This window comes from Noviherbaspirillum soli, from assembly GCF_015352955.1.
GTDB classification, from domain to species: domain Bacteria; phylum Pseudomonadota; class Gammaproteobacteria; order Burkholderiales; family Burkholderiaceae_D; genus Noviherbaspirillum_A; species Noviherbaspirillum_A soli.
Genome location: NZ_JACYOX010000019.1, coordinates 1 through 54,438 on the forward strand (window position 1 = coordinate 1; position 54,438 = coordinate 54,438).

General features: G+C 65.1%; 56 protein-coding genes and 1 pseudogene (1 of these 57 only partly in view). 16 read left to right on the forward strand and 41 right to left on the reverse strand.

What is annotated here, in order from left to right; genetic code table 11:
• Positions 1–194, forward strand: a pseudogene (locus IGW04_RS14510) (hypothetical protein); the annotation flags it as partial.
• A 328-nt stretch (positions 195–522) separates the two neighbouring features.
• On the opposite strand, the gene IGW04_RS14515 reads toward IGW04_RS14510, so the two are convergent.
• A complete protein-coding gene (locus tag IGW04_RS14515) occupies positions 523–2,148 on the reverse strand; it encodes an HAL/PAL/TAL family ammonia-lyase (protein ID WP_194713799.1) in 1,626 nt (541 codons plus the stop codon).
• Between the two features lie 27 nt (positions 2,149–2,175).
• Positions 2,176–3,435, reverse strand: coding sequence for an allantoate amidohydrolase (locus tag IGW04_RS14520; RefSeq protein WP_194713800.1), 1,260 nt, complete (start codon positions 3,433–3,435; stop codon positions 2,176–2,178).
• A 152-nt stretch (positions 3,436–3,587) separates the two neighbouring features.
• Between IGW04_RS14520 and IGW04_RS14525 the strand changes: the two genes are divergently transcribed.
• A complete protein-coding gene (locus IGW04_RS14525; RefSeq protein WP_194713801.1) occupies positions 3,588–4,286 on the forward strand; it encodes a GntR family transcriptional regulator in 699 nt (232 codons plus the stop codon).
• Positions 4,287–4,337: 51 nt separating this feature from the next.
• Here the strand turns inward: IGW04_RS14525 and IGW04_RS14530 are convergent, their stop codons facing one another.
• Positions 4,338–5,492 (reverse strand): hypothetical protein, encoded by a 1,155-nt coding sequence (locus IGW04_RS14530; RefSeq protein ID WP_194713802.1) that lies wholly within the window; start codon positions 5,490–5,492, stop codon positions 4,338–4,340.
• Between the two features lie 321 nt (positions 5,493–5,813).
• Here IGW04_RS14530 and IGW04_RS14535 point away from each other — a divergent pair, with 321 nt between their 5' ends.
• The gene (locus IGW04_RS14535) at positions 5,814–6,548 is read left to right on the forward strand and encodes a phasin family protein (RefSeq protein ID WP_194713803.1); all 735 of its coding nucleotides are present in this window, start codon (positions 5,814–5,816) and stop codon (positions 6,546–6,548) included.
• Positions 6,549–6,735: 187 nt separating this feature from the next.
• Positions 6,736–7,323: a TIGR01841 family phasin gene (phaP, locus tag IGW04_RS14540; protein ID WP_194713804.1), complete on the forward strand. Its 588-nt coding sequence runs from the start codon at positions 6,736–6,738 to the stop codon at positions 7,321–7,323.
• A 101-nt stretch (positions 7,324–7,424) separates the two neighbouring features.
• Here the strand turns inward: phaP and IGW04_RS14545 are convergent, their stop codons facing one another.
• Positions 7,425–8,186 (reverse strand): PP2C family protein-serine/threonine phosphatase, encoded by a 762-nt coding sequence (locus IGW04_RS14545; RefSeq protein ID WP_194713805.1) that lies wholly within the window; start codon positions 8,184–8,186, stop codon positions 7,425–7,427.
• Positions 8,187–8,484: 298 nt separating this feature from the next.
• Here IGW04_RS14545 and IGW04_RS14550 point away from each other — a divergent pair, with 298 nt between their 5' ends.
• A complete protein-coding gene (locus tag IGW04_RS14550; protein WP_194713806.1) occupies positions 8,485–9,084 on the forward strand; it encodes a type 1 glutamine amidotransferase domain-containing protein in 600 nt (199 codons plus the stop codon).
• Between the two features lie 52 nt (positions 9,085–9,136).
• On the opposite strand, the gene IGW04_RS14555 is transcribed toward IGW04_RS14550, so the two are convergent.
• The 13 genes from IGW04_RS14555 to IGW04_RS14615 form a co-directional block, all read right to left on the reverse strand.
• Complete coding sequence (locus IGW04_RS14555; protein ID WP_228527105.1) at positions 9,137–10,342, reverse strand: THUMP domain-containing class I SAM-dependent RNA methyltransferase; 1,206 nt, start codon at positions 10,340–10,342, stop codon at positions 9,137–9,139.
• 98 nt (positions 10,343–10,440) lie between these two features.
• Positions 10,441–11,046 carry a 2-hydroxychromene-2-carboxylate isomerase gene (locus IGW04_RS14560; protein WP_194713807.1) on the reverse strand — a complete coding sequence of 202 codons (606 nt, stop codon included), beginning with the start codon at positions 11,044–11,046 and terminating at the stop codon, positions 10,441–10,443.
• A gap of 15 nt (positions 11,047–11,061) precedes the next feature.
• Positions 11,062–11,490, reverse strand: a complete 429-nt coding sequence (locus tag IGW04_RS14565; protein WP_194713808.1) for a CopD family protein — start codon at positions 11,488–11,490, stop codon at positions 11,062–11,064.
• 31 nt (positions 11,491–11,521) lie between these two features.
• The gene (locus IGW04_RS14570) at positions 11,522–12,787 is read right to left on the reverse strand and encodes a glutamate-5-semialdehyde dehydrogenase (RefSeq protein ID WP_194713809.1); all 1,266 of its coding nucleotides are present in this window, start codon (positions 12,785–12,787) and stop codon (positions 11,522–11,524) included.
• A 30-nt stretch (positions 12,788–12,817) separates the two neighbouring features.
• On the reverse strand, positions 12,818–13,843 hold the full coding sequence (gene holA / locus IGW04_RS14575; RefSeq protein ID WP_194713810.1) for a DNA polymerase III subunit delta: 1,026 nt from the start codon (positions 13,841–13,843) through the stop codon (positions 12,818–12,820).
• Between the two features lie 9 nt (positions 13,844–13,852).
• Positions 13,853–14,404, reverse strand: a complete 552-nt coding sequence (locus IGW04_RS14580) for an LPS-assembly lipoprotein LptE (RefSeq protein ID WP_194713811.1) — start codon at positions 14,402–14,404, stop codon at positions 13,853–13,855.
• Positions 14,405–14,426: 22 nt separating this feature from the next.
• Positions 14,427–17,105, reverse strand: a complete 2,679-nt coding sequence (leuS, locus tag IGW04_RS14585) for a leucine--tRNA ligase (RefSeq protein WP_194713812.1) — start codon at positions 17,103–17,105, stop codon at positions 14,427–14,429.
• 100 nt (positions 17,106–17,205) lie between these two features.
• Positions 17,206–17,535, reverse strand: a complete 330-nt coding sequence (locus tag IGW04_RS14590) for a barstar family protein (RefSeq protein WP_194713813.1) — start codon at positions 17,533–17,535, stop codon at positions 17,206–17,208.
• Position 17,536: 1 nt separating this feature from the next.
• Positions 17,537–17,983, reverse strand: a complete 447-nt coding sequence (locus IGW04_RS14595; RefSeq protein WP_194713814.1) for an ExbD/TolR family protein — start codon at positions 17,981–17,983, stop codon at positions 17,537–17,539.
• A 14-nt stretch (positions 17,984–17,997) separates the two neighbouring features.
• Complete coding sequence (locus IGW04_RS14600) at positions 17,998–18,690, reverse strand: MotA/TolQ/ExbB proton channel family protein (RefSeq protein WP_194713815.1); 693 nt, start codon at positions 18,688–18,690, stop codon at positions 17,998–18,000.
• Positions 18,691–18,701: 11 nt separating this feature from the next.
• The gene (locus IGW04_RS14605; RefSeq protein ID WP_194713816.1) at positions 18,702–19,436 is read right to left on the reverse strand and encodes an energy transducer TonB; all 735 of its coding nucleotides are present in this window, start codon (positions 19,434–19,436) and stop codon (positions 18,702–18,704) included.
• Positions 19,437–19,462: 26 nt separating this feature from the next.
• Positions 19,463–20,269, reverse strand: a complete 807-nt coding sequence (dapB, locus tag IGW04_RS14610) for a 4-hydroxy-tetrahydrodipicolinate reductase (RefSeq protein ID WP_194713817.1) — start codon at positions 20,267–20,269, stop codon at positions 19,463–19,465.
• On the reverse strand, positions 20,266–20,844 hold the full coding sequence (locus IGW04_RS14615) for an outer membrane protein assembly factor BamE (protein ID WP_228527106.1): 579 nt from the start codon (positions 20,842–20,844) through the stop codon (positions 20,266–20,268). The genes dapB and IGW04_RS14615 overlap by 4 nt, the downstream gene beginning before the upstream one ends.
• A 78-nt stretch (positions 20,845–20,922) precedes the next feature.
• On the opposite strand from IGW04_RS14615, the gene fur reads away from it, so the two are divergent.
• Positions 20,923–21,354: a ferric iron uptake transcriptional regulator gene (gene fur, locus IGW04_RS14620; RefSeq protein ID WP_194713818.1), complete on the forward strand. Its 432-nt coding sequence runs from the start codon at positions 20,923–20,925 to the stop codon at positions 21,352–21,354.
• A 302-nt stretch (positions 21,355–21,656) separates the two neighbouring features.
• On the opposite strand, the gene can is transcribed toward fur, so the two are convergent.
• The 9 genes from can to IGW04_RS14665 all read right to left on the reverse strand — a co-directional run bounded on the left by can (position 21,657) and on the right by IGW04_RS14665 (position 31,989).
• On the reverse strand, positions 21,657–22,322 hold the full coding sequence (gene can, locus IGW04_RS14625; protein ID WP_194713819.1) for a carbonate dehydratase: 666 nt from the start codon (positions 22,320–22,322) through the stop codon (positions 21,657–21,659).
• 14 nt (positions 22,323–22,336) lie between these two features.
• Entirely contained in the window at positions 22,337–23,482 is a 1,146-nt protein-coding gene (locus IGW04_RS14630; protein WP_194713820.1) for an FAD-dependent oxidoreductase, read from the reverse strand.
• 5 nt (positions 23,483–23,487) lie between these two features.
• Positions 23,488–24,132 carry a DUF3047 domain-containing protein gene (locus IGW04_RS14635; RefSeq protein ID WP_228527107.1) on the reverse strand — a complete coding sequence of 215 codons (645 nt, stop codon included), beginning with the start codon at positions 24,130–24,132 and terminating at the stop codon, positions 23,488–23,490.
• 77 nt (positions 24,133–24,209) lie between these two features.
• Entirely contained in the window at positions 24,210–25,349 is a 1,140-nt protein-coding gene (gene dnaJ / locus IGW04_RS14640) for a molecular chaperone DnaJ (RefSeq protein ID WP_194713821.1), read from the reverse strand.
• A 93-nt stretch (positions 25,350–25,442) separates the two neighbouring features.
• Positions 25,443–27,401: a molecular chaperone DnaK gene (gene dnaK / locus IGW04_RS14645; RefSeq protein ID WP_194713822.1), complete on the reverse strand. Its 1,959-nt coding sequence runs from the start codon at positions 27,399–27,401 to the stop codon at positions 25,443–25,445.
• A gap of 98 nt (positions 27,402–27,499) precedes the next feature.
• Complete coding sequence (gene grpE, locus IGW04_RS14650; protein ID WP_194713823.1) at positions 27,500–28,048, reverse strand: nucleotide exchange factor GrpE; 549 nt, start codon at positions 28,046–28,048, stop codon at positions 27,500–27,502.
• A gap of 153 nt (positions 28,049–28,201) precedes the next feature.
• Entirely contained in the window at positions 28,202–29,308 is a 1,107-nt protein-coding gene (hemH, locus tag IGW04_RS14655; RefSeq protein WP_194713824.1) for a ferrochelatase, read from the reverse strand.
• Positions 29,309–29,349: 41 nt separating this feature from the next.
• On the reverse strand, positions 29,350–31,002 hold the full coding sequence (gene recN, locus IGW04_RS14660) for a DNA repair protein RecN (RefSeq protein ID WP_194713825.1): 1,653 nt from the start codon (positions 31,000–31,002) through the stop codon (positions 29,350–29,352).
• 87 nt (positions 31,003–31,089) lie between these two features.
• On the reverse strand, positions 31,090–31,989 hold the full coding sequence (locus IGW04_RS14665; protein ID WP_194713826.1) for an NAD kinase: 900 nt from the start codon (positions 31,987–31,989) through the stop codon (positions 31,090–31,092).
• A 91-nt stretch (positions 31,990–32,080) separates the two neighbouring features.
• Between IGW04_RS14665 and IGW04_RS14670 the strand changes: the two genes are divergently transcribed.
• The 3 genes from IGW04_RS14670 to IGW04_RS14680 are packed head-to-tail and all read left to right on the forward strand — an operon-like array spanning position 32,081 to position 34,305.
• Positions 32,081–32,791, forward strand: a complete 711-nt coding sequence (locus tag IGW04_RS14670; protein WP_194713827.1) for an HAD family hydrolase — start codon at positions 32,081–32,083, stop codon at positions 32,789–32,791.
• Positions 32,792–32,816: 25 nt separating this feature from the next.
• Positions 32,817–33,842 (forward strand): heat-inducible transcriptional repressor HrcA, encoded by a 1,026-nt coding sequence (gene hrcA / locus IGW04_RS14675; protein ID WP_194713828.1) that lies wholly within the window; start codon positions 32,817–32,819, stop codon positions 33,840–33,842.
• 10 nt (positions 33,843–33,852) lie between these two features.
• Entirely contained in the window at positions 33,853–34,305 is a 453-nt protein-coding gene (locus tag IGW04_RS14680) for a metallophosphoesterase family protein (protein WP_194713829.1), read from the forward strand.
• Between the two features lie 51 nt (positions 34,306–34,356).
• On the opposite strand, the gene panB is transcribed toward IGW04_RS14680, so the two are convergent.
• The 5 genes from panB to hda all read right to left on the reverse strand — a co-directional run bounded on the left by panB (position 34,357) and on the right by hda (position 38,515).
• A complete protein-coding gene (gene panB / locus IGW04_RS14685; RefSeq protein WP_194713830.1) occupies positions 34,357–35,187 on the reverse strand; it encodes a 3-methyl-2-oxobutanoate hydroxymethyltransferase in 831 nt (276 codons plus the stop codon).
• 113 nt (positions 35,188–35,300) lie between these two features.
• The gene (gene folK / locus IGW04_RS14690; RefSeq protein ID WP_194713831.1) at positions 35,301–35,786 is read right to left on the reverse strand and encodes a 2-amino-4-hydroxy-6-hydroxymethyldihydropteridine diphosphokinase; all 486 of its coding nucleotides are present in this window, start codon (positions 35,784–35,786) and stop codon (positions 35,301–35,303) included.
• Positions 35,783–37,171 (reverse strand): polynucleotide adenylyltransferase PcnB, encoded by a 1,389-nt coding sequence (gene pcnB / locus IGW04_RS14695; RefSeq protein WP_194713832.1) that lies wholly within the window; start codon positions 37,169–37,171, stop codon positions 35,783–35,785. The genes folK and pcnB overlap by 4 nt, the downstream gene beginning before the upstream one ends.
• Positions 37,164–37,838, reverse strand: coding sequence for a histidinol-phosphatase (locus IGW04_RS14700; RefSeq protein WP_194713833.1), 675 nt, complete (start codon positions 37,836–37,838; stop codon positions 37,164–37,166). Before IGW04_RS14700 ends, pcnB begins: the two co-directional genes overlap by 8 nt.
• Complete coding sequence (gene hda, locus IGW04_RS14705; protein ID WP_194713834.1) at positions 37,835–38,515, reverse strand: DnaA regulatory inactivator Hda; 681 nt, start codon at positions 38,513–38,515, stop codon at positions 37,835–37,837. Before hda ends, IGW04_RS14700 begins: the two co-directional genes overlap by 4 nt.
• A gap of 276 nt (positions 38,516–38,791) precedes the next feature.
• On the opposite strand from hda, the gene purM reads away from it, so the two are divergent.
• From purM to IGW04_RS14720, 3 genes are all read left to right on the forward strand, one after another.
• Entirely contained in the window at positions 38,792–39,835 is a 1,044-nt protein-coding gene (gene purM, locus IGW04_RS14710; protein ID WP_194713835.1) for a phosphoribosylformylglycinamidine cyclo-ligase, read from the forward strand.
• Positions 39,836–40,099: 264 nt separating this feature from the next.
• Positions 40,100–40,312 (forward strand): hypothetical protein, encoded by a 213-nt coding sequence (locus tag IGW04_RS14715; protein WP_194713836.1) that lies wholly within the window; start codon positions 40,100–40,102, stop codon positions 40,310–40,312.
• A 78-nt stretch (positions 40,313–40,390) separates the two neighbouring features.
• Positions 40,391–40,636, forward strand: coding sequence for a hypothetical protein (locus tag IGW04_RS14720; protein WP_194713837.1), 246 nt, complete (start codon positions 40,391–40,393; stop codon positions 40,634–40,636).
• Positions 40,637–40,805: 169 nt separating this feature from the next.
• Here IGW04_RS14720 and IGW04_RS14725 read toward each other — a convergent pair whose 3' ends face one another.
• The 8 genes from IGW04_RS14725 to IGW04_RS14760 form a co-directional block, all read right to left on the reverse strand.
• Positions 40,806–41,681: a peptidase gene (locus tag IGW04_RS14725; protein WP_194713838.1), complete on the reverse strand. Its 876-nt coding sequence runs from the start codon at positions 41,679–41,681 to the stop codon at positions 40,806–40,808.
• 63 nt (positions 41,682–41,744) lie between these two features.
• On the reverse strand, positions 41,745–42,542 hold the full coding sequence (locus IGW04_RS14730; protein ID WP_194713839.1) for a transglutaminase family protein: 798 nt from the start codon (positions 42,540–42,542) through the stop codon (positions 41,745–41,747).
• A gap of 4 nt (positions 42,543–42,546) precedes the next feature.
• A complete protein-coding gene (locus tag IGW04_RS14735) occupies positions 42,547–43,518 on the reverse strand; it encodes an alpha-E domain-containing protein (protein WP_194713840.1) in 972 nt (323 codons plus the stop codon).
• Position 43,519: 1 nt separating this feature from the next.
• Positions 43,520–44,935 (reverse strand): circularly permuted type 2 ATP-grasp protein, encoded by a 1,416-nt coding sequence (locus tag IGW04_RS14740; RefSeq protein ID WP_194713841.1) that lies wholly within the window; start codon positions 44,933–44,935, stop codon positions 43,520–43,522.
• A 68-nt stretch (positions 44,936–45,003) separates the two neighbouring features.
• Entirely contained in the window at positions 45,004–47,046 is a 2,043-nt protein-coding gene (locus IGW04_RS14745) for a sodium:solute symporter family protein (RefSeq protein ID WP_194713842.1), read from the reverse strand.
• Positions 47,036–47,305, reverse strand: a complete 270-nt coding sequence (locus IGW04_RS14750; protein WP_194713843.1) for a DUF4212 domain-containing protein — start codon at positions 47,303–47,305, stop codon at positions 47,036–47,038. The genes IGW04_RS14745 and IGW04_RS14750 overlap by 11 nt, the downstream gene beginning before the upstream one ends.
• Positions 47,295–48,809, reverse strand: a complete 1,515-nt coding sequence (locus IGW04_RS14755) for a sensor histidine kinase (RefSeq protein WP_194713844.1) — start codon at positions 48,807–48,809, stop codon at positions 47,295–47,297. Before IGW04_RS14755 ends, IGW04_RS14750 begins: the two co-directional genes overlap by 11 nt.
• Positions 48,810–48,814: 5 nt before the next feature.
• A complete protein-coding gene (locus IGW04_RS14760; RefSeq protein WP_194713845.1) occupies positions 48,815–49,513 on the reverse strand; it encodes a response regulator transcription factor in 699 nt (232 codons plus the stop codon).
• A 249-nt stretch (positions 49,514–49,762) separates the two neighbouring features.
• Here IGW04_RS14760 and recA point away from each other — a divergent pair, with 249 nt between their 5' ends.
• Entirely contained in the window at positions 49,763–50,851 is a 1,089-nt protein-coding gene (recA, locus tag IGW04_RS14765; protein ID WP_194713846.1) for a recombinase RecA, read from the forward strand.
• A 448-nt stretch (positions 50,852–51,299) separates the two neighbouring features.
• Here the strand turns inward: recA and IGW04_RS14770 are convergent, their stop codons facing one another.
• Entirely contained in the window at positions 51,300–51,578 is a 279-nt protein-coding gene (locus IGW04_RS14770; protein WP_194713847.1) for a hypothetical protein, read from the reverse strand.
• A 15-nt stretch (positions 51,579–51,593) separates the two neighbouring features.
• On the reverse strand, positions 51,594–52,481 hold the full coding sequence (locus IGW04_RS14775; protein ID WP_194713848.1) for an RMD1 family protein: 888 nt from the start codon (positions 52,479–52,481) through the stop codon (positions 51,594–51,596).
• 160 nt (positions 52,482–52,641) lie between these two features.
• Here IGW04_RS14775 and IGW04_RS14780 point away from each other — a divergent pair, with 160 nt between their 5' ends.
• The 3 genes in view from IGW04_RS14780 to IGW04_RS14790 are tightly spaced (at most 16 nt apart) and all read left to right on the forward strand, a layout consistent with a single transcriptional unit that may run on beyond the window.
• Positions 52,642–53,142, forward strand: a complete 501-nt coding sequence (locus IGW04_RS14780; protein ID WP_407672127.1) for a methylated-DNA--[protein]-cysteine S-methyltransferase — start codon at positions 52,642–52,644, stop codon at positions 53,140–53,142.
• Positions 53,142–54,053: a site-specific tyrosine recombinase XerD gene (gene xerD / locus IGW04_RS14785; RefSeq protein ID WP_194713850.1), complete on the forward strand. Its 912-nt coding sequence runs from the start codon at positions 53,142–53,144 to the stop codon at positions 54,051–54,053. Before IGW04_RS14780 ends, xerD begins: the two co-directional genes overlap by 1 nt.
• Positions 54,054–54,069: 16 nt before the next feature.
• Positions 54,070–54,438, forward strand: partial view of a DUF488 domain-containing protein gene (locus IGW04_RS14790; RefSeq protein ID WP_194713894.1) — the 5' portion only. 18 nt of this gene lie beyond the right edge of the window; the window shows 369 of its 387 coding nt (coding positions 1–369); it begins with the start codon at positions 54,070–54,072; its stop codon lies off the right edge, out of view.

The window sequence follows — 54,438 nt, forward strand, 5'->3', positions numbered from 1 at the left end:
TGACGCCGGATCAGCGTCATCGTGGCCAGGCGGACCAGCTGCTGGCCCATCGCAAGGCGGTCTATCAAGCCGCCCGGGCCGCCAAGCCGCAGCGCTGGGCAGGCGCCGTGCGCCATTGGGATCTTGACGAGGTGGTGTATCTGAACCCCGAGCGAAAGGAGGCTTTGCCGGCCGCGATGCCACGTGCTGCATGACTAATTTGGCGACAACTACCTTGACACATACCGCTTCGCCAAAAAAAGTAACCAAAAAAAGGCGACCCGGTGATCGCGCCCCGCTGCGCGGGGTGCCCGTGTCAGCGGTACCCGGAGCGGGGCGCGGCTAAACTCGCCAAGCAAAGCTTGGCTCAGACAGACGCCGCACCTTATCCGCTCCGGGCACCGCTGACACGGCGCGCTCAACGGGACTTCACTGCAACTGCAACGGCCACTTCAAAAGCAACTGCAACTGCAACTGCAACTGCAACTGCAACTGTCGCTGCGCGTACGGCAACGGCAGCGCCAACTACCCCATTACCAGCCGTCAGGCAAACTTCCCTATCTTCCCCTCCACCGCCGCCCGCACCGACCCGCTCGCCACGAACGAATGCGCAACCTCGATATCGTGATGGAACCAGCGGTCGCCTTCCAGGCAGGCCGGGATCTGGCGGCGCACCTCGTCGTAGGCGGCCTGGGTGCCGGCGCCCAGCACGAAGCCCGGCAGCAGCGCTTCGGTCATGGTCAGCGCCTGCGCGGCCAGCAGCATTTCCACGCCGACGATGTAGCGGGTATTGGCCACCACGGTTGCGGCCTTGCGGGCGCACCAGGTGGAGTTGGAGATGTGGTCTTCGCTGTTGCCCTTGGACGGGATGCTGTCGACGCTGCCGGGCATGCACAGGGTGCGGTTTTCCATCACCAGCGAACTCATCGAGCATTGCACCACCGGATAGCCGGTGTTGACGCCGCGGATGCCGGTCATCAGGTTGCGCGGCAAGCCCCAGGACAGGGTCGGGTCGATCAGGCGCGCAATGCGGCGCTCGCAGATGCTGCCGAGGTCGGTCACTGCCATCGCCAGCAGGTCCATCGCCTGCGCCAGGTACTGGCCGTGGAAGTTGCCGCCGGAGATGATCTCGAAGCCGCCGCCATCCTTGCCAAAGATCAGCGGATTGTCGGTGGCGGCATTGATCTCGTTGCCGACGATGGTGTCGATGTAGTCCAGCGCATCGAACACGGGGCCATACACCTGCGGCGCGCAGCGCAGCGAGTACACGTCCTGGATGCGCGGCGTGTAGGCGATGTCGGTGCGGCGCAGTTCATCCGGGAACTGCACGGCGCGCGCCGCATGGCTGGCGCGGGTGGAGCCGGCCAGCAGCTTCCTGACGATGGCGGCGGTCTTGATCTGGCCCGGATGCGGGCGCGCCTTGTGGATGCGCTCGTCGAAGCCCGCCATCTCGGCGCGCATCGCCTCCAGCGTCAGGCCCAGCGACAGGCAGGCATCCGACAGCAGGTTGCGGGCGTCGTCGGCGGCCAGCACGGCCACGGCCAGCGACACGGTGCAGCCATTGATCAGCGCCGATGCATCCTTGGCCTTCAGGTCGAACTTCACCGGCGACAGTCCGGCTTCGGCGATGGCCTGCGGCGCGCGCATGCGCTGGCCGCGGTACATCACCTCGGCTTCGTCGAAGCCGGCGATCGCGGCGGCCAGGTAGGCCAGCGGCGCCAGGTCGCCGGATGCGCCGACCGAGCCCTTCTGCGGCATCACCGGATGGATGCCGGCATTGACGAAGTCCAGCAGGCGGTCCACCACTTCCACCCGCGGCGCGGAATAGTTGCTGGCGAAGGCGTTGGCGCGCAGCAGCATGGTGGCGCGGCTGACTTCCTCGGAAAACGGCTCGCCCATGCCGGCCGCGTGGGCGCGGATCATCTGGGTCTGGAACAGCTCGATATGGTCGACGCTGATGCGGGTGTCCTTCAGCAGGCCGACGCCGGTGTTGAAGCTGTACATCATCGGCGCTTCGTCATGCATCCAGTTGGCTTCGATATAGTCGCGGCTTTCCTTCAATGCAGCGCGCGACGAATCCGCCAGGCCCACCTTGATGGAGGCGTCGCGCGCCACGGCCAGCACCTGTTGCGCGGAAAGGGTGAAGCCATCGATCAGTAATTCAGTCATGCCAGTCTTTCTGTGAGAGGTAACGGATCAGGCCGCAGCCTGCTGCGGAACAAAGCTTTCAACGAAGCGGGTGAATACATCGGCCGCCGCCTGCGCATCGGCGGCGGTCATGGTCTCGTCGGGATGGTGGCTGATGCCGCCATTGCCGCAACGGACGAACAGCATCGCCACATCGGTCAGCGCGGCCACCGCCATGGCGTCATGGCCGGCGCCGGAAGGCAGGTGGCGCAGCGGCAGGCCAAGGCCGGCGATCGCCTGTTCCAGCTGCGCCTGCAGCCAGGGCGCGCAGGGCACGCTGGCGGCATCGTGGGTCTGGTTGATGTCGAGGCTGACGTTGCGGCGCGCGGCGATGGCCTGCATCTCGCGCAGCACATCGGCCACGGCAGCCTGCCGCACCGCGTCCTGCTCGGCGCGGATGTCGATGGTGAAGACGGCGCGGCCCGGCACCACGTTGGCCGCGCCGTTGGGCACTTCCAGCACGCCCACGGTGCCCACCAGGCCCGGCGTGCCGGAACAGCGCCGCTCGATGTAGAGGCCAATCTCGGCGGCGGCCATCGCGGCGTCGCGGCGCAGGCCCATCGGCACCGTGCCGGCATGGCCGGCCAGGCCGCTCGCCTGCACCATGAAGCGGGAAGCCCCGGAAATCGCGGTGACCACGCCCACCGGCAAGCCCTCGTCCAGCAGCACCGGGCCCTGCTCGATATGCACTTCGACAAAGGCCAGCACGTCCTGGCGGTGATAGGCGGCGGCGGGCAGGGCGGCGGCATCGAAGCCGGCCGCGGCGATGGCCTCGCGCATGCTGGTGCCGGTGTCGTCGCGCCGCTCCAGCACGCTGTGATCGAAGGTGCCGGCAATGGCGCGGCTCCCCAGCAGCGTGGCCTTGAAGCGCACGCCTTCTTCCTCGGCGAACCCGATCACCTCGATGGCGAACGGGAAACGCCGGCCCTGGCGATGCCAGGCGGCGATGCAGGCGATCGGCAGGATGATGCCGAGGTTGCCGTCATAGCTGCCGGCATTGCGCACGGTGTCGAAATGCGAGCCGGTCAGGAGCGCCGGCGCATCGGGCGTTGCGCCTTCATAGCGGCCGATCACATTGCCGGCGGCGTCGCGCCGCACGCGCATGCCGGCATCAAGCATCCACTGCGCCAGCAGCGCGCTGGCGGCATGGTGCGCCGGCGTCAGGTAGGTGCGGGTCAGCATGCCCGGCGTCTCGGTGTGCTGCGCCAGTTGGTCGGCGTGGCGCATCACAAGCGCGCCGGTGTCGGTGGTTTCTGCTGCCGCAGTCATGATCGCTCCTTGGTCAAGTCGGTGGAAGTATAGTATCGGATGCAAAGATTGTATACAAAAAAAGTGTACATGCCGGCTGCGCCGGGTCCGGCCGGCTGGTATAGTGACGGCCATTGCGGCATGCACGAAACAGGCCGCCACACGCGTTCACCATGACCACCACCGACACCGAAGAAAAGACCAGCACCCGCAGTTCGGCCGCGATCGCGGACGATATCGCCGCCGCGATCGCGGCGCGCAAGCTGCCGCCCGGCACCAAGCTGCGCGAAGAGGCGCTGTCGCGGGTGTACTCGGTCAGCCGCACCAAGATCCGGGCCGCGCTGCTGATTCTGTCCAAGGACAAGCTGATCAACATCGTGCCCGACAAGGGCGCTTTCGTCAGCCAGCCGACCGAGACCGAGGCGCGCGACGTGTTCGCCGCGCGCCGCATCATCGAGGCGGCGCTGGTGGCGCAGTTCGTGGAAAAGGCAAGGCCCGCGGATTATGTGCGGCTGGAAAAGCACATCAGGAACGAGCGGGCAGCGGTGGCCCGGCCCGATTCCAAGGCCCGCTCGCAGCTGCTGGGCGACTTCCATGTGCTGCTGGCGCAGGTGGTGGGCAACCCGGTGCTGACGGAAATCGTGCAGGAACTGGTGGCGCGCAGCTCGCTCATCACCATGCTGTACCAGTCGGTGCGCGATGCCGCCTGCTCATCCGACGAGCATGTGGCCTTTCTGCAGGCCGCAAGGGCCGGCGATGCGGCGCAGGCGGCGGCCTTGATGCTGGAACATCTCAATCATGTGGAAGCGGCGCTGCGCTTCGATGGCGCCGGGCCTGGGCCGGTCGACCTGGTAGCCGGCCTGCTGGCCTGAGGCAGCCGTCAATCGTGAATGGCCCGCAGCGGCCATGGCGCACGGCCGCGCTCAGTGCAGCTGCGGAAGTTCCCAGCAGAGCAGCGCCAGCACCAGCATGAAGAAGAACAGAATGCTGCCGCTCATGCCCGCCGCGCTTGCCAGCGCCATGGTGGCGCGGCGGCGGCGTCCCTGCCGCTTGTGCATCCATGCCGCCAGCGGCAACGGCCGCGGCTCGCGATATGCGGGCGCGCCTCCCTGCTCAGGCGCGGTCCATACCGGTTCCAGCCTCGCGTCAGGGGCGGCAGGCGCCGTCGGCTCGTCCGCCGTCCTTGTGTCATCCGCGTCGAATGACAGATCCGGCGCCGCCTGTTCCAGCAGAGAGGGAAAGGGGCGGCGCCGGCGTGGCGCTTGCGGGCCGGCAGGCGCATCGGCCGTGGCTGGCGCGCTGTCGTCGTCCTGGTCGGATGCCGGCTCGGGCCAGAAGGGCGCGGCGAACGGTGCCAGGGTCGGCTCCTGGCGCTGCAGCCAGTCGGGTGTGGACGGCGCCGGTTCGGGCGGCATGTCCGCCATCGGTTCGTCCCGCAGTGGCGTCAGGGGCGATGCAAACAGCGACGCCGGCAGGATCGGTTCGGGTTCAGCCATCAGCGCGCTGCCGCGCAGCGCAGCCGCCGCGGCCGGTTCCGGCAGGCGCAGATAATCCTCTCCCAGGTCGGGAAGTTCGGCGCGCAGGCGCTCCAGCAGCGGCGCGGCTGCCTCATCCATCAGCAGCAGCAGGCTGAGGTCCAGCGCCGGATCGCGCACCAGGCGCAGCAACTCCGCCTCGAATGCGGCGTCGGGCCGGGCGAGCGCCGCATCGAAGCGATAGAAGACCAGCAGGAAGCGCAAGTCCAGCGCCTGCTGCCAGGCCAGCAGTGCCTCCACCGGACCGGCCATCGGCGGCGCCAGCGGCGCCTGCGGCTTGGCTTCCAGCACCGCTTCCTCGATGGCGCTGAGCAAATCCGGCAGCGGCATGTCGCTGCCGGCGTCGAACAGCACGGCAATGTCGCCGCTGCTGGCGCGGGCCAGCGCGGCAGCCTGTTCACGACCGCCGTCACTGCCGACCGGGCCGTGGTAGAGCAGGGTCAGGCGTGAGAGACGGGCCAGGCCGACGAGGCCGGACAGGGCGGCATCGCTGGCCGCGCCGGCGTTGTCCTGCGGGGCTTGGTCGGTATCCAGGGTAATCATTGCCGGTTCATGCAATCGCTGTGGTTTCCGTTTTTGGGTGGCTGCATCATGACGCCTTTGAAGGGAGGCGCGACACTGCCCGACGAACGACAATGTTGCGCTGCGTATCCAGTGTTGACCATATTGCACGGTTTGGGTTCAATTGCCGTGCGGGCAGATTGGCTGGAAACGGATGCTTAAAATATTTCCTCCAATAATTCATGCCTTTATGCATGCCTATTTTTGATTGAAATCGGCGAACTGCTCCAATAGTCGGCTAGAATTCGGTTTGCTGCATAGCAGCAATCGTAATCATTACGATGTTCTTTTCATGAGGAATCCATGTATCCACTACAAGAACAGTTCAAGAGCGATGCGCTTGCACAGCTGAACTCCCAAGTCCTTCAGGCGGGGCGGATCGCCGGCAACCTGCTTGAGATCGGCCACCAGATCGGCGTGCTCAATGTACGCACCGGCAAGGCTTCCGCCGAAGCCCTGGCTGGCGCAGTGCAGAAACTGCTTGCGGCGAATAATCCGGTCGAATTCATTCAATTGGCCGCCAACGTGATGCGTCCGGTGCCGCAGGTCTGGACCAATTATGCGGAACAATTGCGCGGCATTGCCGGCAAGATGGTTGCACCCGTGACACAAGACCTGGTGGAAGCCGCCACGGGAGAAACGCCTTCTGCGCCTTCTGCCGCGCTGGACTTGCAGGGCGTGGTGCCGCCGGCGGCGCTGGACGCAGCCTTACCGGAACCCGTGCTGCCTGTCGAAGCGCTCGTTCCGCCTAAAACCGAGATGGAAGCTGAAGTTCAGGCCCAGCCACAGCCCGCCGCCGCTGCCCCATCCGGGGCGGAAGCTGCGACAGAAGTGCTGCAGGCAGTGCAGGAAGTGACGGAAGCCATCAACAATGTGGCCAAGGCTACGCCGGTAATCCCTGCTGCTGCTACTCCGGACACAAAAACCCTGGCCAGGTCTACGGTGGTACCGAAGGCTGCCGTCAAGGCCAGCCGCGCTCAGCCAATGCAGAAAACTGCGCCATCAGGCAAGCAGGCCGGCCGTGCAAGGAAATCCTGAACAAGGGTTGAGTTGCTTTTTTGAAACCATGGCGATTTTGCCAGCTGTGCGGATTTCGGTTCGATCAAAGAATTTGCTGCCTAAAACCTCGGATTTTCGCGTAAAATCAATTATGTTGCACTGCAATATAGGTAGTGCATGTATGTCAACTCATCAATCGCAACCCTGAATCATTTCGGAGAACCGCATGTTTCCCAATGTCGAGCAGTACCTCAATTCGAGCAAGGCGCTGATGCAATCGCAGGCAAGCGCATTTCAGACCCTGGCTGGCAGCGCGCTGGAAAGCGCCGAGAAAGTGGCTACGCTGAACCTGGCGGCCATGAAGGCGTCGGCCCAGGACTTCGGCAATGTGCTGACCCAGGCGAGCACCGCGCGTGATCCGCAGGCATTTCTGGCACTGGTGACGGCTCAGTTCCAGCCCAACACCGAGAAGGCCGCTTCCTATGCCCGTTATCTGGGCGAGATCTTTAGCGAGACGCAGCAGATTTTTTCCAAGACCGCGGAAGCCCAGGTCGCCGAAGTCAGCCGCGCAGCCACTGCCATCGTCGATCAGTTCGCAGCAGCCACTCCCGCCGGTTCGTCCGATGCCATGGCGCTGGTCAAGTCCATGATGGGCACGGCCAACGCGGTGTATGAGCAGGTCAACAAGGTTGCCAAGCAGACTGGCGAAGCGATGCAGGCACAGGCAGCCAGCCTGTCGGGCCAGTTCGTCAAGCCGGTCCAGGCAGCGACCAATCAGACCGTGTCCGCCGTCACCGATAGCGCAGCAGCCTGAATCCAGCGCCGCTGAAAAAATCGCCCGCCTTGCGGGCGATTTTTTTTGGTGCGTGCTGACGGCGTGGCCGGGAAGCCGCCTTTGCCTTCGATGCTGCCCGCTCAGGAATGCAGGTCGTTGACGCCCACCAGCGCCACGGAGATATTGTCAGCGCCGCCAGCCGCATTGGCTGCATCGATCAGCGCCGCGCCGGCGTCGGCCAGCGTGCCAGGAGCCTGCAGCAGCACTTGTGCAATCTCTTCGTCGTCAATCATGTCGTTCAGGCCATCCGAGCAAAACAGATAGACGTCGCCGCGCTCCACCGCATGCTCATGCACTTCCACCGCGAGTTCGGCCTCGACGCCCAATGCTCTTGTGACCAGATTGCGTATCGATGAGCCCCGCGCCTCTTCCACCGTCAGCAGCCCGCCGTCGATGCGTTCCTGCAGCACCGAATGGTCGCGCGTGATCAGGCTCAGCAGGCCATCGCGCAGCCGGTAGGCACGCGAGTCGCCCGCGTGCGCCACGATCAGCCTGTCCTGGTGAAACAAGCCGGCGACCAGCGTGGCGCCCATGCCGCGGTAAGCCGGCTCGTCGAGCGCCGCGGCAATGATGGCGGTATTGGCCTCCAGCACCGCGTCGACCAGCACTTGCCACAGATCGTCGGGAACGATGGGCCGGTGCAGGAAGTGCTGCTCGACCACATCCGTGATCACCGACACGGCGATATCGCTCGCCACTTCCCCCGCCGCGTAGCCACCCATGCCATCGGCCAGCACCACCAGTCCGCAAGCCGGCAGCACCGTAACCGCATCTTCATTGTGGTCGCGCACCCGGCCGGCGTCGGTCAAGGCGGCATAGTCGAATCCGGCATGGGTGGACATGAGGGCGCGGGAGTTGTCAGGATTCAAACAATATAGCGCAGTGCATTGGTGAGGGGCAATGGCGGCCTGCGGGGCAGCTCCGTATCACGCGCAGAGGGCTGCACTTTTGAAAGTGATGGGGCAGGTGCCGCGTTGTTGCCGTTGCTTTTGAGGTTTCGTCGATAACGCCGTCTTGTTATCTCCAGCCAGTTTCCACCTTCCCTGGCGGTCTGCGCAAGGCCGCTTCCAGTCGCCCGAACTTTTTGCTGCCCGCTGACTCCCTCCGGGTAGTCATCTGTTTCAGCAAAAGGAGAAGCACATGGATCCGGCACTCAACGGGCTGCACATCGCCATCCTCGTTACCGATGGCTTCGAGCAGGCTGAACTGACGCAACCCAAGGATGCGCTGGAAGGCGAGGGGGCGATTACCAAGATCATTTCCGACAAGCGCGGCATGGTGCAGGGCATGAACCATGACCAGCCGGCCGACCAGTTTCCGGTGGACCTGACTTTCGACGAAGCCTATTCGCAAGACTTCGATGCGGTGCTGCTGCCCGGCGGCGAGGTCAATTCGGCGCGGATACGCGATATCGAGCCGGCGCAAAAGATCGTGAAAGGCATCACGGCGCAGGGCAAGCCGATCGCAGTGATCTGCCACGGCGCATGGCTGCTGGCATCGGCCGGGCTGGTGCAGGGAAAGACCATGACCAGCCACCAGGACCTGGAACAGGACCTGAAAAAGGCCGGTGTCAACTGGGTGGATCAGGAAGTGGTGGTGGACGGCAACTGGGTCAGCAGCCGCAAGCCGGAGGACATACCGGCATTCAATGCGCGCATGGTCGAGGTCTTCGGACAACGCATGCGCGACAGGGTGGCGGGGACGCCGGATGAGGGCGCGGTAGGCATCGCGTCGAGCTGATGCCGGGACCGCATGCCGCCGCGATGCGGGCTGGCGGCATAGGACGCAGGCGTCAGGACTTCGGCTTGGCTTCCTCGCGCCGGTTGAAACCGGCGACCATGTCGAAGCGGAACAGCCTGCATTCGATCGCGCCGTTGAAGAACGGCGTCTTGCGTGCTTCCTTCAGGCGCAGCAGCTTGGGCAGGCCGAGGTCGGCGGTGAACAGGAACACCTTCCAGCCGGCGAAGCGCTGCTTGAGCGTGGTGCCGAATGCGCTGAAGAAGGCAATCGCCATGTCGTCTTCGGGCATGGTGCTGTCGCCGCGCACGCCGATCCGCTCGCCATAGGGCGGGTTGGTGACGATAAAGCCCGGCGCATCGCTGGGCGGCTTCACCTCCTGCGCCTCGATCTGCTTCAGCGGCACCTCGAACGGAATGCCGGCGCGCTGCAGGTTGGCGCGCGCCATGGCCACCATGTCGCCGGAAATGTCGCTGCCGAAAATCGTCGGTTCGGCCGGCAGGGGCCGCGGCTTGACGCTGCCCTTGACCTGCCGCCATTCATCGGCGCTGAAGGGCGTGAACTTCTCGAATGCAAAGGCGCGGCGGGCGCCGGGCGGAATGCCGGCCAGCATCTGCGCCGCCTCGGCCAGGATGGTGCCCGAGCCGCACATCGGATCGAACAGCACCTCGCCGGGTTTCCAGCCCGATACCCGCAGCAAACCGGCCGCCAGGTTCTCGCGCAGCGGCGCGTCGCCGGTGTCGAGCCGCCAGCCGCGCTTGAACAGCGCCTCGCCCGAGGTATCGAGATAGAGCGTGACGGTGCGCGCGTCGATGAAGGCAAACACCCGCATGTCGGGCGTGCGGGTGTTGACCGACGGCCGCTTGCCGCAGAGGTCGCGGAAACGGTCGCAGACGGCATCCTTGATCTTCAGCGTGGTGAATTCCAGGCTCTTCAGCGGCGACTTGATGGCGGTGACATCGATGCGGATCGTATGGTGCACGTCGAACCAGTCTTCCCAGGGCTGGGCCAGCGCCAGGTCGTAGACGTCGTTTTCATTGAGATAGCTGGCATGCGCCACCCGCATCAGCACCCTGGAGGCGATGCGCGAGTGCAGGTTGACCCGCATTGCGTCGGCCATCGTGCCCGAGCAATGCACGCCGCCCGGCACCTGGGTGTGGACCTTGAGCGTGGGCGAATAGCCTTGCGCGATCTCGTTGAGTTCTTCCGCCAGCGCGGCTTCCATGCCGCGCGGGCAGGGGCAAAAATAGGAATGGTTCATGGGGTACCCTTTGTCCGTTGTGTCGCTGTTGCTGTTGCTGTTGCTGTTGCTGTTGCTGTTGTGCTGCTATGTCTGTTGTGGCTGTGAATGACGTGAAGTCATTCTCTGCGGAAGGCGCGTTCGACGAAGTCGAGCCGGTCCTGGCCCCAGTACGGTTCGCCGTCGACGACGTACCATGGCGCGCCGAATACATTGGCGGCAATGGCGTCATCGGTATAGCGCTGATACTCGGCCTGCACTGCGGCCGTGGCGGCTGCCTTCATCAGGGCCGCGCCGTCGAGTCCGGCCTCGCCGGCGATCGCGGCCAGCGTGGCGTCGTCGGCGATATTGCGCTGCTCGGCCCATACCGCGCTGCCGATGCGGCCGGTCAGGTCCATGGCGGCCTCATTGCCGTGCGCCAGCTTGGCGGCGATGATCAGGAACGCCGCCGGGTCGCCGGCGACCGGGAAGAACTGCGGCTGCAGGTTCAGCGGCTTGCCCAGATAACGGCTCCAGCGTTCCAGTTCCACCAGCCGGTAGGCTTGGCGCTGCGGCGCCCGCTTGCCCAGCGGCAAGCCACCCGAAAGTCCGAAGACCCGGCCAAGGTCGAATGGACGCACATCCACCTGCACCTGGTATTGACGCACCAGGTCGGCGAAGCGCTGGTGTCCCAGGTAGACGTAAGGCGAGGGCGGAGCGAGATAGTAGGTGCAGGTTTGGGTCATGGATGGCTCGGTTTCTTAAAAGGGTTTGACCACGACCAGGATGGTCACGGCAAGCAGGCCGATCACGGGGACTTCATTGAACCAGCGGTACCAGGTATGGCTGCGCGCATTGCGGCCGCCTTCGAACTTGCGCAGCAGCGAGCCGCAGGCATGGTGATAGCCGATCAGCAGCACCACCAGCGCCAGCTTGGCATGCAGCCAGCCGTTACCCGGCCCGCGGCCGATGCCGTAGCCCAGCCACAGCCACAGGCCGAAGGCCAGCGCCGCCACCATCAGGATGCCGGAGAAGCGGTACAGCTTCCTCGCCATCAGCAGCAGGCGATCGGTCGTGGTTTTGTCTTCCGGCGCCACCATGGCCAGGTTGACGAAAATCCGCGGCAGGTAGAACAGGCCGGCGAACCAGGAGGCGACGAAGACGATGTGCAGCGATTTGACCCAGAGCATGCGGTATGTGTTCCTTCAGTTGATCGGGCGCCTACTTGCGCACTTCGCCGTGGCCGAACACCACGTATTTCAGCGAGGTGAGGCCTTCCAGGCCGACCGGGCCGCGGGCATGCAGCTTGTCGTTGGAGATGCCGATCTCCGCGCCCAGGCCGTATTCGAAGCCGTCGGCGAAGCGGGTGGATGCGTTCACCATTACCGAGGCGGAATCGACCTCGCGCAGGAAACGCATCGCCCGGCTGTAGTTCTCGGTGACGATGGCGTCGGTATGCCTGGAAGAATAGGTGTTGATGTGGTCGATGGCCTCGTCCATGTCGTCGACGATCTTCACCGCGAGAATCGGCGCCAGGTATTCGGTCTGCCAGTCGGCTTCGGTGGCGTGCGCCAGGTGCGGATAGCCGGCCAGCAGCGTATGCGCGGTTTCATCGGCACGCAATTCCACTTCGCGGGTGCGGTACAGCGCGGCCAGGCGCAGCAGGGCCTCGGGCGCGATCTCGCGCGCCACCAGCAGGGTTTCCATGGTGTTGCAGGTGCCGTAGCGGTGGCACTTGGCATTGAAGGCGATCGCCAGCGCCTTTTCAATGTCGGCCTGGTCGTCGATGTAGACATGGCAGATGCCATCCAGGTGCTTGATCATCGGCACCGTGGATTCGCGCATCAGCCGTTCGATCAGGCCCTTGCCGCCGCGCGGCACGATCACGTCCACATACTGCGGCATCGTGATCAGCGCGCCGACCGCAGCGCGGTCGGTGGTCTCGACGATCTGCACGCCGTCGGCCGGCAGGCCGGCGCCGGCCATGCCTTCCTTGACCAGCTTTGCCAGCGCCTGGTTGCAATGGATCGCTTCCGAGCCGCCGCGCAGGATGGTGGCGTTGCCGCTCTTGATGCACAGGCCGGCGGCGTCCACCGTCACGTTGGGACGGGCTTCATAGATGATGCCTATCACGCCCAGCGGCACCCGCATCTGGCCGACCTGGATGCCGGTCGGGCGGAATTTCATGTTGGAGATTTCGCCGATCGGGTCGGGCAGGGCGACGATCTGCTCCAGGCCTTCGGCCATGGTGGCAATCGCCTGGTCCGACAGCGTCAGGCGGTCCAGCATGGCTGGCGCCAGGCCGGCGGCGCGGGCGGCTTCCAGGTCGCGCTGGTTGGCTGCCTTCAACTCCTCGGCGTCGCGCCTGATTGCGGCCGCGATCAGCGACAGCGCCTGGTTCTTGGCGGCGGTGTCGGCGCGCGCCATGGCGCGCGATGCGGCGCGGGCGCGCTGGCCGACTTCACTCATGTACTGTTGGATATCCATTTCTTTCCTCTTCAAATGCGTGCGACCGCTTCAGTGGGCGCGTCCGCGGGCCAGTTTCAGCGCCAGTTGCAGGAGTGCATCCCAGGGATCGCCGGAAAACGCCTTGGCGCGCAGGCCCTTGACCATGCGGTCGATCTGCGCCGCATCCTGCAATGCTTCCCGCAGCAGCGACAGCGGCAGGCGCCGCAGCGCGCCTTCGGCCAGCCGCTCGCGCGGCCCCCAGATGCGGTATTCCTTCAACAGCGCCGGCAGGGGCCTGCCCTGCGACAGGCCGGTCTGCAACTTGAGCAGGGTGCGGATTTCCTCGGCCACCGCCCACAGCACCAGCGGCAGCGCCTCGCCTTCGCCTTTCAAACCTTCCAGCATGCGCACCAGGCGCGCCGCATCGCCGGCCAGCATCGCCTCGCTGAGCTTGAACACATCATAGCGCGCCACGTTCAGCACCGCGTCGTGGATGGCCTCGAAGCTGAGCTTGCCGGGCGGATGCAGCAGCGCCAGCTTCTGCAGTTCCTGATGCGCTGCCAGCAGATTGCCTTCGACCCGTTCGACGATGAAGGCGATGCCGTCACGGTCGGCGCTCTGCTGCTGCGCCGCCAGGCGCTGGCCTATCCAGTTGGGCAACTGGGCCCGGTCCACCAGCGGGATGTCGATGAAGACGCCGGCCTGCTGCAGGGTCGTCACCCAGGCTGCCTTCTGGCTGGCCCAGTCCAGCTTGGGCAGGGTGATCAGCGTCACATTGTCCGGGTTGAGCGCTGCCGCATAGGCCTGCAGCGCCTGGCCGCCGTCCTTGCCCGGCTTGCCGGTGGGGATGCGCAGCTCGATCAGCTTGCGCTCGCCGAACAGGGATTGCGACTGGCTGGCGGCCAGCAGTTCGCCCCACTTGAAGCTGCGCTCCACGCTCAGCACCTCGCGCTCGGCATAACCCTGGGCGCGGGCGCACTTGCGTATCTTGTCGGCCGCCTCCAGCGCCAGCAAGTGCTCGTCGCTGGCGATCACGTACAGCGGCGCCAGGCTCTTGGCCAGGTGCGCGTCCAGCGCGTCGATGCGCAGTTGCATGGTATCGGCCTACTTTGAAGCCGGCGCCGGCGTCGGTGCCGCTTCCGGCGCCGGCGCCAGCGGCTTGATGGCGGAAATGCGGCGCAGCACCTGCTGCACCAGGTCGGTCTGCATTTCCTGGTACATCTGGGCTTCCTCGACTTCCTTGGCCAGCGCCTGGGCTTCGTTATAGCTCTGCACGCGCCGGATCAGCACCTCGTTCGGCGCCAGCAGCTGCCGGCCCTCTTTGTCGATCACGCGGAAATTGAGCCGGTAGAACAGGTTGTATTCCCGCACCCGGCCCTGGCTGTTCAGGGACAGGATCTGCTTTTCCCGGCCTTCGCGGAGCACTTCCAGTATCGCGTCGGCTTCCTCGCGCGTCTTCACCACCCGCACATTGCCCATCGCGTTGAGGTTGCGCCGCAGCTGCACGCCCACCGGCGAGGTTTCGCCAAAGCCCAGGAAGATGGTGGAAAAGGGCAGCGGATCCTGCGGCCCGGTGCCGCGCAGCGTGAAGCCGCAGGCGCTCAGCGCCAGCATCGCTGCCAGCGCCAGCAGGGTCGTGCTCAACAATTTACGCATGGCGTTCCGTTTCCTCGTTGGCTCAGGCGACGATGTTGACCAGCTTGCCCGGCACCACGATCACCTTCTTCGGCGCGCCGGTCAGGAATTTCTGCACGCTCTCGGTCGCCAGCGCCGCCGCCTCGATGCTGGCCTTGTCGGCATCCTTGGGCACCCGCACGCTGCCGCGCAGCTTGCCGTTGACCTGGATCATCAGCTCGATGTCGGCCTGCTCCAGCGCCGCCGGATCGACCTGCGGCCAGGGTGCGTCGAGGATGTCGCCGAAGCTGGCCGCATAGCCCAGTTCCTGCCACAGCACATGGGTGACGTGCGGCGCGACCGGATAGAGCACGCGCAGGAAGATCGACAGGCATTCGAACATCACCGCATTGCTGGCGCCGGAGTCGTCCAGGCGCGCGCCTTCCAGCGTATTGAGCAGCTTCATCGCCGCAGACACCACGGTGTTGTACTGGGTGCGGCGATAGTCGTGGTCGGCCTGCTGCAGGATCCTGTGGACTTCGCGGCGCAGCGCCTTGTGGCTTTCGGGCAGTGCCACCGGCTCGATCGCGGCGGTGGCCGCCAGGCGCGGCGCCTGCGCATGGGCGAAGGCCCAGACCCGCTTCAGGAAGCGGTTCGCGCCTTCCACGCCCGCGCCCGACCACTCCAGCGTCTGCTCCGGCGGCGAGGCGAACATGGTGAACAGGCGCGCGGTGTCGGCGCCGTACTGGTCGATCTGCGCCTGCGGGTCGATGCCGTTGTTCTTGGACTTGGACATCTTCTCGATGCCGCCGATCTGCACCGGCTGGCCGTCGGACTTCAGCGTGGCCGACACCGGCCGGCCGCGCTCGTCGGTGGTCAGCGACACATCCGCCGGGTTGAACCAGACTTTCTTGCCGGACTCGTCCTCGCGGTAGTAGGTTTCGTTCAGCACCATGCCCTGCGTGAGCAGCTTGGTGAAGGGCTCGTCGAACTTCACCAGGCCGAAGTCGCGCATCACCTTGGTCCAGAAGCGGGCATACAGCAGGTGCAGCACCGCATGCTCGATGCCGCCGATGTACTGGTCCATCGGCATCCAGTAGTCGTTGCGCGCATCCACCATCGCCTCGCTGCTGCCCGGCGAGCAGTAGCGCATGTAATACCAGGACGAATCGACGAAGGTGTCCATGGTGTCGGTCTCGCGCCGCGCCGGCTTGCCGCACTGCGGGCAGTCCACGTGCAGGAAGGCTTCATGCTTGTTGAGCGGATTGCCGCTGCCGTCCGGCACGCAGTCTTCCGGCAGCACGACCGGCAGGTCCTTTTCCGGCACCGGCACGTCGCCGCAGCTTGCGCAGTGGATGATGGGAATCGGCGTGCCCCAGTAGCGCTGGCGCGAAATGCCCCAGTCGCGCAGGCGGTAGGTCACCTTCTTCTCGCCCAGGCCGCGCTCGGCCAGGTCGGCGGCGATGGCGTCCACCGCTTCCTGGTAGGCCATGCCGTCATACTTGCCGGAATTGATGCAGCGGCCGTTTTCCTTGTCGGCATACCAGTCATGCCAGGTCTCGGTGGAGAAGGTCTTGCCTTCGATGGCGATCACCTGCTCGATCGGCAGCACGTACTTCTTGGCGAAGGCGAAGTCGCGCTCGTCATGCGCCGGCACGCCCATCACGGCGCCGTCGCCGTAGGTGACGAGCACATAGTTGCCGACCCAGACCTCGACCAGCTTGCCGGTCAATGGGTGGGTGACGTACAGGCCGGTGGGCATGCCCTTCTTTTCCATCGTCGCCATGTCGGCTTCGATCACGCTGCCCTGCTTGCATTCGGCGATGAACTCGGCCAGTTCGCGGTTCTCGCGGGCGGCGAAGGTTGCCATCGGATGCTCGGGCGCGATGGCGCAAAAGGTCACGCCCTTGATGGTGTCGGCGCGGGTGGTGAACACCCACAGCTTGCCCTGCAGCGGGAAGCCGCCGCTGTCCTGCGGCAGCGGATGGGTGCTGCTGCCGGGCTCGGTCAGGTCATAGGGGAAGGCGAAGCGCACGCCGGTGGACTTGCCGATCCAGTTCGACTGCATGATGCGCACCCGCTCCGGCCAGCCGGGCAGGCCTGTTTCCACCTGCTGCAGCAGTTCCTCGGCATAGTCGGTGATGCGGGCGTAGTACATCGGGATCTCGCGCTTCTCGATCAGCGCGCCCGAGCGCCAGCCGCGGCCGTCGATCACCTGCTCGTTGGCCAGCACGGTCTGGTCGACCGGGTCCCAGTTCACGGTGCCGGTCTTCTTGTAGATGATGCCTTTCTCAAGCATCTTCAGGAACATCCACTGGTTCCACTTGTAGTAGTCGGGCTTGCAGGCCGTCATCTCGCGCGACCAGTCGATCGCCAGGCCCATCGCTTCCATCTGCTGCTTCATGTGGGCGATGTTGGAATAGGTCCATTGCGCCGGCGGCACCTTGTTGGCCATCGCCGCGTTTTCCGCCGGCATGCCGAACGCGTCCCAGCCCATCGGCATCAGGACGTTGTAGCCGTTCATGCGCAGATAGCGGTACATCACGTCGTTGATGGTGTAGTTGCGCACATGGCCCATGTGCAGCTTGCCGGACGGGTAGGGCAGCATCGAGCAGGCGTAGAACTTCTTCTTTTCCTGGCCGTTGCGGTCGGTCGCGTTTTCAACGGCGCGGTAGGCATCGATGGCTTGCCAGTGGTCGCGTGCGGATTGTTCGACCTCGGCGTGACTGTATTTTTCTTGCATGGCGGCTGCGATTCGGTGGTGGGACTGGTTGAATTGAACCGAGCATTATACTGGCTGCCCACCGCAAGTGGCGCCGCCGCCGCTTGCGCCCGGGCGGGCGTCAGCGCAGCAGCAGCCGCAATGCCGGCGCCGCGCCGGTCTCGGCATGGCGCAGGTTGACTTCCTCCACCACGTCTTCCAGCGCGGCCAGCACCTCGGGCGCCTGTCGCCTGACCAGGCCGGCATCGGTGACGGTGATGTCGAGCAGTTCGCCCGGCGCCAGCGCGAAGCGGCTCATGCCGTCGTTATCGCGCACGCCGGACAGGCAGTCGATCAGGGCGCTGATGTTGTTGCCGTAAAAATCGGGCAGGCCGAATTCGCGCCGGCATTCGCGGTGCAGCGCCGGCATGCCGGTCAGCCGGCGGCCATCCAGGCGGGCGCTGGCCGTCATGCTATTTACGCGCCGGCGCAGCTGCGGCGGCCGCAGCCGTGGGTTCGGTGACGAATCCCAGCTTGCTCAGCCCGTTGTTCTGGGCAGCCGCCATCACCTGGGCGATCACTTCATAGCGGGTCGACTTGTCGGCGCGCAGCTGCAGTTCCGGCTGCGGCTGTTTCTGCGCCGCTTGCGCCATCCGCGCCGGCAGGTCGGCCTGGGCGACCGGCGCATCGTTCCAGAATACCTCGCCGGCCGCATTGATCGACAGCGTCACGGTTTCCGGCTTTTCCGGCGCCGGCGCCGACTGCGCGCTCGGCAGGTCGAGCTTGACCGCGTGGGTGAACAGCGGCGCGGTGATGATGAAGATCACCAGCAGCACCAGCATCACGTCCACCATCGGTGTGACGTTGATGTCAGCCATCGGCGCGCCCTGCCGGTTATTGTCGAATCCGCCAAATGCCATGATGTTCCTCCTGCTTATTTGCCGACGCGGCTGCCGGTGGTCAGGTACGCATGCAGATCGTGCGCGAAGGCATCGAGTTCCGCCAGCGTGACCCGGTTGACGCGGGTGAAGGCGTTATAGGCCAGCACCGCCGGAATGGCCACCACCAGGCCCAGCGCGGTCATGATCAGCGCCTCGCCGACCGGCCCGGCCACCTTGTCGATCTGCACCGTGCCCGACGCCGAGACCGCGATCAGCGCATGATAGATGCCCCATACCGTGCCGAACAGGCCGACGAAGGGGGCGGTTGATCCGACCGATGCCAGCAGTGTCAGGCCGTTTTCCAGCCGCGAGGAAACCCGGTTGATTTCCTGGCGCAGCGTGCGGGTGATCAGCTCGCCCGGATCGACCGCCGCATTCAGCGAGTTGTCCTGGGCGCGCAGGTTGGCCGCTTCCATGCTCTGCGCCGCCAGCGGCGTGTAGACCCGCTCGCTGTCGGCGCTCTTCATCACCGCGACGGCGTCGGCCAGCGTCGGCGCCTTCCAAAAAGCTTCCAGCGCGCCGGCGCTGCGCCGGATGCGCCAGGAACTCCAGGCCTTGGCCAGGATGTAGTACCAGCTGACGATGGACATGGCCAGCAGCACATAGGCGACTGCGTGCGATACCGCGTCGCCTTGCGCCCAGTAGTGGGCCAGTCCCATGCTTTGATTTGCGATTGTCGGGTTCATCTGCGTTTGTTCTAGTTGGAAAGTTTGAAAACGATGGGTACCAGGTACCACTCGGCCACCGGCTTGCCGTTGCTGGTGGCGGGATTGAAACGCCAGGACTGGACCGCGCTGCGCGCCGCCTCGTCCAGCATCGGAAAGCCGCTGGAAGTGCGTACCTGGACCTCGCCGGCGCTGCCGTCGGCCTGCACCAGCACCCGCAGCATCACCCGTCCCTCCTCGCCGTTGCGCAGCGAGCGCGCCGGCTGCACCGGCGGCCGGTTGGCGGCGGCATAGCTGGCGGGTATGGAGACGCCGGTGCGCACCGGCTCGGCTGGCGGCGCTGGCGGGGCAGGGGGCGAGGGAAGCGCGGTCGGCGCCGGGGTTGGCGCGGTTGTCGGGGGTGTCGCTTCCGCGACAGGCGGCGCTGCCGGTGCGGGTTCCGTCCTCGCTGGCGCGGCGCGGCGCGGCGCCGGTGCGGGTCGTGGCGCCGGCTTCGCCACCGGCGCAGGCCGTGGCGGCGATGCTGGTTTCGGCGGCGGGGATGGTTTGGCAGGAGGTGGCGGCTCGGGCTGCGGTTGCGGCGCCGGCATGGCAACGGGCGCTGGCACTGGCTGCGGCGGTGGCAACAGCGCCACCGTGATCGGCTTGGGTTCCGGCGATGGATGCACGTGGGTTTTCACGCCGGAAAGCACGGCGACGAGCGCGCCGGCATGCACGGCCACCGAAATGGCAATCGCTGCCAGCGAACGGCGGGCCGGCGCGCTCATCGCGTCCTCACACGGCGTATCGTGCGTCAGCGCAGGCCAAGTACGTCCTGCATGTCGTAGAGTCCGCTGTCGCGGCCGGCCAGGAAGCGGGCGGCGCGCAGGCTGCCGTGGGCATAGGTGACCCGGCTCGACGACTTGTGGCTGATCTCGATGCGCTCGCCGATGCCGGCAAACAGCACGGTGTGGTCGCCGACGATGTCGCCGCCGCGTATCGTGGCAAAGCCGATCGAGGAAGGGTCGCGCTCGCCGGTCACGCCTTCGCGCGCGAACACGCCGACTTCCTTCAGGTCGCGGCCCAGCGCGCGCGCCACCACTTCGCCCATCTGCAGCGCGGTGCCGGACGGCGCGTCGACCTTGTGGCGGTGATGCGCCTCGATGATCTCGATGTCATAGCCTTCGGCAAAACTCTTTGCCGCAAGCTCCAGCAGCTTCATCGTCACGTTCACGCCCACGCTCATGTTGGGCGCGAACACGATGGCGGTCTTTTCGGCGGCGGCGGCGATCGCGGCCTTGCCGGCTTCGTCGAAGCCGGTGGTGCCGACGATCATCTTGATGCCATGCGCGGCGCAGTATTCCATGTGCTTCAACGTGCCTTCCGGCCGGGTGAAGTCGATCAGGTAGTCGGCGTTGGCCAGTCCCTGCTCCAGCTTGTCGGTGATCAGGACGCCGGAATCCTGGCCGAGGAAACCGGATGCGTCGGCGCCCAGGCCGGGAGCGCCGGCAACGTCGAGCGCGCCGGCGAGTTCTGCGTCGGACGCATTGCGGATGGCTTCAATCAGCATGCGGCCCATGCGGCCGGATGCGCCGGCAACGGCAATTTTCATTTGAGTCATGGCTTGGTGGCGGGAGTTTGCGGGTCGGCGGCGGAAGAAGGCACCGGCTGCGGGCCGGGGGTCATGGTGTTGGCCTTGCGAACCTTCTCCCCGGCGATGCGCGACAGGTAATCGGCTTCGGTCGGCAGGTCGCCGCCCTCGATGCGCGCCAGGCGGTTGTCGACGAAGGTCAGCGTCACGCGGCTGGTGGTGACTTCGCCATTGCCCTTCTTCATGCGGAACGGATAGTCCCAGCGGTTGTTGTGGAACACGTCGGTCAGGAGCGGCGTGCCGAGCACGAAGCGGACCTGGTCCTGGGTCATGCCTTCCTTCAGTTGCGCGACCATTTCGCGGGAGACGAAGTTGCCCTGCTGAATGTCGGGCCGGTAAGGGCGCAGAAAGCCGAGAAACGGCTTTTCGCGCGTGACCTGCACGTCGCTGCCGCCCTGCTCGCTGGCCTGTTGCGCCTGCACTGCCGGCTCGCTGCGGCGTACGCTCGCAGGCTCGTCAATCAGCGGGTTCTTCGACGCGCAGCCGGCTAGGGCGGCGGCGAACAGCACGCACAGCGCACCGGAATGGGAAAACAGCATACGCATAAGGGGAGATCTCAGTCGATTGAGCTAGGTGGTCAAACGCTATATGATAAAGCAGATCATCTCCATCCGACCAAATCCATGCCTAACAACCCCACCGACCTGAAGGCCAGCGGCCTCAAGGCCACGCTGCCGCGGCTCAAGATCCTCGAAATTTTCCAGGGCAGCACCGTGCGCCACCTTAGCGCCGAAGATGTCTACAAGATACTGCTGGCCGATAACATGGATGTCGGCCTGGCCACCGTCTATCGCGTGCTGACCCAGTTCGAGCAGGCCGGCCTGCTGAGCCGGAATCACTTCGAGTCCGGCAAGGCCGTGTTCGAGCTGAACGAAGGCTCGCATCATGACCATCTGGTGTGCCTGGACTGCAGCCGGGTGGAAGAATTTTTCGATGAGGAAATCGAGCGCCGCCAGCAGGTCATCGCGCAGCAGCGCGGCTTTGCCATCGCCGAGCATGCGCTGGCGCTGTATGCGCATTGCACCAAGCAGGATTGCCCGCATCGCGGCCGCTAGAGCGAATTTGGCCAGACTAGCCTCATGCCGCAGGTTTAGGCGCGGCGCAACCTGCATCCTGCACATACCCCTGATGCTGTAGGGTGGAATACCCTGAAGGGGCATTCCCCATGCGTGGACCAGCGAAGGTCATTGAGATGGTCTTTGCGGTATGCGGCCGCGGTGCAATGCCCTTCGGGTATTGCACCCTACTCACCCTCGGGCGACTCTTCCAAAGGCAATCCTGCTTGGCCGGTGGATGCCAGTCAGGCTGGAAACGCTCTAGCTGCCGCGCAGGCTTCTAGAGCGGCTCGCCCCCACTGTCATTCATATGCCCGGAACGCCTCTGCAAGGGTTCCGGCCAGTTCTTCCGGCGCGCTGATGGAAACGCCCAGGTCGCGCAGCAAACCGTCCTGGATGCCGTAGATCAGGCTGTGGATGGTGAGATCCTGGCCGCGCTCCCAGGCATCCTGAACGATGGTGGTCTGGCACAGGTTGGTCACCTGCTCCATCACGTTGAGCTCGCACAGGCGGTCCAGCCGCTGCTTGTCGGGCAGGACCTCGCCCAGATAGCGCTCATGCTTCATGTGCACGTCCTGCACATGGCGCAGCCAGTTGTCCGCCAGGCCGACCCGCCGGCCCACCAGCGCCGCATGCACGCCGGAGCAGCCGTAGTGGCCGCAGACGATCACATGCTTGACCTTCAACACGTCGACGGCGAACTGCAATACCGACAGGCAGTTCAGGTCGGTGTGCACGACCACATTGGCAATATTCCTGTGGACGAACAGCTCGCCCGGCAGCAGGCCCAGCAGTTCGTTGGCCGGCACCCGGCTGTCGGAGCAGCCTATCCACAGGTATTCGGGCGTCTGCTGGGCGGCCAGCTTCTTGAAGAAGTCGGCGTCCTCGGCGGAAATGGCGGCCGCCCACTGGCGGTTGTTTTCAAACAGCTGTTGGAAGGTGATGTCGCGTGCTTGCTTGCGTTGCATTTTGTTTGTTCCTATTAACTATTGAACTGGGTAGGTACATCCCAATCCGAAAAACGGTGCATGAATCTGCGGTCGATCGCATCCTTCCAGCGCCATACCCAGGCGCCTTCCCAACTCAGGCCCTGCCATACCGCCACCGCATGGCGCGGGCCGGTGCCGAGCAGCGACAGGTGGCCGCGCTGCGCCAAGTAGGCCGCCAGCGGCTGGCCGGCGACCGTGCGCAGCAGGTTGTCGGCCAGCACCGGCCCTTGCCTCACTGCATAGACGCCAGCCTTGGCGCGCGGTTGGAGCGGATCGGTGGCAATGTCGCCGGCGGCAAACACATGGCCATGGCTGACCGAGCGCAGATGGCTGTCGATATGGACGAAACCGTCCAGGCAGGCCAGGCCAGATTGCGCCACCCAGGGCTGCGCGCCGGCGCCAGTGGCCCATAGCAGCGCATCGTAGGCCGCCGTGCTGCCATCGGCAAAGTGCAGCATGTCCGGTTCCACCCGCAGCACGTCGGTCCGGGTAAGCACCGCAATGCCTTGCCTTGCCAGGTGGCGCGCCATGCGCCGGGCCGCGCCGCGCGGATAGCCGGCAAGCAGTTCGCCGCGCGTCACCAGCGACCACTTGACGCGGTCGCGCCGGCCCGCCATCCGGTGCGCCATCGCCAGCACCAGTTCGACGCCGCCGGCGCCGCCGCCCACCACCACCATGTGCACCGGCCGCGCCAGGCTGTCGGCCTGGGCCTGGAAGGCGCGCCATTGCTGCAGGAAGACGTCGACCGGCTTGATCGGCAGCGCATGGTCCTGCGCGCCGGGCACCCGGTCCAGCGGCGGCGCCGAGCCGATGTCGAGCGAGGCGAGGTCGAAATCCCATTGCCGGCCGCAATCGTCCAGCGCCACGCGCGCTGCCGGGTCGAAGGAGACGATGCTGGCCTGCGCCAGTTCCACCTGCGCCGCCGCGGCCAGCGGCGCCAGGTGCACATGGGCTTCATTGTGCCGGTAATGGCCGGCGATCAGGCCAGGCAGCATGCCGGAATAGGGCGTGTGGAGGTCGCGGCTGACCATGGCCACCTGCAGCCGGTCGCGCCATTCGGGCAGGCGCCTGCGCAGCGCCTCCAGCACGAACAGGTGGGCATGGCCGCCGCCAACGAGGAGCAGGCGCTGTGTCGTCACGGCGGCTACTCGCTGGAAAAGCTGATGTCGCCGTACCAGGCGCGGGCCTGGCGGGCGCCGTTGTCGCCGTCGGTCATCACGGCGACCGCGTCGATTTCAGTGAAGTCTTCACCAAAGGCGGCGCGCAGGTCATCGCGCACATTGCGCTGGTGGCTGACCCAGGTGCCGGCCCTGGCATCGCCGCTGTCGACCGCCTGCATCATCGCCTGGCTGGTGAAGGGATTCGGCCAGCGCGCGCCAACCGGCTTGCCCGATGCCCACACATAGTTCAGCGCGCGGCTGCGCAGGCCAAGCGGACCGCGTTCCACAACGACATAGATGCGCACCGGGAAGTCGTCGCCGGCCCTGGACTCTTCATCGTTGCCGCGATACGGCGCGTCGATCTTCCAGCGCCAGCGCAGCACCGGCGTTCTGGCCAGGTCGACCCGTATCTTGCGAAATCGGCCCGAGGCCATGCCGTCCGTGCTGGCCTGCAGCACGGTCACGCCGCCATCGCGCACCAGTTCGTAGCGGGTCTCGCCCTTGAAGGACTTGACGTCCCAGCCGGCCAGGTCGCCGCTGGAAAAGCTGCCGACCCGCAGGGTTTCCGCCGCGGCGGGGCCGGCGGAAAACAGCATAAGCGCAGTGAGAAAGGGGAAGGCGACTCGCATGCGGACTTTCGGAAACGGTGCGGACAAGAAAAAGCCGCTGGGCATTGCTGCCAGCGGCCATTGCGGGGTGATGCTGCTTATTCGAAGAACTCCTTGACCTTGTCTTTCCAGGACTTGCTCTGCGGACTGTGCTTGGCGCCGCCCTCGGTCATCGAACGCTCGAACTCGCGCAGCATGTCCTTCTGGCGATCGGTCAGGCGCACCGGGGTTTCCACCACGACGTGGCAGAACAGGTCGCCGGACAGGCCGGAGCGCACGCCCTTGACGCCCTTGCCGCGCAGCCGGAACACCTTGCCGCTCTGGGTGCCTTCCGGCACCGAAAACGACACCTTGCCGCCCAGCGTCGGCACTTCGATGTCGCCGCCCAGCGCCGCGGTGGCGTAGGAAATCGGCATCTCGCAATGCAGGTCGTCGCCTTCGCGCTGGAACACCGGATGCGGCTTGATGTGGATTTCCACATACAGGTCGCCCGGCGGGCCGCCGTTCATGCCCGGCTCGCCGTTGCCGGAAGAGCGGATGCGCATGCCGTCGTCGATGCCGGCCGGGATCTTCACTTCCAGCGTCTTGTTGCGCTTGATGCGGCCGGCGCCGGCGCAGGTGGGGCAGGGTTCCGGAATGATCTTGCCGGTGCCGTGGCATTTCGGGCAGGTCTGCTGGATGCTGAAGAAGCCCTGCTGCATGCGCACCTGGCCGTGGCCGGCGCAGGTGGGGCAGGTGGTGGGCGACGTGCCCGGCTTGGCGCCGCTGCCGTGGCAGGTGTCGCAGCTGTCCCAGGACGGCACGCGGATCGTAGTGTCGAAGCCGTTGGCAGCCTGTTCCAGCGTGATTTCCAGGTTGTAGCGCAGGTCGGCGCCGCGGTAGACCTGCGGGCCGCCGCCGCGGCCGCCGCGGCCGCCGGCCGCGTTGCCGAAGATGTCGCCGAAGATGTCGCCAAACGCATCGGCGAAGCCGCCGGCGTTGCCGCCGAAGCCGCCGCCGCCCATGTTGGGATCGACGCCAGCATGGCCGTAGCGGTCATAGGCATCCCGCTTCTGCGGGTCCGACAGCATCTCGTAGGCCTCCTTGGCCTCCTTGAATTTCTCTTCCGCGCCCTTGCTGTCCGGATTGCGGTCCGGATGGTATTTCATTGCGAGCTTGCGATACGCCTTCTTGATGTCATCATCGGAAGCGTTTTTCGCCACGCCCAGTATTTCGTAAAAATCGCGCTTTGCCGCCATGTTATAGGCACCTCTCTGGTAAGCAAAAAGCCGAGCCGCAGTCGCGCGACCACTGGCTCGGCAAACTCTGCGGCCTCGGCCGCAAAATTGTTATTACTTGTCTTTGACTTCCTTGAAGTCGGCGTCCACAACGTCGTCGTCCTTGGCACGCGACTCCGCACCCGCCTGGCCGGCGCCGGCGCCTGCACCCGCGCCAGCTTCGGCGCCGCCGGCCGCAGCCTGCTGCGCCTGCATGTCGGCATACATCTTCTCGCCCAGCTTCTGCGCAGCGGTGGTCAGCGCGGTCATCTTGGCGTCGATGTCGGCCTTGTCGCTGCCCTTCAGGGAAGTTTCGAGGTCGCGGATCGCGGCTTCGATCTTTTCCTTCTCGCCGGCGTCGAGCTTGTCGCCATATTCCGTCAGCGACTTGCGGGTCGAGTGCACCAGCGCGTCGCCCTGGTTGTGGGCTTCGGCCAGTTCCTTCAGCCGCTTGTCCTCTTCGGCGTTGGCTTCGGCGTCGCGCACCATCTTCTGGATTTCCTCCTCGGTCAGACCCGAGTTGGCCTTGATGGTGATCTTGTTTTCCTTGCCGCTGGCCTTGTCCTTGGCGCCGACGTGCAGGATGCCGTTGGCGTCGATGTCGAAGGTGACTTCAATCTGCGGCGTGCCGCGCGATGCCGGCGGGATGCCTTCCAGGTTGAATTCGCCCAGCGCCTTGTTGCCCACTGCCATTTCACGCTCGCCCTGGTAGACCTTGATGGTCACCGCCGGCTGGTTGTCTTCCGCGGTGGAGAACACCTGGCTGAACTTGGTCGGGATCGTGGTGTTCTTCTGGATCATCTTGGTCATCACGCCGCCCAGGGTCTCGATGCCCAGCGACAGCGGCGTCACGTCCAGCAGCAGCAGGTCCTTGCGGTCGCCCGACAGCACCGAACCCTGGATGGCCGCGCCAACTGCCACTGCCTCGTCCGGGTTGACGTCCTTGCGCGGATCCTTGCCAAAGAATTCCTTGACCTTTTCCTGCACCTTCGGCATGCGGGTCATGCCGCCGACCAGGATCACGTCATTGATGTCGCTGATCTTCACGCCGGCATCCTTGATGGCGATGCGGCATGGCTCGATGGTCCTGGCGATCAGTTCCTCGACCAGCGATTCCAGCTTGGCGCGGGTGATCTTCAGGTTCAGGTGGACCGGCGCGCCATTGGCCATGGCGATGTACGGCTCGTTGATCTCGGTCTGCTGCGACGACGACAGCTCGATCTTGGCGCGCTCGGCCGATGCTTTGATCCGCTGCAGCGCGATCGCGTCCTTGGACAGGTCCAGGCCGTTGATCTTGCGGAATTCGTCGATGATGTAGTCGATGATGCGCTGGTCGAAGTCTTCGCCGCCGAGGAAGGTGTCGCCATTGGTCGACAGCACTTCGAACTGCATTTCGCCTTCGACGTCGGCGATCTCGATGATGGAGATGTCGAAGGTGCCGCCGCCCAGGTCATAGACGGCGATCTTGCGGTCGCCCTTGCCGGACTTGTCCAGGCCAAAGGCCAGCGCAGCCGCGGTCGGCTCGTTGATGATGCGCTTGACATCCAGGCCCGCGATGCGGCCGGCGTCCTTGGTCGCCTGGCGCTGCGAGTCGTTGAAGTAGGCCGGCACGGTGATCACGGCTTCGGTGACTTCCTCGCCCAGGTAGTCTTCGGCGGTTTTCTTCATCTTGCGCAGCACTTCGGCCGACACCTGCTGTGCCGCCAGCTTCTTGTCGCGCACCTGCACCCAGGCATCGCCGTTGTCGGCCTTGACGATCTGGTAAGGCATCAGGCTGATGTCCTTCTGCACTTCCTTCTCGTCGAAGCGGCGGCCGATCAGGCGCTTGACCGCGTAGAGGGTGTTCTTCGGGTTGGTGACCGCCTGGCGCTTGGCCGGCGCGCCAACCAGGATTTCGCCGTCTTCCTGATAAGCGACGATGGAAGGCGTGGTCCGCGCGCCCTCGGAGTTTTCGATGACCTTCGGCTGACCGCCTTCCATGACGGCGACGCAGGAGTTGGTCGTGCCCAGGTCAATGCCAATGATTTTGCCCATGATTGTTATCCCTTAAAAATACGGTGAGACAGAATTTCGCTTGCTGCCTATATGTGGAGAAAGGTGGACCTTTCAAGAACCCTGATGAGTCGTATCGTTTATTTTTGTTGCGAGACGGTAACCAGGGCAGGGCGCAGCAGGCGGTCGGCGATGGTATAGCCCTTCTGCAGCACGCTGACGATGGTGTTGGCTTCCTGGTCGGACGGCACCATCGAGATGGCCTGGTGCTTCATCGGGTCCAGCTTCTCGCCGGCTTGCGGATTGACTTCCAGCAGGCGGTTTTTCTCGAAGGCGGAGACCAGCTGCTTCAGGGTCATGTCAACGCCTTCCTTCAGGGATTCGACCGACGGCGTCTCCACCTTCAGCGCCATTTCCAGGCTGTCCTTCACCGGCACCAGCGCCTCGGCGAAGCTTTCGATCGCAAATTTGTGGGCCTTGGCAATGTCTTCCTGCGCCCGGCGCCGCATGTTCTCCGCCTCGGCCTTGGCGCGCAGGAAGGAATCCTGCAGTTCGGCCAGGCGGGCTTCCGCCTCGGCCAGCTTCTGCTCGGCGGTGGATGCGGCCGGCTGGGCCGCTTCGGGCGCGGCGTCAGCGGACGGGACGCCCTGTGTCGCTTCCTGGGAATTCTTGTTTTCTTCGTCGTGCATCGTGAGACTCCAGCAATATCAAGGACTTATGCGAACTGGCGCCGAGGAGTCGGCGCCAGCGCATTGCTATTGAATTAACCACTCGCCGCAAATGGGGATAGCGGCAGGCATTTCAAGGGCGGGTTTTGGGCGGGATGGAAAATCCGGCCCGTGTCAGTCGGCGGCTCCCAGGGCCAGCGCCCGTTCGCGGCCGGTGGCGGCATCCTGCCGGCGTGCCGCCTGCAGCGCGCCGTCGCGCGCGGTGGGCCAGCCCTGCATGTGGCGCTCGGCGAGGGTGGCCATCGCGGCCACCCAGGCCGGCGCTTCGTTCAGGCAGGGGATGTAGTGATAGGCGCTGCCGCCGGCGGTGAGGAAGTCGGTGCGCACTTCCATGTCGATTTCCTCCAGCGTCTCCAGGCAGTCGCTGGTGAAGCCGGGACAGATCACGTCGACGCGCTTGACGCCTTCCTTCGCCAGCTTCTGCATGGTCGGCGCGGTGTAGGGCTGCAGCCATTCGGCCTTGCCGAAGCGCGACTGGAAGGTCACCAGATACTGCTCCTGCGTCAGGCCCAGGGCGGCGGCCAGGAGGCGCGCGGTCTTGTGGCATTCGCAGTGATACGGGTCGCCCAGCAGCAGGGTGCGCTTGGGCACGCCGTGAAAGCTCATCACCAGCTTGTCCGGCCGGCCATGGCTTTCCCAGTGCTTCTGCACCGACTGCCGCAGCGCCTCGATATAGCCGGGGTCGTCATGGTAGTTGCGCACCAGGCGCAGCTCGGGAATATTGCGCGCCTTCTTGTAATAACTGAAGACGGCGTCGTAGATCGAGGCCGTGGTGGTGCCGGAATACTGCGGATAGGCCGGCAGCACCAGCACCCGCTGGCAGCCATCGGCCTTGAGCTTTTCCAGCACCGAGGGCAGCGACGGATTCCCGTAGCGCATCGCGGCGACCACCTCGACATCATGGCCGCGCTCGCCGAGCGCGCCGCGCAGCAGCATGGCCTGCTTGACCGTATGCGTGAGCAGCGGCGAGCCTTCCTTGGTCCAGATTGCCGCGTACTTGTGCGCCGACTGCTTGGAACGGAAGGGCAGGATGATGCCGTTCAGGATGAACCACCAGACCGCCTTCGGGATTTCCACCACTCGCGGATCGGACAGGAATTCCTTCAGGTAGGGCCGTACCGCGGCGGCGGTCGGCGCGTCCGGCGTGCCGAGGTTGACCAGCACGATGGCGCTGCGGCTGATGCTGCCGTGGTGATGCGGTGGTTCTGGCTGGAAGCGCATGAGCGGGTAACTCTTTCTTTGTTTTTTGTGGAAACCGGAGTTTACAGCGCCAGCAGTTCGCGCGCGTGCTTGCGGGTGGTGGCGGTGATCTCGATGCCGCCCAGCATGCGCGCCACTTCCTCCACCCGTGCCTTGGCGTCCAGCGGCTCGATGCGCGAGACGGTCTTGCCGTCCGGCGCGCCGGCCTTGCTGACCTGGAAGTGCTGGTTGGCCTGGCTCGCCACCTGCGGCAGGTGGGTCACGCACAAGACCTGGTGGTCCTGTCCCAGGCGCTTGAGCAGGCGTCCGACCACCTCGGCCACGCCGCCGCCGATGCCGGTGTCGACCTCGTCGAAGATCAGCGTTGGCGTTGCCGTGGCGCTGGACGTGATCACGGCAATCGCCAGCGAAATGCGCGCCAGTTCGCCGCCGGAAGCCACCTTGGCCAGCGGACGCGGCACGGTGCCGGCATGTCCCGCCACCAGGAATTCCACCTGTTCCAGGCCGTAGGCGGCCGGCTCGCAGGCATTCAGGCCGACCGCGAAGCGCCCGCCCGCCATGCTCAGTTCCTGCATGGCGGTTGTGACCGACTGGCCGAGTTGGGCGGCGGCGGCGGCGCGGGCGCGGGACAGCTTCTGCGCCAGCGCCAGGTAGGCAGCCTTCAGCTTTTCTTCCTGGGCCCGCAGCGCATCGACGTCGGACGCATCGGCCAGCTGCTGCAACTGGGCCGACAGGGTTTCCAGTTCGCGCGGCAGCTCGTCCGGGGCGACATGGAATTTGCGGGAGGTGGAATGGATCGCTTCCAGCCTGTCCTCCACCACGCGCAGGCGGGCCGGATCGAGTTCGACCCGGCTCAGGTAGTCGTTCAACGCATAGACCGCTTCCTGCAGCTGGATCTGCGCCGGCTCCAGCGCTTCCATCACCGGCTTCAGGCCATCGTCGATGTCGACCAGCTTGCCTATCCTGGTGTTGATCGACGACAGCAGCGACAGGATGGGATTCTCGTCGGACTCGGAAATCGCCGTCAGCGCTTCCTGCGCGCCCTCGATCAGGCTGGCCGCATGCGACAGCCGGCTGTGCTCGTTGCTGATCTCGTCCCATTCGCCCGGCTTGACCGCCAGCTTTTCCAGCTCGGCCACCTGCCATTCCAGGCGCTCGCGCTCCAGCAGCACGTTGCGGGCATTGGTTTCGAATTCCTCGCGCTGGCGCGCCGTCGTGCGCCAGGCGCGGTAGGCCGCGCCGACCGCCTTGGCGTCTTCCGCCAGGCCGCCCTGGCTGTCGAGCAGCGCGCGCTGGGCATCGGCCTTGAGCAGCGACTGGTGCGCATGCTGGCCGTGGATGTCGACCAGCAGTTCGCCCAGGTCGCGCAGCTGGGTGGCGGTGGCGGCGACGCCGTTGATATAGGCCTTGGAGCGGCCGGCATTGTCGATCACCCGGCGCAGCAGCACGCAGCCGTCTTCCGGCGAGAATTCATTGACCGCCAGCCAGGCGTCGGCTTCGCTGCCGGTGGCGAACTGGGCGCTGATGTCGGCCTTGGCGGCGCCTTCGCGCACCACGCTGGCGTCGCCGCGGCCGCCCAGCGCCAGCGCCAGCGCATCGATCAGGATGGATTTGCCGGCGCCGGTTTCGCCGGTGAAGACAGTGAAGCCGGAGCCCAGCTCAAGTTCGATCGCATCAACAATGACAAAGTCGTGTATGGAGAGTGTGCGCAGCATCTGGAGAGGGAGAGTTCGGATGTTGCCCGCAGGCAGGCGAATTTTTGGATTTGCGGAATTCCGCGCCGCGGCGTCGCGGCGGGGAAATTATTTTAACTGACCTTCGACGGAAGGATATTCATTCCAGTGCAACTTCTCGCGCAGCGTGTCGTAGTAGCTCCAGCCGCGCGGATGCAGGAAGGTGGCCGAATGCGCCGAGCGCCGCACCAGGATGCAGTCGTGATAGGCCAGGCTGGCCAGCGACTGCATGTCGAAATTGATGCTGCAGTCGCGCCCGGCGATGACCTCGATCCTGATCTCGCAGGAGTCGGGCAGCACGATCGGACGGTTCGACAGCGCATGCGGTGCGATCGGCACCAGCACGATCCCGCCCAGGGTAGGGTGCAGCAGCGGTCCGCCGGCCGACAGCGCATAGGCGGTCGAGCCGGTGGGCGTGGAGGCGATCAGGCCGTCCGAGCGCTGGTTGTACATGAAGTGGCCATCGACCGTCACCCGCAGCTCGACCATGCCGGAGCCGGCGCCGCGCGCCACCACCACGTCGTTGAAGGCCAGGCCGCGGAAGATGATCCGGCCGTCGCGCAGCACCGCGCCTTCCAGCAGGCTGCGCTGTTCCGATTCCATCTCGCCGGCCAGCATGTCCGACAGGATCGGCAGCATGCCCTCGGCCGGGATGTCGGTCATGAAGCCCAGCCGGCCCTGGTTGATGCCGATCAGCGGCACATTGTAGGGCGCCAGCTGGCGGGCGATGCCCAGCATGGTGCCGTCGCCGCCGACCACGATGGCGGCGTCCGCCTGTTCGCCGATCTGCTGCGCGTTCAGGCCGATGCCCTGATGGTTGATGTTCTGCGCCGTCTCGGTCTCGAACAGCACCTCGATGCCGGCATCCTGCAGGAAGGCGGCGAGCTGCGTCAGCGACTCGGCGATACCCGTGGCGCCCGGCTTGCCGATAATCGCAATTTTCTGAAAATTCATCTGTGTGGGAGGCATGAACGACGGCATGCGGCAGATTAGACCATAATTCCCGTGCAAACCAGTTTATGCGCCGACAAACTGTTAAAACTCTGGAAACTTCAGTCTCATGCCTGCCATCAAAGCCGTACTGTTCGACCTGGACGATACCCTGTGGCCCATCGTGCCCGTCATTTTGCGCGCCGAGCGCCTGCTGTTCGACTGGATCAGGGAGCATGCGCCAGCCGTCGCGGCCGGCTACAGCATCGAGGAAATGCGGGCGCGGCGGGTGGCGCTGATGAAGTCCGAACCGCGCTACGCGATCAACCTGGCGGCGCTGCGCCACGCGGTGCTGACCGAGGTGTTCGTTGCCTGCGGGGAAAATATGGCGGCGGTGGATACGGCGATGGCCATCTTCAACGCCGCCCGCAACCAGGTCGAGCCGTATCCGGACGTGCATCCGGTGCTGGACGCCCTGCGGCGCAAGGTGGCGCTGGGCTCGGTCTCCAACGGCGTGGCCGACCTGGGCGCGATAGGCATGGATCATTATTTCGACGTGTCCATCGCCGCCCACCAGTTCGGCAGCGCCAAACCGGACCCGGCGATCTTCCGCCATGCCTGCGAGGCGCTGCAGGTCGAGCCGGCCGAGGCGGTCTATGTCGGCGACGATCCGCTGCTCGACGTGGAAGGCGCGCAAAAGGCCGGCCTGCGCGGCGTCTGGCTGCGGCGGCAGGACTTGCCGCTGCGTACCATGCCTGACCATGTGGCGCCGGATGCGGTCTGTGCGTCGCTGCACGACCTGGAAGTCTGGCTGGAAACACGGATAAATCATGGCGCCTGATGCGCCACGACATTAGACTACGGACATGCAACTCGATCATCGCGCACAAACCCTGCTCAAAGCCCTGGTGGAACGGTATATCGCCGATGGCCAGCCGGTCGGTTCCCGCGCACTGTCCAAGATATCCGGACTCGACCTGTCGCCCGCCACCATCCGCAACATCATGGCCGACCTGGAGGAAATGGGGCTGGTCGCCAGCCCGCACACCTCGGCCGGCCGCATTCCCACGCCACGCGGCTACCGGATGTTCGTCGACACCCTGCTGACGGTGCAGCCGCTGGACGAAAAGGCGGTGGAGTTCCGGCTGCAGCCGAAGAACCAGATCGGCTCGCCGCAGCGCATCATTTCCAGCGCCGCGCAGGTGCTGTCATCGCTGTCGCAATTCGCCGGCGTGGTGCTGACGCCGCGCCGCGAATCGGTCTTCCAGCAGGTTGAATTCCTGCGGTTGTCGGAAAAACGCATCCTGCTGGTGATCGTCGCGCCCAATGGCGAAGTCCAGAACCGGCTGCTGCTGACCGACGTCGACTACACCCGCTCGCAACTGGTGGAAGCGGCCAACTACATCAACCTGCACTATGGCGGCCTGAGTTTCGACGATGTGCGCAACCGGCTGCAGGCCGAGCTGCGCCAGCTGCGCGACGACATGACGCGGCTGATGCAGGCGGCGGTCGAGGCGGGCAGCGACGCGATGACGGAGAACAATGACGAGGTCGTCATTTCCGGCGAGCGCAACCTGCTGTCGGTGAGCGACCTGTCCTCCAACATGAGCTCGCTGCGCAAGCTGTTCGACATGTTCGAGCAGAAGACCAGCCTGATGCAGCTGCTGGATGTGTCGAGCAAGGCCACGGGCGTGCAGATCTTCATCGGCGGCGAGTCGCAGCTGATGCCGGTCGATGAAATGAGCGTGGTCACCGCGCCCTACGGCGTCAATGGCAAGGTGGTCGGCACGCTGGGCGTGATCGGCCCGACCCGGATGGCTTATGAACGGGTGATTCCGATCGTGGACATCACGGCCAAGCTGCTGTCCAACGCGCTGAGCCACGGCAGCTGACCGGACGGCGATGCGCATCGGCCTGATCTCCGACACCCACGGCCTGCTGCGGCAGGAAGCCGTGGCCGCGCTGGCCGGCGTGGACCGCATCATCCATGCCGGCGACATCGGCAATGCGCAGATCCTGGAGGCGCTGGCGGCGATCGCGCCGGTCGATGCTGTGCGCGGCAACAACGACACGGGCCCGTGGGCAAAGGCGGTGCCGCACAGCCTGACGCTGAACGTCGATGGCGTCGCGATTCACCTGCTGCATGATTTGAAGGAATTGAAGAATGCGCTGCCGCCGGTGCAGGTGGTCATCGCCGGCCATTCCCACAAGCCCATGGTGCGCGAGGAGGGCGGCGTGCTGCTGGTCAACCCAGGCAGCGCCGGACCGCGCCGCTTCAAGCTGCCGGTCACGGTCGGCTTTCTGTCGATCGACGCAGGCCTGGCCACGGCGTCGATCACGCAACTGACGGTCTGACGCCGCACTGTGCTGCCACAAGCTGGCAGCACAGTGCGGCGGGTCGGCAACTCAGAAGCAGTGCTCGGCCGCCGGGAAGCTGCCGTCCTTCACCGCCGCCACATAGGCCTTGACCGCGGCGTCGATGCTGGTCTGGCCATCCATGAAGTTCTTCACGAAGCGCGCCTTGTGGCCGGGAAAGACGCCCAGCATGTCATGCATCACCAGCACCTGGCCCGAGCAGTCGGGGCCGGCGCCGATGCCGATGGTGGGGATCGCCAATGCCTCCGTCACCTCGCGGCCGAGCGCCGCGGGGATTGCTTCCAGCACCAGCACCGATGCGCCCGCCGCTTGCAAGGCCAGCGCGTCATCCTTCATCTGCTCGGCGCCGGCAACCGACTTGCCCTGCACCTTGAAGCCGCCCAGCACATGCACCGATTGCGGCGTCAGGCCGACATGGGCGCAGACCGGGATCGCGCGCTCGGTCAGGAAGCGCACGGTCGACGCCAGCCAGGCGCCGCCTTCGAGCTTGACCATGTGGGCGCCGGCGCGCATCAGTTCGGCGGCGTTGTTGAAGGCCGCCTCGGGCGTGGCATAGGTGCCGAACGGCATGTCGGCCACCAGCAGCGCGGTACGGTTGCCACGCGCCACGCTGGCGGTGTGATACGCCATGTCGGCCAGCGTGACCGGCAGGGTGGACTGGTGTCCCTGCGACACCATGCCCAGCGAGTCGCCCACCAGCAGCATCTCGACGCCGCAGCGGTCCATCAGCGCGGCGAAGCTGGCGTCGTAGCAGGTGAGCATGGTGATCTTTTCGCCTGCCGCGCGCATTGCCATCAGCGCCGGCGCGGTGACTGCCTTGCTGCGTCCCGCAGCCTGGTTTTCCTGCAGATAGCCTGCCATTTGTTGTCCTCCGGTTGCAGTGTCTGGGATGGGCGCGCACGGCGCCTGTTCTTGTTTTAAATCGGCTGGTCGCAAACCGCTACGCATTTCCGCCGGCGCTTTCAGGATTGGCTTCAGTCCCTGATCACCGAAATCGCCTGGTCCGCCACATCGGGCACGAAGCCATGCGCCGGCCCCTTGCCGGGAATCTCGATCAGGGGCGCGATCTGCAGCAGCGGAATCAGCACGAAGGCGCGCTGCGTCATGCGCGGATGCGGCACCGTCAGCGCCGCCGTGGCGATCCTTTCGCTGCCATACAGCAGCAGGTCCATGTCCAGCGTGCGCGGTGCATTGTAGCCCGGCCGGGTGCGGCCATGCGCCTGCTCGATCTCCAGCAGCCGCTCCAGCAGTTGCTGCGGCTGCAGCCGGGTTTCGATCCGGGCCACGGCATTGACGTAATCGTCGCCGCCGGCATCGACCGGCGCGGTCCTGAACAGGCTGGACTTGGCCAGCAGCCTGGTCTCGGGCAGTTCGCCCAGGGCCTGCAGCGCCGCCTGGACGGCGCCGCGGGCGTCGCCCAGATTGGCCCCCAGGCCGATGTAGGCGGCCACCGGCTTCATTCGCCGTGCTCTCCCGCCATGGTCGGGTTGTCGCCAGCCATGTCGGTGGCCGATTCCTTCTTCGGACGGCGGCGCCGGGCGCGTTTCTTCGGCGCGGCGGCTTCGCCATCGGCTTTCGGCTTCCTGGTCAGCAGTTCCTCGCGGCCGGGGCCGTCGGCTTCCATGAAGGCGGTCCACCATTCGCCGGCCTCGGTGTCGAGTTCGCCGGACTCGCAGCGCAGCAGCAGGAAGTCGTAGCCGGCGCGCAGGCGCGGATGCTCCAGCAGCTTGTACGGCGACTTGCCGCTGCGGCGCTCGAAGCGCGGCTGCATCGCCCAGATGTCGCGCATGTCGGTGGCGATGCGGCGCTGCAGGGCCAGCTTCTCGGTCTGGCCGTTGAGCACGTCGTCGGCCGCCTGGTGCAGGGCCGGGATCGGATATTCGCCGGCGGCCTGGTAGGCGCGCCATTTTTCCAGCACCTGGTGCCACAGCAGCGAGGCGAACAGGAAGCCCGGCGACACCGGCTTGCCCTGCCTGATGCGCAGGTCGGTATTGTCCAGCGCCAGGCGCACGAAGCGCTCGCCCAGGGGCTGCTCCATCACCACGTCCAGGAGCGGCAGCAGGCCATGGTGCAGGCCCTCGCTGCGCAGCCGCTCCAGGCAGGCCATCGCCTGGCCGCTCATCAGGAGCTTCAGCATTTCATCGAATACCCGCGCCGCCGGCACGTTGTTGATCAGCGGCGCCATCACCGGGATCGGCGCCTGCGCCGACGGATCGATCTCGAAACCGAGCTTGGCGGCAAAGCGCACCACCCGCAGCATGCGCACCGGGTCTTCGCGGTAGCGCTCCTCGGGCACGCCTATCATGCGCAGCGTGCGGTTGCGGATGTCGGCCATGCCGCCATGGTAGTCCAGCACCTGCTGGGTGGCCGGGTCGTAGTACATCGCATTGATGGTGAAGTCGCGCCGCAGGGCGTCTTCATGCTGCTCGCCGAAGGTATTGTCGCGCAGCACCCGGCCATGCTCGTCCTTGGGCGCGGCTTCCTTGGCCGCGCCGCGGAAGGTGGTGACTTCCAGCAGGTCCTGACCGAACATCACATGCACGATCTGGAAGCGCCGGCCGATGATGAAGGCGCGCCGGAACAGCGCCTTGACCTGCTCGGGCGTGGCATTGGTGGCGATGTCGAAGTCCTTGGGCTTGACGCCCAGCAGCAGGTCCCGCACCGCGCCGCCGACCAGGAAGGCCTTGAAGCCGGCCTGCTGCAGCGTCTGCGTCACCCGGATCGCATTGTTCGATACCAGTTCGGGATTGATGCCATGTTCCTGCGGTCCGAGGACCACGGGCTGGGTCGGGTCGGCTGCCTGCTGCGGCTTGCCGAGGATGCGCCGTATGAGCTTTTTAATCATTGAACAGATTCAGGATGGGCCAGCCGCGCTCTTTCGCATGCGCGCCCAGCAGGGCATTGGGATTGGTCGCAACCGGATGGGTGACGGCTTCCAGTAGCGGTATGTCGTTCTGTGAATCGCTGTAAAACGTGCTGCGGGCGAAGCCTTCCAGCGACTGGCCGCGCGCATCCAGCCACTTGCGGATGTTGACCACCTTGCCGGCGCCGTAGGGCGGCGTGCCGACGAAGGCGCCGGTGATGTCGCCGTTGGCATCGACTTCCGGCTCGGCGGCGATCAGGTGCTCGACGCCGAATTCCCGGGCGATCGGCGCGGTCACGAAGCGGTTGGTGGCGGTGATGATGGCCACCAGGTCGCCCGCGTCCAGGTGTTTCTGCACCAGCGCCAGCGCGCCGGGCTTGAGGGCCGGGCGGATCACTTCGTCCATGAACTGGCGGTGCCAGGCGTCGAGCTGGGCGCGGGGAAACTGCGCCAGCGTGCCGAAGGCGAATTCGAGGTAGGCCACCGGGTCCAGCGTGCCGGCCTGGTACTGGGCATAGAACTCGGCATTGCGGCGCGCGAACTCCACCGGGTCCACCGCGCCGATGCGGGACATGAACTGGCCCCACTCATAGTCGGAGTCGAGCGGCAGCAGCGTGTGGTCAAGGTCAAACAGGGTCAGGTTGTTCATGGCTTGGTGTCGTCTTCGAGCTGCAGCAGGTCGCGCAGCAGGGGCAGGGTGATGGGCCGCTGGGTTTCGAGCGAATAGCGGTCCAGCGCGTCGAGCATCGCGGACAGGGATCGCATGTCGCGCTCGAAGTGGGTGATCAGGTAGGGCAGCACGCCGGGCGAGACCGCCAGCCCGCGGGTGGCCGCGGCCTGGCTCAGCGCAGCGATTTTCTCCTCGTCGCTCAGTTCATGCACCTGGTAGATCAGGCCCCAGCCCAGGCGGGTGCGCAAGTCTTCCCGCACCGGCAGCACCGCCGGCGGCACCGCGCCGCCGGTAATCATCAGCGCGCCGTGCTCGCGCACTTCATTGAACAGGTTAAAGGCCGCGATCTGCGCCTGCGGCGACAACTGCTCGCAGTCGTCCAGCAGGTAGATGCGGATGGCAGGGTCGTAGCAGCAGGCCTCTGCCGCGCTGGCGGCGTCGATATAGCGGGCATGCGGCAGCACCGCCAGCGAGCGCAGCAGATGCGTCTTGCCGGCGCCGGCGCGGCCCCACAGATAGACGAAGCGTTCGCGGCTGTCTTCGGGATGCGCAGCCAGCCGGCACAGCAGCTGATAAAGCTCGGCATTTTTCCCGGCCTCGAAATTGGCCAGGGTTTGCGGCTTTTCCGCGATCAAATCCAGCAGCAGCTGTCTCATGCGTGAAGTGGTGGGGCTGTTCGGTGGCGCTGCATGCGCCCGAGGTCGTATGAAATAGGCAATGTTGTCAGAGAGCAGCCTGCATCATCGCCGAGCACGACCTTGCAGGCAAGTCCCAGGCAAGCGTGCCCGATGCGCCGCCGGCATCGTTCCGTGATCAAAGAAAATGGCATGAATTCGGCGGCTGGATTGTCCGGTTTGATAAAATACGCGTTTTTCCGGAAGAAAGTTCCGGCGCCAACCGTCTATTTTACCGCCTCCGCCGCCAATCACATCATGAGTTCCCAATCCAACGTTTCCCTTTCCTACCGCGACGCCGGTGTTGATATCGATGCGGGCGATGCCCTGGTGGAAGCGATCAAGCCCTTCGCCAAACGCACCATGCGCGAAGGCGTGCTGGGCGGCATCGGCGGTTTTGGCGCGCTGTTCGAGATCAGCAAGAAATACAAGGAGCCGGTGCTGGTGTCCGGCACCGACGGCGTCGGTACCAAGCTGAAGCTGGCCTTCCACCTGAACCGGCATGACACGGTCGGCATCGACCTGGTGGCGATGAGCGTCAACGATATCCTGGTGCAGGGCGCCGAGCCGCTGTTCTTCCTCGACTACTTCGCCTGCGGCAAGCTCGACGTGCCGACCGCCACCGACGTGGTCAAGGGCATCGCCCGCGGCTGCGAACTGGCCGGCTGCGCACTGATCGGCGGCGAAACCGCCGAAATGCCCAGCATGTACCCGGACGGCGAATACGACCTGGCGGGCTTCGCCGTCGGCGCGGTGGAAAAGTCGGCCATCATCGACGGCACGAAAATCACGCCGGGCGACGTGGTGCTGGGCCTGGCTTCCTCCGGCGCCCATTCCAACGGTTATTCGCTGGTGCGCAAGATCATCTCGGTGGCTCAGCCCGACCTGAACGCCGACTTCCACGGCCGTCCGCTGGCCGACGCGCTGCTGGAACCGACCCGCATCTATGTGAAGCCGCTGCTGGCGCTGATGCAGAGCATGGAAGTGCGCGGCATGGTGCACATCACCGGCGGCGGCCTGGTGGAAAACATCCCGCGCGTGCTGCAGCCCAACCTGACTGCAGTGCTGCACCGCGACAGCTGGACCATGCCGCCGCTGTTTTCCTGGCTGCAGCAGCATGGCGGCGTGGCCGACGCCGAGATGCACCGGGTGTTCAACTGCGGCATCGGCATGGCGGTCATCGTGTCGGCGGCGAATGCCGACGCGGCGATGGCGCAGCTGAAGGCGGCGGGCGAGACGGTGTTCCGGATTGGCGAGATTCGCGAGCGCCAGGGCGAGGAAGCGCAGACCATCGTTCTTTAGAGTGCAGGCGGATGAACCGCCATGGCTTCTGCCGCCAAGCATGGCAGATATAGGACTGCCGGTCCGTATCTGCTGCGCCAGCCAGGGTATGCGGGCGGCTGCTTATTTACTAATAACGACCCCGAAAAGCGCTGCCTGGCGCGAGAAAAAACTGTCCTGGTTTCTTTCATTCATCCTGGTTCGTGATCCGTTGGCGATCAACTGCGACTGGCATCGCCGCGCAACGCATGCTGCCCTTATACCGATTCCTGCTCATAACATGCCATGAAACCGCGTTTCTTTGCGTGTGGCTGCGTTGGAAGCGTCATCAATCGCTTGCCATTTAAAGCCTCGCCCAATTGCAGGCTGGTGCCGGAAAGCCGGCGAGCGGTATTGCCGCTCCAATTCCCGGCTTCGCCCTTGCCGGAACAAATCCATCAGTTTCATCCGGCACATGACCAATCGGATTTGGCATTGCTTGCCCTTGCCGGGCATTGAACCCTTTTTAAACCAGCGGGTAACCTAGCCGTGGTTCGCACAGAACCGCTGCGCGACTCAACTATTAAGGGAAGATTTATGCTGGAAAAAAATGAAATGTCACATGACGAAACCGCCGGCGAGCGTTATGGACTTTTAACTGATGCCGCTCTGGACAGCATTGCCGCCGGCTTCGATGACGAATTGGCACACCTGTTTGCGAAAAAAATGCTCGCGGATATGGAGAAAGCTGGTTTCGGTCCGACGCCCGAAAAAAAGGCAGCAGCGGAAGAATATTTTTTTCAGGCCTACAAGCTTGTTGAGGAAATCAAGCATCCAGCCTGATTGTTCCTGAGCTCGTGCCTGCCTTGCCGTTGGCACCAGGAATGAACGGCAGCATGCGCTGACCCGATTGCGCGCCGCTCATGCAAACCAGCGGCGCGCATCATTTCTTCATATCCCAGCGGTGCGTCATGGACGCTTGAAGCAAAGGTGACTTGGCGACACTGCCATCTCAATGCTGCCCGCCACCATTCTCCTGCGCCACGCTCTGCAGCGGCGCAGCCTCATTCCCCGCCACCCGCAACTCCTCCGGAGGCTGTATCCGCACCGGATAGCTGCGGTCGCCCGCCAGTGACAGCGCCACCGGCTGCGCCGGGTCCGGCGCATTCCAGACCGGGTCCTCGATGCCTTCGAAGATGTGCTTCAGCTGTTCGCCCCAGATGCCGCGGATCATCTGGAAGTATTTATTCTTCTCGGTGATCTTGACGAAGCGCCGGATCGCCAGCGAGCCGGATTCATAGACCAAGAGGTCCAGCGGCAGGCCGACCGACACGTTCGAACGCAGCGTGGAATCCATCGAGATCAGCGCGCACTTGGCGGCTTCGTCCAGGCTGCTGGCCGGCGTGATCACGCGGTCGATGATGGGCTTGCCGTATTTCGACTCGCCGATCTGGAAGTAGGGGTTCTCATCATGAGATTCGATGAAGTTGCCGGCGGAGTAGACCTGGAACAGCCGGCAGTTCTCGTTGCCGATCTGGCCGCCGAAGATCATGCGCACGTTGAAGTCGATGCCGAACTGCTCCAGCGCCTTGGCGTCGCGGGCATAGACGATGCGGATCGCCTCGCCGACGATCTGCGCTGCCTCGTACATGTTGCCCACGGTCCAGATGGTCTTGCCGTCCGGCGTCACATGGTCGCTGATCACCTGGCGTATCGCCTGCGACAGCGACAGGTTGCCCGAGGTCATCAGCACCATCACCCGGTCGCCCGGGTTCTCGAAGGCGTACATCTTGCGGAAGGTGCCGACATTGTCGATGCCGGCATTGGTGCGGGAGTCGGACAGGAAAACCAGTCCCTCGTGGAGACGCATGGCGACGCAGTAAGTCATGATCGCAGTAAGAGATCCAAAAAAAAAGATTGTACCGCAGCAACCTTTGGGCCCGTCCAGCTCCTAGCGCCGCACCACACTGACGCGTACCTCCAGCGATTCCATGCCGCCGCCCTGCCTGACGCCCCGCACCGGCGCCGCCGAATCGTAGTCGCGGCCGATGGCGAGCCGGCAGTAGTGGGTATTCTGGTAGCAGGCATGCGTGACGTCGAAGCTGGCCCATCCCTGGAAGCTGCCGTCATCCACCCACATGTCCACCCATGCATGGCTCTCTGCATGGTCGCTGGTGCCGGGGTCAATATACCCTGATACGTAACGCGCCGGGATGCCTTGCACATGGCAGCAGGCCAGAAAAAGATGCGCATGGTCCTGGCATACGCCCTCGCCCAGCTTCAGTGCGTCGGCGGCGGTGGTGGTGACTTCGGTTGCACCGCTGCGGTACGAAACTGCACCATTGATGGCCTCGGCCAGCGCCAGCGCGGCGCGGCTGTCCTTGCCCTGCAGATGGCGGCGGGCAAAGTCGGCAACGTCTTCCGGCGCCTCGGTGAGCCGGGTAGTGACGGTGTAGACCAGCGGCGACAGCCTGTCCTGGTCGTCCAGCCGGCCGCGGTCGAGTTCCTCCACTTCCAGCGTGCCATTGGCGACGATGCGGATTTCATCATGCATGCCGGTGACGGTCAGGATATGCGCCCGGTTGCCGTAGGCGTCGAGGTAGTCGTGGCAGCTGCCCGGCGCGTTGACCCGCCAGTCGCGCACCTTCTGGTGCGGCTCGGAACGGGGCGTCAGGCGCAGCTGCTGGATGGTGTAGGACATCGGCGCCGTATACCGGTAGATGGTTTCGTGCTTGATGGAGAGGATCATGGCGTCATGCGCTTATCGGAAGGAGGAAGTCGCGGCTGACCCGGTTGCCCAGTTCATTGATGTCGGCCAGGAAGCGTTCGAGGTAGTCATGCAGGCCCTGCTCGAGAATGTCGTCGATGTTGGCGAATTTCAGCTGCGCATGCAGGCGCCCGGCAAAGCGCTCGGTCCGGGCCGAGTTGTCGTTGGCGACATTCCCCAGGTTGGCCACCACTTCCTCCAGGCAGCCCAGCAGCGAGCGCGGCATGTCCGCGCGCAGCATCAGCAGTTCGGCCACCCGCGCCGGCGTGATCACGTCGCGGTAGACCTTGCGGTAGATCTCGAACGCCGACACCGAGCGCAGGATCGCCGCCCAGTAATAGAAATCGCGCTGCGCATCCTGGACAGTGGGTTCGCCCAGGTCGCCGGATGGGCTGCCCTGCTTGGCGCCGTGGAACTTCACGTCGAGTATCCGGGCGGTGTTGTCGGCGCGCTCCAGATGGGTGCCGAGCCGGATGAAGTAGAAGGCCTCGTCCTTCAGCATGGTGCCGATGGTGACGCCGCGCGACAGGTGGGAGCGGTACTTCACCCATTCGAAGAAGGGGCTGGGGTCGTCGCGCAGGCTGCGGTTCCTGAGCTGGTTCTGCAGTTCCAGCCAGGTGGTGTTGTGGGTTTCCCAGACCTCGGTGGTGAGCGTGCCGCGCACGGCGCGCGCATTCTCGCGGGCGCTGGCCAGGCAGGACACGATGGAGGACGGATTGGCCGGGTCGCGTGTCATGAAGTCGATCACGTCGGGCGCGCTGATGCGCGGGTACTTGGCGTGGAAGTCTTCTTCCAGCTCGGAGATGCCGAGCATGGCGCGCCAGCCGCGCTCGGTGGCGTCGGCCGACTGCGGCAGCAGGGCGGTCTGGACGTTCACGTCCAGCATGCGGGCGGTGTTCTCGGCGCGTTCGGTATAGCGCGCCATCCAGAACAGATGGTCTGCGGTGCGGCTCAGCATGTCATTCCTCCAGTATCCAGGTGTCCTTGGTGCCGCCGCCCTGCGACGAATTCACCACCAGCGAGCCTTCCTTCAGCGCCACCCGCGTGAGGCCGCCCGGCACCATGGACACGGTCTTGCCGGACAACACGAAGGGACGCAGGTCTATATGGCGCGGCGCGATGCCGGCATTGACGAAGGTCGGGCAGGCCGACAGCGCCAGCGTAGGCTGCGCGATGTAGCCTTCGGGCCGGGCGATGATGCGCTGGCGGAATGCCTCGATCTCCGCTTTGGTGGAGGCCGGCCCGACCAGCATGCCGTAGCCGCCGGCGCCGTGCACTTCCTTGACTACCAGCTCCTGCAGGTTCGCCAGCGTATAGGCAAGATCGTCCTTCTTGCGGCATTGCCAGGTCGGCACGTTGTTCAGTATCGGCTCTTCCGACAGGTAGAAGCGGATCATGTCGGGCACATACGGATAGATCGACTTGTCGTCGGCCACGCCGGTGCCGATCGCATTGGCCAGCGTGACGCGGCCGGCGCGGTACACCGACAGCAGGCCCGGCACGCCCAGCGTGGAGTCGGCCTTGAAGGACAGCGGGTCGAGGTAGTCGTCGTCGATGCGGCGATAGATCACGTCGACCCGGCGCGGGCCGCGCGTGGTGCGCATGTACACCGCGTTGTCGTTGACGAACAGGTCCTTTCCCTCCACCAGCTCCACGCCCATCTGCTGCGCCAGGAAGGCATGCTCGAAGTAGGCCGAGTTGTACATGCCGGGCGTCATCACCACCACGGTCGGGTCGGTCACGCCCAGCGGCGCCACCGAGCGCAGGTTGTCCAGCAGCAGGTCGGGATAATGCTCGACCGGCGCCACCTTGTAGCGGGCGAAGAGTTCGGGGAACAGCCGCATCATCATCTTGCGGTCTTCCAGCATGTAGGACACGCCTGACGGCACCCGAAGGTTATCTTCCAGCACATAGAACTCGCCTTCGCCGGCGCGCACCAGGTCGATGCCGGCGATATGGGCGTAGATGTCGGAAGCGACCGAAATGCCCTGCACCTCGGGCCGGTACTGCGCATTGCGGAACACCTGCTCGGCCGGCATGATGCCGGCGCGGACGATGTTCTGGTCGTGGTAGATGTCGTGGATGAACATGTTGAGCGCGGTCACGCGCTGCACCAGGCCGGCTTCCATGCCTTTCCATTCCTGCGCGGTGATGATGCGCGAAATGATGTCGAACGGGATCAGCCGCTCGGTGCCGGCGTCGTCGCCATAGACCGCGAAGGTGATGCCAACCCGGCGAAAGATCAGGTCAGCCTCGGCCCGCTTGCGGGCCAGGGTCTCCGGCGACTGCTCGGATAGCCAGGCGGCGAATTCGCGATAGTGCGCGCGCACATCGCCTGAGCCGCCGGCATACATCTCATCAAAAAACGTTGGCATGATTGCTCCGCTGTGTTTGCCATCTGGCTTTGGGTACGACCTAACAAGAAACATGCCAGCAGGAAGCGCTAAGGCATTCTTAGTTGGTCAATAAAGGCTTGGGTGCGTTGATCGGGCGGATCGGTCAGCAAGCTCACCAGCGCCAGCGCGATACAGCCGGCCGGCACGCCGAACACGCCCGCCGAGATCGGCGCGATATGGAACCATTGCGCGGCTGACGTGCCGCCCAGTGAAGGATTGGTATGCAGCATGTAAAAAACACATACGCCAAAGCCGGTCAGCATGCCGGCGATGGCACCCGGTTGATTGGCGCGGCGCCAGAAAACGCCCGCCACCAGCGCCGGGAACAGCGTCGAGGCCGCCAGCGAGAACGCGGCGCCCACCAGCGACAGGATGTCGCCCGGCTTCAGCGATGCCGCATAGGCGGCGATCAGCGCCACCACCAGCAGCAGCAGCTTGGAGATGGTGACGCGCTTCTGGGTCGAGGCTTTCGGGTCCAGCGTCTTGAAATACACATCATGCGACAGCGCATTGGAGATGGTCAGCAGCAGGCCGTCGGCGGTGGACAGCGCGGCGGCCAGGCCGCCGGCGGCGATCAGGCCCGAGATCACATAGGGCAGGCCGGCGATCTCGGGCGTTGCCAGCACCACCATGTCGCCGTCGATTGCGATCTCGGCCAGCTGCACGATGCCGTCGCCGTTGATGTCGGCAATCTGCACCAGCGGCCGCAGCTTGTCGATGCTGGCCCAGTACGACACCCAGGCCGGCAGTTTTGAAAATTCTGAACCGACCAGCGAGCTGTAGATGTCGTATTTCACCAGCACCGCCAGGGCCGGCACCGCGGTATAGATCAGCATGATGAACAGCAGCGTCCAGAACACCGAATGGCGGGTGGACGACACCGATGGCGTCGTGTAATAGCGCACCAGCACATGGGGCAGGGCGGCGGTGCCCATCATCAGGCACAGCACCAGGGCCAGGAAATTGTTGCGCCGGATGTCCGAGCTTTCCCTGTCCGGGCCGGGGAATGGCTGCACATGCGAGGTCACTGGCGCAGCGCGCGCCAGGTCGGCGGCCCGTTCCTCGGTCCAGACGCGCTGCGCTTCGATGCTGTCCTTCGGATAGTTGGCCAGCGCGCGCGAGGCGGCGCGGATTTCCAGCAGCGAGGCATTGCCGGTCTTGAGCTGCTCCACCCGGCGCTGCGCCTGCAGCCTGCCGTCTTCCCAGGAATGCGGCAGGCCGGCCAGCCTGACCGTGTAGTCGTCGGCGCGCTTTCTGAACACGGCCCGCACTTCCTCCTCGGTCGGGTCGGCGGCCAGCAGCGCCTCGCGCTCGGACAGCTTGGCCAGCGCCGAGCCGTAGGCGATCTGCGGCACCGGCACCGCGGTGTGCTTGGCCGACAGCCATACCACCGGAATCATGTAGGCGACCAGGATGATGATGTACTGCGCGATCTGGGTCCAGGTGATGGCGCGCATGCCGCCGAGGAAGGAGCAGACCAGGATGCTGGCCAGGCCGAGGAAGATGCCGATCGAGAAATCGATGCCGGTGAAGCGCGAGGTGATCAGGCCCACGCCGTAGATCTGCGCCACCACGTAGGTGAAGGAAATCAGGATGGTGGCCAGCACCGCGAGCATGCGGATCAGGTTGCCGTTGTAGCGGCCCGGATAGCGCGCCGCCAGGAAGTCCGGGATGGTGTACTGGCCGAAGCGGCGCAGAAAGGGCGCGATCAGCAGCGCCACCAGCACGTAGCCGCCGGTCCAGCCCATGATGTAGGCCAGGCCGTCGAAACCCTGCAGGTAGAGGCCGCCGGCCAGGCTGATGAAGCTGGCCGCCGAGATCCAGTCGGCGGCGGTGGCCATGCCGTTGAAGACGGCCGGCACGCGGCGTCCGGCGACGTAGTATTCGGAGACGTCGGAGGTGCGGCTGATCACGCCGATGCCGGCATACAGCACGATGGTGGAGAAAATGAAAAGGTAGCCGATCCAGGTGCGCGGGAAGCCTTCCTTTTCCAGGATGGCCAGGGCCACCAGGAACAGGATGAAGCCGGCGGTGTAGAGCAGGTAGTAGCGGCTGAGCTGGCGGGCGTAGCTGCGTGGCTTATCCGCCATGGCTGTCCTCGCCGAAGCGCGCGTCGAGCCGGCGCATGCGCAGCGCATAGAAGCCGACGATGGCCAGGTAGATCAGGATGGCGCCCTGGGCTGCCAGGTAGAAGGACACCGACCAGCCGAACAGGGTCAGGCCGGCCAGTTCACGCGCAAAGAAGATCACGGCAAAGGTCACGCCCAGCCACAGGGCCAGCAGCATGCCGGTCAGGCGGCGGACATGGCGCCAGTAGGCGGCGCGGCGGTTGGCATCTCTATGCACCATCTGAAACGGACTCCTCGGCCGCGGCCGGCTTTTCCTGCAGCGCCAGCGATACCCGGAACAGCGAACCGGGATGCGCCTTGTCATTGCTGTGCGGGTTGTTATAGATCTCGACCTCGGCGCCGTGCTGCTGCGCGATCTCGCGCACGATGGCCAGCCCCAGGCCGCTGCCCTCGGTATGGCTGCCCAGTATGCGGTAGAAGCGCTCGAACACATGGGCGCGTTCGGCCGGCGCGATGCCGGGGCCGGTATCCTCCACTTCCATGATCGCCAGCCTCCGTTCGCGGTCGGCGCGCACCCGCACGGTGACGGCGCCGCCGGCCGGCGTGTAATGCAGCGCATTGTCGATCAGGTTGCCCAGCAGTTCGCGCAGCATGGTCGGATTGCCGCTGACCATCAGCGGATGGCCGGGCTGCTCGAAGCCCAGGTCGATGCGCCGCGCAAAGGAGAGCTGCACCCAGTCATGCACCACGTTGCGCGCCAGTTCGGACAGTTCGATCGGCATGAATGGGTAAGCCTGCGGCGACTGGTTCTCGGCCCGGGCCAGCGCCAGCAGCTGGTTGACCAGGCGGGTGGCCGACTCCGAACTCTTGGCCAGCTGCTCCAGCGAGCGGTGTATCTCGTCGGCGCTGGTCTGGCGCAGCGCCAGTTCGGACTGCATGCGCATGCCGGCCAGCGGCGTCTTCATCTGGTGCGCGGCATCGGCGATGAAGCGCTTCTGCATCTGCAGGCTTTGCGACAGTTGCTCCAGCATGTAGTTGAGCGAGCCGACCAGCGGCGTGATCTCTTCCGGCACATGGCTCGAATCGATGGGGGAGAGGTCGTCGGTGCGGCGGGCGCGGATGTGCTGCTGCAGCTCGGCCAGCGGTTTCAGGCCGCGCGACAGCGCGAACCACACCAGTGCCAGCGCAATCGGCAGGATGATGAATTCCGGCAGGATCACGCCCTTGATGATCTGATTGGCCAGTTCGGCGCGCTTGTCCAGGGTTTCGCCGACCTGCACCAGCGCCAGCCGGCGCTCCGCATCGGGCGCGCTCGGCGGCAGGGTCACATAGACATAGGCAATGCGGATGTCGGTGTTGCGCACGGTCGCATGGCGCAACTGCACTGACCACGGCGACACCTCTTCCTCTTCCCTGGGCGCAGGCAGCTCGAAGTCGCCGTCGATCACCGCGCCGTCCGGCGAGCGCACCTGGTAATAGACATTGTCGACATCATCGGCGCGCAGCAGGTCGCGCGCGGCCGCCGGCAGCGGCACCGTCAGCCGGCCATTGATCTCCTTGACCTGCTGCGCCAGCACGGTCACCCGGTCGTCCAGCGCGCGGTCGAACGGCTGGTTGGCGATGTTCTTGGCCACCACATAGGTGATGGCGATGCTGATGGGCCACAGCAGCAGCAGCGGCACCAGCATCCAGTCCAGGATCTCGCCAAACAGCGAGCGCTGCATGGTCTCTTCCGCTTCGTCGAACCCGGTGGTCGCGGAGGCGGGCGGCGGCGCCGGTTTCATCCCTGTCAACTGGCGGGGGCAGGCGGATGGGCGGCTTCGCTGTACTTCTCCAGGCAGTAGCCCAGCCCGCGCACGGTGGCGATGCGCACGCCGCCGGTCTCGATCTTCTTCCTCAGCCGGTGCACATAGACCTCGATCGCATTGTTGCTGACTTCCTCGCCCCATTCGCACATGTGGTCCACCAGCTGTTCCTTGGACACCAGGCGGCCGGTGCGCTGCAGCAGCACTTCCAGCAGGCCCAGCTCGCGCGCCGACAGGTCCAGCATCTGGTCATTGATGTAGGCGATGCGGCCGACCTGGTCGTAGCACAGCGGCCCATGCCGGATCACGGTCGGCCCGCCGCCGACGCCGCGCCGCACCAGTGCCCGCACCCGCGCCTCCAGCTCGGACAGGGCAAACGGCTTGGCCATGAAGTCGTCGGCGCCGAGGTCCAGGCCCTTGACCCGCTGGTCTACGGAGTCGTTGGCGGTCAGGATCAGCACCGGCAGCCGGGAGTTGCGCGCCCGTAGCCGCCGCAGCACTTCCAGGCCGCTCATCCTTGGCAGGCCAAGGTCGAGGATCAGCAGGTCGAAATCCTGGGTGGAAAGTGCGGAATCGGCTTCCTGGCCGGACTTGACGCAGTCGGTCGCATAGCCCGACTGGCGCAGGGAACGGGTCAGGCCATCGGCCAGTACGCCGTCATCTTCAGCTAACAGAATACGCATGGTGAAACGGTGTCCCCTCTAGTTGGCGCCAGTCTATTGTCTTTTTGTCTACCCGGCAATAAATCAGGCGAACATCGAACAACTATCAATGATTCGGCAGATTTTCAGCGAACATTTAGTGTACTGTCTCGGTCCATAAAAAACCCAGGTTTAGCTTGCATAAAGTACTGGATTTTTGTACAGTACTGGCTGTGAAATAAATTCGTTGAATCAGACTATCCATCGTTGATCTCACGCTGAAAGAAATTTATGGACGACAAGAAAGCAGCAATCTCCGGCTCGGACAAATCCAAGGCACTTGCTGCCGCGCTGGCCCAGATCGAAAAGCAGTTTGGCAAGGGCTCCGTCATGCGCATGGCTGACGGCGCGGTGGTCGAGGAAGTGCAGACCGTTTCCACCGGTTCGCTGGGACTGGACATTGCGCTGGGCGTAGGCGGCCTGCCGCGCGGCCGGGTAGTGGAAATCTACGGTCCGGAATCCTCGGGCAAGACCACGCTGACGCTGCAGACCATTGCGCAGATGCAGAAAATGGGCGGCACCTGCGCCTTCATCGACGCCGAGCATGCGCTGGACGTGGTGTATGCGCAGAAGCTGGGCATCAACCTGCAGGACCTGCTGATTTCCCAGCCGGACACCGGCGAGCAGGCACTGGAAATTTGCGATGCGCTGGTGCGTTCCGGCGGCGTTGACCTGATCGTTGTCGACTCGGTGGCGGCACTGACGCCGCGCGCCGAAATCGAAGGCGACATGGGTGACTCCCTGCCTGGCCTGCAGGCCCGCCTGATGTCGCAAGCGCTGCGCAAGCTGACCGGCTCGATCAACCGCACCAACACCCTGGTGATCTTCATCAACCAGATCCGCATGAAGATCGGCGTGATGTTCGGCAACCCGGAAACCACCACCGGCGGCAATGCGCTGAAGTTCTATGCGTCGGTGCGCCTGGACATTCGCCGTACCGGCTCGATCAAATCGGGCGATGAAGTGATCGGCAATGAAACCAAGGTCAAGGTCGTGAAGAACAAGATTGCGCCGCCGTTCAAGGAAGCGCACTTCGACATCCTGTACGGAGAAGGCACCTCGCGCGAAGGCGAGATCCTGGACCTGGGCGCGGATGCAAAGATCATCGAGAAGTCGGGCGCCTGGTACAGCTACAACGGCGAGCGCATCGGCCAGGGCAAGGACAATGCACGCAACTTCCTGAAAGAGCGTCCGGAACTGGCGCTGGAAATCGAAAACAAGGTGCGTGCTTCGCTGGGCGTACCGCTGTTGCCGGTGCCGAAGGGTGCGGAAGCAGGCAAGGCTGCGCGTGAAGTGAAGGAAGCCGGCGCTGCCGAGTAAGGTGGAAAAGGGTGGCGATCTGTGATCGCTGCATTTCTTTACAAGCCAGTTGCTTGGGATAGAGAAGCCTGCTGGAGACAGCGGGCTTCTTTCATTTCTGGAAGGCTTAGAGAAATGGCGATGAACGAAAGCGGCACTTGCGGTCGCGGTTTAGGTTTCGGTTGCTTTTGAAGTCCGCGCAGCGACCGTTGCCATTGCTTTTGAAGTGGTATCTGCAGTTGTAGTAGCCGTTGCCGTGAAGTCCCGTTGATCGAAGGCGGGAAGCCCACACGACAAGACTGACAAGCGGCAATTCTTCTGCAATCAGTATGTCGGCTTGTTGCTTCTGTATTTCTTCAACCCGACCCTAAGAACACTGCGCTGCATGCGCAAGCTCACCGACCTGGAGTGCGTGCAGCGCCGGCTGAAATGTCATCGCGTTTCGCTCAGCTCGCTGTCGGAAGCGGGATCAGCCTTCGATGCCGAGCCAGTGCGCGAGATTTTCAGGGAATTGAGCGCGCAAATGCCGGCAGCGCCCATGTCCAACCAGCACAACGCCTTGCGCACGCTGACTGCCGTCGAAGGCAGCTTGTTGCCGGCCTTGCCGCGCATGATGTGGGGATTGTGGCTCAACGAGCATCACCATGCGGCGAGGCTGCATTTGCATTTCGAAGTGGCACGCGGCATCCCGGCCGATGCCAGCATCACCACCGGACAAGGTTCGGAAGTGCGTCAACTGCGTCAGCATTTCCAGGCCGGGCGCCTAGTGGCCGAAATGCCCATACAGCGACACCACCAGCTCCATCACGATCAGCGCCACGATGTACCACTCGACCCGGTGCGAACTCTTGTAGCGGACCGTCTCCAGCAGCGTTTCGGCAGTGCGCACCAGCGTGGCCAGCTTGCGCTCCAGCGCCTTGGCGCGGTCGATGATTTCATAGTCGCCTTCGAGCCGCGCATGCAGTCCTTCAAGGTGGCTGTTGCTCCATAACAGCTCGGGCTTGTCCATCACCTCGGCTCGGCTGGTCAGCCTGTGTTCCGACAGCAGCATGTTGCCCACTGCCCGCATCAGTTCCTGGGAGCGCACCGAGAAGCGGCCGTCGTCGGCCAGGTCCTGCGCCAAGGGTTCGATGCGGTCGAATTCGCCGGCCGAGCGGCGTTCCTGGAAGGACAGCATGGCCGCCTTGGACATCACTTCGGCCAGCAGCTGCAGCCGGTCGCGGTCGGCCGCATGGATGTGGATGGCATTGCCAACCGGGCCTTCATGGGTTTCCGGGTCGACGATGACAGTCGCCTTTTCCTCGGCCAGCGCGTCGCCCTTGCCCGAACTGGCGGGACCGATGCTGGCCATCAGCCATTCGCGGTCGCCGGCTTCCTCGGCGAAGAAGGCCACCGCGCCATAGCGGAAGATGGCCGCCACGCCGGCGCCGGGCAGGCGCACCATCAGCGGCGACTGCGCCACCATCGGCAGGTGGGCCAGCGCCTTGATGTCGATGCGCTCGGCGACGATGGCCACGGCGGCGGTGAATTCGGTGGCGGCAATCAGCGGCTTGCCCTCGCGGCGCACGATGCGCTGGGTGCGGGACCGGCGACGGCCAGCGCGCGGCGTCCAGTTGATCGCGGGCCGGTGCGGGATGGATGGCTGGGTCATTGTTCTTCTCCCGTAAATGAAAACGCGTTCCTGCTCAGTAACGTGGCGTGCCGGCAGGTATGCAGCCCTGTTGCGCTGCCTTTCTACTGTAGCGCATGCCTGATGAAAGCTTTACCCTCCGGCGCAAGCCTTGCCGGTGCCGCGCGCCCATTTTTCCTTTATGCTGGCGGCCATGCCGATTCCCTCGATTTTCTCCGCCGTCGTGCCGGCCCCGTTTGGCGCGATGGGCGTGCGCACCGACCATGGCCTGGTGCGTGAACTGGTGTACCTGCCGCCATCCCATGCGCTGCTGGACCCGGTCGATGACCTGGCCGGACAGGTCGCGCGCCAGCTGCAACGCTATTTCGCCGACCCTGAATTCCGCTTCGACCTGCCGCTGCAGGCAGCCGGCACGCCATTCCAGCAAAAGGTCTGGTCCGCGATCTCCGCCATTCCGCCCGGCCGGGTGCGCACCTATGGCGACATCGCCCGCCTGCTCGGCTCGGCGCCGCGCGCGGTGGGCCAGGCCTGCGGCGCCAACTGGTTTCCGCTGGCGGTGCCGTGCCACCGCGTCACCGCGGCCGGCGGGCTGGGCGGCTTTGCCAACAGCGCCGACGCCGATGGCTTTCACCTGCGGGTCAAGCGCTGGCTGCTGGCCCATGAAGGCGTGGAGGGCTACTGATGGAGCAGGCAGCAAAGGCGCTCGCAAGCCAGCCGCAGATCGATGCCTTCTGCGACACCCTGTGGCTGGAAGACGGCCTGGCGAAGAACACCCTGGAAGCCTACCGGCGCGACCTCACCCTGTTTGCGGTTTGGCTGGAAGCCGAGCACGGCAAGCCGCTGGACGCGGCGGGCGCGCCGGAACTCAACGGCTATTTCGCCGCCCGCCATGCCGACAGCCGCGCCACCTCGTCGAACCGCCGGCTGGCGGTGCTGCGGCGCTATTACCAGATGGCGCTGCGGCAGAACCGCATTGCCATCGACCCCTGCCTGCGCATGCGTTCGGCGCGCCAGCCGCAGCGTTTCCCCAAGACATTGTCGGAGGCCCAGGTCGAGGCGCTGCTGGCCGCGCCCGACACCGGCACGCCGCTGGGCCTGCGCGACCGCACCATGCTGGAACTGATGTATGCCAGTGGCCTGCGGGTATCGGAACTGGTGCTGCTCAAATCCATGGAAGTCGGCATGAACGAAGGCGTGCTGCGCATCACCGGCAAGGGCGACAAGACGCGGCTGGTGCCGTTCGGCGACGAGGCGCGCGGCTGGATCGAGCGTTACCTGAAGGAAGCGCGCGGCGCCATCCTGAACGGGCAGACCGATGACGCCCTGTTCGTCACTGCCCGCGGCGGCGCGATGACCCGGCAGATGTTCTGGATACTGATCAAGAAACATGCGTTGAAGGCCGGCATCAATGCGCCGCTGTCGCCGCATACCCTGCGCCATGCCTTCGCCACCCATCTGCTCAACCATGGCGCCGACCTGCGGGTGGTGCAGTTGCTGCTGGGCCATGCCGACATTTCCACCACCCAGATCTATACCCACGTCGCCCGCGAGCGTCTGAAGCTGCTGCATGCGCAGCATCATCCCCGCGGCTGACGAAATGATTGGCGCCATGGCGATCCGCATCGTCCGTCTCGGCAGCCCGCGCGTGCAAGGCGAGGGCTTGCGGCTGGGCACCGTGCGGCGTCCGCCGCGCGGCGTGCCCAAGGCCGACTTCGCCCGGCGCGACTTCTACGACGTCTGGCTGCCGCTGCTCTCGCCTGAACCGGAACTGGTGAAAACCTGGCTGCAGGCGGAGGATGACGCCTCTCTATCCCGCTGCCGCAGGCACTTCATCGCCCAGATGAACAAGCCCGACGCCGCCCGCCTGCTCGACCTGCTGGCGGCGCTGTCGCACCAGACCGCCTTGTCCCTGGGCTGCTACTGCGTCGACCCGGCCCGCTGCCACCGCACCGTATTGCGCGATCTCCTTATTGAGCGT

Excerpts from the sequence above, each read along its gene's own strand:
- IGW04_RS14515 (WP_194713799.1), bottom strand. The coding sequence starts at position 2,148 with ATGACTGAATTACTGATCGATGGCTTCACCCTTTCCGCGCAACAGGTG.
- IGW04_RS14520 (WP_194713800.1), bottom strand. The coding sequence starts at position 3,435 with ATGACTGCGGCAGCAGAAACCACCGACACCGGCGCGCTTGTGATGCGC.
- IGW04_RS14525 (WP_194713801.1), top strand. The coding sequence starts at position 3,588 with ATGACCACCACCGACACCGAAGAAAAGACCAGCACCCGCAGTTCGGCC.
- IGW04_RS14530 (WP_194713802.1), bottom strand. The coding sequence starts at position 5,492 with ATGATTACCCTGGATACCGACCAAGCCCCGCAGGACAACGCCGGCGCG.
- IGW04_RS14535 (WP_194713803.1), top strand. The coding sequence starts at position 5,814 with ATGTATCCACTACAAGAACAGTTCAAGAGCGATGCGCTTGCACAGCTG.
- phaP (WP_194713804.1), top strand. The coding sequence starts at position 6,736 with ATGTTTCCCAATGTCGAGCAGTACCTCAATTCGAGCAAGGCGCTGATG.
- IGW04_RS14545 (WP_194713805.1), bottom strand. The coding sequence starts at position 8,186 with ATGTCCACCCATGCCGGATTCGACTATGCCGCCTTGACCGACGCCGGC.
- IGW04_RS14550 (WP_194713806.1), top strand. The coding sequence starts at position 8,485 with ATGGATCCGGCACTCAACGGGCTGCACATCGCCATCCTCGTTACCGAT.
- IGW04_RS14555 (WP_228527105.1), bottom strand. The coding sequence starts at position 10,342 with ATGAACCATTCCTATTTTTGCCCCTGCCCGCGCGGCATGGAAGCCGCG.
- IGW04_RS14560 (WP_194713807.1), bottom strand. The coding sequence starts at position 11,046 with ATGACCCAAACCTGCACCTACTATCTCGCTCCGCCCTCGCCTTACGTC.
- IGW04_RS14565 (WP_194713808.1), bottom strand. The coding sequence starts at position 11,490 with ATGCTCTGGGTCAAATCGCTGCACATCGTCTTCGTCGCCTCCTGGTTC.
- IGW04_RS14570 (WP_194713809.1), bottom strand. The coding sequence starts at position 12,787 with ATGGATATCCAACAGTACATGAGTGAAGTCGGCCAGCGCGCCCGCGCC.
- holA (WP_194713810.1), bottom strand. The coding sequence starts at position 13,843 with ATGCAACTGCGCATCGACGCGCTGGACGCGCACCTGGCCAAGAGCCTG.
- IGW04_RS14580 (WP_194713811.1), bottom strand. The coding sequence starts at position 14,404 with ATGCGTAAATTGTTGAGCACGACCCTGCTGGCGCTGGCAGCGATGCTG.
- leuS (WP_194713812.1), bottom strand. The coding sequence starts at position 17,105 with ATGCAAGAAAAATACAGTCACGCCGAGGTCGAACAATCCGCACGCGAC.
- IGW04_RS14590 (WP_194713813.1), bottom strand. The coding sequence starts at position 17,535 with ATGACGGCCAGCGCCCGCCTGGATGGCCGCCGGCTGACCGGCATGCCG.
- IGW04_RS14595 (WP_194713814.1), bottom strand. The coding sequence starts at position 17,983 with ATGGCATTTGGCGGATTCGACAATAACCGGCAGGGCGCGCCGATGGCT.
- IGW04_RS14600 (WP_194713815.1), bottom strand. The coding sequence starts at position 18,690 with ATGAACCCGACAATCGCAAATCAAAGCATGGGACTGGCCCACTACTGG.
- IGW04_RS14605 (WP_194713816.1), bottom strand. The coding sequence starts at position 19,436 with ATGAGCGCGCCGGCCCGCCGTTCGCTGGCAGCGATTGCCATTTCGGTG.
- dapB (WP_194713817.1), bottom strand. The coding sequence starts at position 20,269 with ATGACTCAAATGAAAATTGCCGTTGCCGGCGCATCCGGCCGCATGGGC.
- IGW04_RS14615 (WP_228527106.1), bottom strand. The coding sequence starts at position 20,844 with ATGCGTATGCTGTTTTCCCATTCCGGTGCGCTGTGCGTGCTGTTCGCC.
- fur (WP_194713818.1), top strand. The coding sequence starts at position 20,923 with ATGCCTAACAACCCCACCGACCTGAAGGCCAGCGGCCTCAAGGCCACG.
- can (WP_194713819.1), bottom strand. The coding sequence starts at position 22,322 with ATGCAACGCAAGCAAGCACGCGACATCACCTTCCAACAGCTGTTTGAA.
- IGW04_RS14635 (WP_228527107.1), bottom strand. The coding sequence starts at position 24,132 with ATGCGAGTCGCCTTCCCCTTTCTCACTGCGCTTATGCTGTTTTCCGCC.
- dnaJ (WP_194713821.1), bottom strand. The coding sequence starts at position 25,349 with ATGGCGGCAAAGCGCGATTTTTACGAAATACTGGGCGTGGCGAAAAAC.
- dnaK (WP_194713822.1), bottom strand. The coding sequence starts at position 27,401 with ATGGGCAAAATCATTGGCATTGACCTGGGCACGACCAACTCCTGCGTC.
- grpE (WP_194713823.1), bottom strand. The coding sequence starts at position 28,048 with ATGCACGACGAAGAAAACAAGAATTCCCAGGAAGCGACACAGGGCGTC.
- hemH (WP_194713824.1), bottom strand. The coding sequence starts at position 29,308 with ATGCGCTTCCAGCCAGAACCACCGCATCACCACGGCAGCATCAGCCGC.
- recN (WP_194713825.1), bottom strand. The coding sequence starts at position 31,002 with ATGCTGCGCACACTCTCCATACACGACTTTGTCATTGTTGATGCGATC.
- IGW04_RS14665 (WP_194713826.1), bottom strand. The coding sequence starts at position 31,989 with ATGCCTCCCACACAGATGAATTTTCAGAAAATTGCGATTATCGGCAAG.
- IGW04_RS14670 (WP_194713827.1), top strand. The coding sequence starts at position 32,081 with ATGCCTGCCATCAAAGCCGTACTGTTCGACCTGGACGATACCCTGTGG.
- hrcA (WP_194713828.1), top strand. The coding sequence starts at position 32,817 with ATGCAACTCGATCATCGCGCACAAACCCTGCTCAAAGCCCTGGTGGAA.
- IGW04_RS14680 (WP_194713829.1), top strand. The coding sequence starts at position 33,853 with ATGCGCATCGGCCTGATCTCCGACACCCACGGCCTGCTGCGGCAGGAA.
- panB (WP_194713830.1), bottom strand. The coding sequence starts at position 35,187 with ATGGCAGGCTATCTGCAGGAAAACCAGGCTGCGGGACGCAGCAAGGCA.
- folK (WP_194713831.1), bottom strand. The coding sequence starts at position 35,786 with ATGAAGCCGGTGGCCGCCTACATCGGCCTGGGGGCCAATCTGGGCGAC.
- pcnB (WP_194713832.1), bottom strand. The coding sequence starts at position 37,171 with ATGATTAAAAAGCTCATACGGCGCATCCTCGGCAAGCCGCAGCAGGCA.
- IGW04_RS14700 (WP_194713833.1), bottom strand. The coding sequence starts at position 37,838 with ATGAACAACCTGACCCTGTTTGACCTTGACCACACGCTGCTGCCGCTC.
- hda (WP_194713834.1), bottom strand. The coding sequence starts at position 38,515 with ATGAGACAGCTGCTGCTGGATTTGATCGCGGAAAAGCCGCAAACCCTG.
- purM (WP_194713835.1), top strand. The coding sequence starts at position 38,792 with ATGAGTTCCCAATCCAACGTTTCCCTTTCCTACCGCGACGCCGGTGTT.
- IGW04_RS14715 (WP_194713836.1), top strand. The coding sequence starts at position 40,100 with ATGAAACCGCGTTTCTTTGCGTGTGGCTGCGTTGGAAGCGTCATCAAT.
- IGW04_RS14720 (WP_194713837.1), top strand. The coding sequence starts at position 40,391 with ATGCTGGAAAAAAATGAAATGTCACATGACGAAACCGCCGGCGAGCGT.
- IGW04_RS14725 (WP_194713838.1), bottom strand. The coding sequence starts at position 41,681 with ATGACTTACTGCGTCGCCATGCGTCTCCACGAGGGACTGGTTTTCCTG.
- IGW04_RS14730 (WP_194713839.1), bottom strand. The coding sequence starts at position 42,542 with ATGATCCTCTCCATCAAGCACGAAACCATCTACCGGTATACGGCGCCG.
- IGW04_RS14735 (WP_194713840.1), bottom strand. The coding sequence starts at position 43,518 with ATGCTGAGCCGCACCGCAGACCATCTGTTCTGGATGGCGCGCTATACC.
- IGW04_RS14740 (WP_194713841.1), bottom strand. The coding sequence starts at position 44,935 with ATGCCAACGTTTTTTGATGAGATGTATGCCGGCGGCTCAGGCGATGTG.
- IGW04_RS14745 (WP_194713842.1), bottom strand. The coding sequence starts at position 47,046 with ATGGCGGATAAGCCACGCAGCTACGCCCGCCAGCTCAGCCGCTACTAC.
- IGW04_RS14750 (WP_194713843.1), bottom strand. The coding sequence starts at position 47,305 with ATGGTGCATAGAGATGCCAACCGCCGCGCCGCCTACTGGCGCCATGTC.
- IGW04_RS14755 (WP_194713844.1), bottom strand. The coding sequence starts at position 48,809 with ATGAAACCGGCGCCGCCGCCCGCCTCCGCGACCACCGGGTTCGACGAA.
- IGW04_RS14760 (WP_194713845.1), bottom strand. The coding sequence starts at position 49,513 with ATGCGTATTCTGTTAGCTGAAGATGACGGCGTACTGGCCGATGGCCTG.
- recA (WP_194713846.1), top strand. The coding sequence starts at position 49,763 with ATGGACGACAAGAAAGCAGCAATCTCCGGCTCGGACAAATCCAAGGCA.
- IGW04_RS14770 (WP_194713847.1), bottom strand. The coding sequence starts at position 51,578 with ATGCTGACGCAGTTGACGCACTTCCGAACCTTGTCCGGTGGTGATGCT.
- IGW04_RS14775 (WP_194713848.1), bottom strand. The coding sequence starts at position 52,481 with ATGACCCAGCCATCCATCCCGCACCGGCCCGCGATCAACTGGACGCCG.
- IGW04_RS14780 (WP_407672127.1), top strand. The coding sequence starts at position 52,642 with ATGCTGGCGGCCATGCCGATTCCCTCGATTTTCTCCGCCGTCGTGCCG.
- xerD (WP_194713850.1), top strand. The coding sequence starts at position 53,142 with ATGGAGCAGGCAGCAAAGGCGCTCGCAAGCCAGCCGCAGATCGATGCC.